The sequence below is a fragment of the Streptomyces sp. NPDC091416 genome (assembly GCF_044756845.1).
Classification (GTDB): Bacteria; Actinomycetota; Actinomycetes; order Streptomycetales; family Streptomycetaceae; genus Streptomyces.
Window position 1 is genome coordinate 123,486 of the sequence record NZ_JBIVTU010000005.1, and the last position, 57,671, is coordinate 181,156.

Genomic DNA, 57,671 nt, shown 5'->3' on the forward strand with positions numbered 1-57,671 from the left:
AAGTGGGTTTACACATTTTGGGGCCGGGCCGCCCCCGCCCCCCCGCCAGCCCCCCGCCCCCCCCCCGCCCCCCCCGCCCCCCCCGGGGGGGGGGCGCCCCGCCCGGGGGGGCGGGCGCCCCGCCCCCGACGGGACCGGACGTACGGACCGTCAGGTCAGGAGATCAGCTCGACCTCCGCGAGCGTCGACTCACCGCCGAGCACCAGCCGGTAGTGCGCGTACGAACCGTGCGCGGTCACCGTGAAGGCCCTCGTCTGCTTGTCCCAGGCGAACGACTGGCCGGACTTCTTGTCGAGGTCCTTCCACGTCGTGCCGTCCGAGGAGCCCTGCAGCACCCAGCCGCTCGGCGCCTTGGCGGCCTCGCCCGACGTCAGCGTGTACTGGACCGCGTCCGTCGCCGACGGGACCGGCAGCTCCACCGTGGAGACGGCGGCCGTCGTGGCCGAGGTGTTGTCGAACAGCGCGCCCTCGCCCTTCAGGACGTCCTTCCTCGGCGTCGGCACCTTGTCGTCCTTGGTGATCGAGACCGGGGCGGCGTCCTTGCCGGTGCCCCAGGCCGACGGCTTCGAGCCCATGTCGAACTCCAGCACGCCGCCCTTGGCCAGCAGGTCGTGCGGCAGCGAGGTGGAGGTCCACTTCTTGCCGTTGACCTTCAGGCCCTGCACGTAGATGTTCTTCGCGCTGTTCTTCGGCGCCTTGACGACCAGGTCGTGGCCGTTCTCCAGGTGCACGGTGGTCTTGGTGAAGAGCGGCGAGCCGATCGCGTACTCGCCGCTGCCCATGACCAGCGGGTAGAAGCCGAGGGAGGAGAAGAGGAACCAGGCCGACTGCTCGCCGTTGTCCTCGTCGCCGTGGTAGCCCTGGCCGATCTCGCTGCCCGTGTACAGGCGGCTCAGGACCTCGCGGACCTTCTCCTGCGTCTTGTACGGCTGCGAGGCCGCGTCGTACATGTACGTGACGTGGTGCGCGACCTGGTTGCTGTGACCGTACTGGCCCATCCGCACGTCACGGGCCTCCGTCATCTCGTGGATGACGCCGCCGTACGAGCCGACGAACTCCGGGCCCGCCGTCTCGGGGGTGGAGAAGTACGTGTCCAGCTTCTTGGCCAGACCGTCCCGGCCGCCGTACAGGTTGGCGAGGCCCTTGCTGTCCTGCGGAGCGGTGAAGGCGTAGCCCCAGCCGTTGGTCTCCGTGTAGTCGTAGCCCCAGACGCGCGGGTCGTACTGGTCGGACGGGAGCCGCCAGTCGCCCTTGGCGTCCTTGCCCTGGAAGAAGCCGGCCTTGCCGTCGAACAGCTCGACGTAGCTGCGGGCCCGGTTCATGAAGTACTCGGACTCGTCCTTGTAGCGCTGCTTGTGCGTCTTCTTGTAGAGCGCCTGGCCCATCTGGGCGATGCCGTAGTCGTTGACGTAGCCCTCCATCGACCAGGACATGCCCTCGTGGGTGGCGGTGTTGGCGTAGCCGACGAACGGGGACGTCTCCATGCCCTTGCGGCCGACGCCCGAGGACGGCGGGACGACCGTGGCGTTCTTCAGCGCGGCGTCGTAAGCCGCCTCCGCGTCGAACTTCACGCCCTTGACGTACGCGTCCGCGAAAGCGACGTCCGAGGAGGTGCCCGTCATCAGGTCCGAGTAGCCCGGCGAGGACCAGCGGGATATCCAGCCGCCGTCCTTGTACTGCTGGACGAAGCCGTCGACCATCTCGCCGGCCTTCTTCGGCGTGAGGAAGGAGTACGCCGGCCACGTCGTCCGGTAGGTGTCCCAGAAGCCGTTGTTGACGTACACCTTGCCGTCGACGATCTTCGCGCCGGTGTGCGTCGGGGTGTCCGAGCCGACCTGCGGGGAGAACGGGGAGGCGTACTGGTCCTTCTTCCCGACCTTCTCGAAGCCCGAGTTCGGGTAGAGGTACAGCCGGTACATGCTGGAGTACAGCGTGGTCAGCTGGTCGGCGGTCGCGCCCTCGACCTCGACCTTGCCCAGCAGGTCGTCCCAGGCGTCCTGCGCCTTGTCCTCGACCCGGTCGAAGGAGCGCGAGGCGGGGATCTCGGCGGCGAGGTTCTGCTTGGCCTGGTCGATGCTGATCAGTGAGGTGGCCAGGCGCAGGTTGACCGTGCGGTCCTTGCCCGCGTCGAAGCGCAGGTAGCCCGTGACATCGTCACCGCCGCCGCCGGAGAGCTTGCCGCTGCCGGTGACGGGGGCGTCGAAGACGCCGTACACGAAGAGCCGGGTGGCTCCGGTCGAGCCGCCGCTCTTCACGTCGGAGAAGCCCGTGAAGGAGCTCGTTCCCGGGTCCAGGGTCAGACCGCCGTCGTTGGAGACGTTGTCGAAGACCATGCTCGCGTCGTCACCGGGGTAGGTGAACCGCATCCGCGCCGCGTGGTCGGTCGGCGTCATCTCGGCCTTGAGACCGTTCTCGAACGTCACCCCGTAGTAGTGGGGCCTCGCCGTCTCGTTCTCGTGCTTGAACGGCAGCGCGCGGGCCGTGCGCGAGGCGTCCGGGGTGCCGGAGGCCGCCGACGGCATCAGCTGGAAGGTCTGCCGGTCGCCCATCCAGGGGCTCGGCTCATGGCTGGCGCTGAAGGCCTGGAGCGTGGGCAGGTTGTCGTCGTTGTTGCCGCGCGCGTAGTCGTACAGCCAGCTGGTCGATCCGGCGTTGGTGACCGGGGTCCAGAAGTTGAAGCCGTTGGGGACCGCGGTGGCGGGGAAGTTGTTGCCGCGCGAGAAGCCGCCGCTGGAGTTGGTGCCGCGGACGGTCGAGGCGTAGTCCGAGAGGTGCGCCTTGCGCTTCTCGGGCGCCTTCGGGGCGATCTTGACGTCGTCGATCCAGCCCTGGAACTTCGCCGGGCCCTTGGGGGAGTCGTAGGCCACCAGGATCCGGTCGACGGTCTTGCCCGCCGCGACGGTGCCGATCCGCGCGTCGACCTTGTTCCACTGGTTGACGTACAGCCGCTTGGCGTCGGCCTGGCCCCCGGGGGTCAGCAGCCCGCCGTTGGTGTCGGTGGCGCGCAGGTCGCTGAGGTAGGTGCCGTCCGTGAACGCGAGGTCCACCGCGACGTGCGTGGCCGGGTAGGACAGGTCCGTCTCGCCCATCTGGGGGTACACCAGGTAGGAAAGTTCGGTGTCCCGGGTGACGGCGGTGTTGACGTCGAAGATCTTGTTGTACGAGTACGCCCGGCCGTCGGCCTTGTGCGTGCCCGCGTACCGCAGCGCCTTCTTTCCGGTGAAGCCCGCGCCGGCCTTGGCGGTGGGGGAGCCGGACGGGCCGCGGTCGATCTGGCTGCGCATGTCGTCGGGGGCGGGCGCGGAGGTGTCCCCGTCGGAGAACTGGACGTCGGCGAGCTGGGTCGCGTCCGGGGCGCCGTTGTTCTTCGTGATGTCCAGGCGGAAGTGCTGGTAGGCCTTGTCCGCCGTGAAGTCGTACGACTTGGTCTGGAAGCGCTCGCTGAAGGTCTGGCCGGTCCGGGTGTCCAGGTCCGTCCAGGTCTTGCCGTCCTCGGAGCCCTGAAGGGTCCAGTCCTTCGGGTCGCGCTCGTCGTGGTCGTCGGCGGAAGTCAGCGCGTACGTCACGACCTTGACCGGCTCGATGAGGTCGAACTCGGCCCAGGCGGTGGGCTCGAACGACAGCCACTTCGTACCGGATTCGCCGTCGACGAGGTTTTCCTTCACCTCACCGCCGCCGGTGTTCTCGTCACTGGCGCGGACGTCTGTGACCTTGTCGGTCACATTGCCCGGTATTCCGGCGGAGAAGCCGCCATCGATACCTGATGCCCGCTTCTTTCCGTCCGGGCCCTCTTCCACAGTATTGCGCCAGTCCGGCTGCTTTTCGTCTTCCTCGAAAGACGAGCTGAAGGTCCGGTCTCCGGCGGGCTTCTGGTCCTTTGCGCCCGCACCGGCCGAGGTGGCCGCGGCCGCGGTGGGGGCGGTCACGAGCAGGACGAGTGAGGCCGCGATGAGCGCGGCGGTACTGCTTTGTCTCTTGCGAGAACCATGTGGGGGCTGCATGCCGAGCCATTCCTCCCGAGGAAGTGCGCTTGGACAACGTTGTCAGAGGTGAACGCAGGAACCAGTAGGGAGTGAAGTGGCGGTTGGTGTCAAGGGTGTTGGATCAGAGTCGGTGTTCGAATCGACCGGAATGCGGAAATCGTTACATCCGAAGGAGGCCGTGTGGTGCCGAGGTATCCGCGAGGTCTCAACTCGGGAAAGACTGCCGTGCAAACCTGCATTCGATCTTGCTCAGTTGGCGGCAAGTGGACTATACCTGTCGGCGTCTGCACAGCTTCTTTCCAACTGTGCGGTCAGGGAGACACGGGGGCAGGTCAACAGTGCGGCGCGGGTGCGTCCGCTGTTCGGTCTCCCCGTGCCCCCCACTGCAATGGCTAGCCTGAAATCTGCACCACCCAAGCGCAACTGACCGCGGTGGCGGGGCCCTTCGCCTGAGGCGAATATCGACGGGCGACCGGTACACACCGCCTGAGTCCTGGAGAAGGCGAGGACTTGAGCATGGGATCCACCTCCGCCCACAAGAATGAGGGCCTTGGCCGTCGCGATCTGATCAAGCGGTCTGCCGCACTCGGTCTGATCACCGTTCCGACGATGAGCTTCCTGTCGGCCTGCGCGAGCAGCGACGGCGGCAGCGACGACCAGGTCGAGAAGGGCAAGACCAGCGCGAAGAACCCGCTGGGCGTCAACGAGACGGCCGCGCTCGACGTGGTCATCTTCGACGGCGGCTTCGGTCAGCAGTACGCGATCGACGCCGAGAAGAAGTACACGACGGCCTTCCCGAAGGCCAAGGTCAAGCACTCCGCGACCCAGAAGATCCAGTCGCAGCTCCAGCCGCGCTTCAACGGCGGCACCCCGCCGGACCTGATCGACAACTCGGGCGCCGAGCAGATGGACATGGGTGTCCTCGTCGGCAAGAAGCAGCTGATGGACCTGACGGCGCTGATGGACGCCCCGTCCTTCGACGACCCGAACAAGAAGGTCCGCGACACGCTGCGCCCGGGTGTCCTGGAGATGGGTCAGTTCGACGGTGACCCGGTCTGGATCATGTACTACGCGTACACCGTCTACGGTGTCTGGTACTCGCAGACCAACCTGGAGAAGCTCGACGCCGAGTATCCCGAGGACTGGGATGCCATGCTCGCCCTGTGCGCGAAGGCGAAGAAGCAGGGCGTCGCCGGCTGGACGTACCCGGGCAAGTACCCGTACTACCTGCCGTTCTCGCTCTACCCGTTCATCGCCAAGATCGGCGGCCGGGAGGTTCTCGACAAGATCGACAACCTGGAGCCGAACGCCTGGAAGGACCCCGCGGTCAAGGCGGCGTTCGAGGCGTACTACGAGCTGCAGCAGAAGGGCTACATCCTCAAGGGCACCCCGGGCCTGACCCACATCCAGTCGCAGACCGAGTGGACCAAGGGCAAGGCGCTCTTCATCCCGAACGGTTCGTGGGTGGAGAACGAGGCGGCCCCGACCACGCCCAAGGACTTCAAGATGATGGTCGCGGCCCCCTCCGGCCTCGACTCGTCGGACAAGCTGCCTTTCGGCACCATCTGGGCGTCCGGCGGCGAGCCCTTCATCGTCCCGGCCAAGGCGAAGAACCCGCAGGGCGGCATGGAGCAGCTGCGCATCATGCTCTCCGAGGAGTCCTCGAAGAACTTCACCAAGCAGGTCAAGTCGCTGAGCGCCTTCAACGGCGGCACCGACGGCCTCACCCTCTCCACGGCCATGCAGGCCGGCGTCGACGCGCTGAAGAAGGCCGGCGACAACGTGGTGAACCCGCGTATGCAGGACTGGTACGTGAAGCTCCAGAAGGAGCAGATCGGCACCGCCGGCATCGGCGAGATGATGGCCGGGCGCCTGACGCCCGCCGAGGCCATCAAGAAGATCCAGGGCTACGCGGACGCCGCGGCCAAGGACCAGTCCATCAAGCACTACAAGCACCAGTGAGCAACCGTCACCAGCGGCGGCACCCGCGGAAAGATCGGGGTCGGTAAACGATGCAGCACGGCAAGTACCGGTTCATTGTGGGGTTCCTGGTAGCCCCACTGGCGTTGTACGCGGTCTTCGTCATCTGGCCGTTCATCCAGTCCATCTACTACTCGTTCACGGACTGGACAGGCCTGAGCCCGGACTTCAAGATGGTCGGCCTCGACAACTACACGAGGATGTTCAAGGACGACATTTTCTGGAAGTCGCTGCAGCACAGCGTGCTGCTCGTGCTGCTGCTGCCGTTGGTGACGCTGGGCCTCGCGCTCTTCTTCGCCTTCATGCTCAATGTCGGAGGCCGCCGGCGCAAGAACGCCGCGGTCTCCGGCGTGCGGGGCTCGGGGTTCTACAAGATCGCCTATTTCTTCCCGCAGGTGCTCTCGATCGTCATCGTCGCCCTGCTGTTCCAGTTCGCGTACAACCCGCGCAGCGGAATGCTGAATTCGGCGCTCAAGGGGATCGGACTCGACTCCGTCCAGCCGGACTGGCTGGGTGACCCGAATCTGGCGCTCATCTGCGTCATGGTGGTTCTGGTCTGGTCGACGGTCGGATTCTTCGTCGTCCTCTTCTCCGCCGGCATGGCCTCCATCCCGAAGGACTTCTACGAGGCGGCGCTCCTGGACGGCGCCAGCCGCGTCACGACGTTCTTCAAGATCACCGTGCCGCTGCTCTGGGACACCATCCAGTCGGGCTGGGTCTACATGGGCATCCTCGCCCTCGGCGTCGAGGCGTTCACGGCCGTCCAGGTCATGACCGTGGGCCCCGGCGGCCCCGACTACTCGACCTCGGTGCTGCCGCTGTACGTGTACCAGACGGCCTTCCGCGACGGTCAGGCCGGATACGCGACCACGATCGGTGTGGGTCTGCTCATCGTCACCATGGTGTTCGCCGCCATCGTGATGCGTCTGGGCCGGCGCGAGCGGCTGGAGTTCTGATGCTGTGCTTCCCGGGACGCGCTGCCCGGACTTTCAGCAGGCAAGACAGCCCGGTCCCGGCGGCCGGCTCGACAGTACGAGGTGAGCACACGTGAAGGCCACTGAAACCCCTCCCGTGGTCACGGTGACGGAACCGGCCCCCGTGTCCAAGGCGCCCGCACGGGACGAGAAGAAGAAGAGCGGCGAGGGCAAGGTCCTCAACGTCTTCTCGCACGGTGTGCTGATCATCTGGGCGATCCTGGTGGTCATGCCGCTGCTCTGGGCGGTCATGACCTCCTTCAAGACCGACGACTCGATCCTGTCGACGCCGTGGGCGCTGCCGGACAAGCTTCACTTCGAGAACTGGTCACGCGCCTGGGGTCAGGCGCACATGAGCGAATACTTCTTGAACACCATCGTGGTGGTCGGGGGTTCACTCATCGGCACGCTGCTGCTCGGTTCGATGGCCGCCTACGTGCTGGCCCGGTTCGACTTCCCGGGCAACCGCTTCGTGTACTACCTGTTCATCGGCGGGATGAGTTTCCCGATCATCCTGGCGCTGGTCCCGCTGTTCTTCGTGATGAACAACATGGGGCTGCTGAACACGACACACGGACTGATCCTGGTCTACATCGCCTACTCGCTGCCCTTCACCGTCTTCTTCCTCACCGCCTTCTTCCGGACGCTTCCGGGCTCCGTTGCGGAGGCGGCGATGATCGACGGGGCCTCGCACACCCGGACGTTCTTCCAGGTGATGCTGCCGATGGCGAAGCCGGGCCTGATCAGTGTCGGCATCTTCAACTTCCTGGGTCAGTGGAACCAGTACATGCTGCCGACGGTGCTCAACAGCGATCCCGACCACCGGGTGCTCTCCCAGGGCCTGGTCGAACTGGCCAACAGCCAGGGCTACAAGGGCGACTGGTCGGGACTCTTCGCCGGTCTGGTGATGGCGATGCTCCCGGTCCTCGCGGCCTACATCGTCTTCCAGCGCCAGGTCGTGGCCGGTCTGACCGCGGGAGCGGTGAAGTAGTAGACGCGCGCCTTCCCCGCCGAACCACCGAACCGCCCACCGGAATTCATGCCGGCGGGCGGTTCGTCTGTGTAAAGGGGATTTCGCGCAGCGTGGTTCCGTGCTCATCCGAGGCTTCGACTGCTCAAGGTCTTGACGGGGCGCACCCCAAAACTGTCAGCTTAGGGTTCACATGTTGGAGAATATGGCAGGAGTGAGTGAGTCGATGGAGACTCCGGGGTCGCAGACATCTCTGCATCGCGCCAACCTTGAGCGGGTCGTGCGCGCCGTACGTATGGCGGGCTCGCTCACCCAGGCGGAGATCGCCAGGAGTACGGGCCTCTCCGCGGCCACCGTCTCCAATATCGTTCGTGAACTGAAGGAGGGCGGCACCGTCGAGGTGACGCCCACCTCGGCCGGCGGCCGCCGGGCCCGCAGCGTCTCGCTCAGCGGGGACGCGGGCATCGTCATCGGCGTCGACTTCGGACACACCCACCTGCGGGTGGCGGTCGGCAACCTGGCCCACCAGGTGCTCGCCGAGGAGTCCGAGCCGCTGGACGTGGACGCCTCGTCGGCCGAGGGCTTCGGACGGGCGGAACAGCTGGTCAACCGGCTGATCGAGACCACCGGGATCAGCCCCGGCAAGGTCATCGGGGTGGGACTCGGTGTTCCCGGCCCGATCGACGTCGAGTCCGGCACGCTGGGCTCCACGTCGATCCTGCCGGGCTGGACGGGCATCAACCCCAGCGAGGAGCTCGCCGGCCGCCTGGGCGTGCCGGTGTACGTCGACAACGACGCCAACCTCGGGGCGCTGGGCGAGCTGGTGTGGGGGAGCGGCCGGGGGGTCCGGGACCTCGCGTACATCAAGGTCGCGAGCGGTGTCGGCGCCGGCCTGGTGATCGACGGGCACATCTACCGGGGACCCGGCGGCACGGCCGGCGAGATCGGCCACATCACCCTCGACGAATCGGGCCCCGTCTGCCGCTGCGGCAACCGCGGGTGCCTGGAGACCTTCGCGGCCGCGCGGTACGTCCTGCCCCTGCTCCAGCCCAGCCACGGGGCCGATCTCACCATGGAGCGGGTGGTCCAGCTGGCCCGCGAGGGCGATCCGGGCTGCCGCCGGGTGATCGGCGACGTGGGACGGCACATCGGCAGCGGGGTGGCCAACCTCTGCAATCTGCTCAACCCGAGCCGGGTCGTACTCGGCGGCTCGCTCGCGGAGGCGGGTGAACTGGTCCTCGGGCCCATCCGCGACTCCGTGTCGCGCTACGCCATCCCCAGCGCCGCGCGACAGCTCTCCGTGCTCCCCGGCGCCCTCGGCGGCCGGGCGGAGGTGCTGGGTGCGCTGGCCCTCGTCCTGAACGAGATGGGGGATTCAACCCTTTTGGAGAGCACCCTCCCCGCAGCGACGCCTGCCTTCACTTAGATAACGAATGGCACCGTTGTCATCTCGTTAAGAATTTACTCCTTGACGCCAAGCCTGCGGCCGAGTTGACTCCAATCCACCTCGGCCGCAACGTTGCGGCCTCGTCAGGGAGGCACACCCGCAATGAACGCAATGACGCGACGCATCGTCATAGGCACGGCCGCCGTTTCGATGGCCGTCTCCCTCGCCGCCTGTGGCAAGGCCGGCGACGACAAGAAGGACTCGGCGGACTCGGGCAGCAAGACCAAGATCGGTCTGCTGCTCCCGGAGAACAAGACCGCTCGCTACGAGACGCTGGACAAGCCGCTGTTCATCGAAGCGGTCAAGAAGGACTGCGCGGACTGCGAGGTCGTCTACAACAACGCGGCCGGTGACGTCGGCCAGCAGAAGCAGCAGTTCGAGCAGCAGATCGCCGACGGCATCAAGGTCATCGCGATCTCCTCGGTCGACGCCGAGAAGTCCGCCGCGTGGGTCGCCGACGCACACAAGAAGGGCGTCAAGGTCGTCGCGTACGACCGCGCCATCGCCGGTGCCGACGCCTACGTCAGCCACGACAACGAGAAGATCGGCAGGCTCCAGGGCCAGGCCGTCCTCGACGCCCTCGGTTCCAAGGCGGCCGACGCCAACCTCGTCATGATCAACGGTGACGAGAAGGACCCGAACGCCGGCCTGTTCAAGAAGGGCGCCCACGCGTCCCTCGACGGCAAGATCAAGATCGCCTACGAGGCGTCCGGCGAGTGGGACCCGAAGATCGCCGGCGAGAAGATGACCGCCGCGATCTCCTCGGTCGGCAAGGGCAAGATCAACGCCGTCTACTCCGCCAACGACGGCATGGCGGGCGGCATCATCACGTCGCTGGACAACGCCGGCATCAAGGACATCCCGGTGGGTGGCCAGGACGCCGAGCTCCCGGGCATCCAGCGGATCATCGCCGGTACGCAGACCTTCACGATCTACAAGTCGCCGAAGCAGCTCGCCCCGGCAGCCGCCCAGTTCGCCGTCAACCTGCTCCAGGGCAAGGACATCGGCGCCCAGGGCGAGACGGACGGCGTTCCCTCCACGCTGCTCGAGCCGACCGTGGTGAACAAGGACAACATCGAGTCCACCGTGATCAAGGACGGCATCTACAAGGCCGCCGATGTCTGCGTCAAGGACATCGCCGCCAAGTGCACCGAGCTGGGCATCAAGTAGTCCCTCCTCGCGCCAGGGCCAACGGGCCCTGGCGCGTGCGGGCTTGATCCGCGCCGTACGGCGGAATCCGCCCGCCCCATGACTGTCCGGCCCCGGCCGGCCCACACCCCGCTGCCGGCCGGGTGCCGGACATTCTTCCCCAGTACTTCCAGTACGCAGACGCCGCCGCTCGTGGCGCGGCGTCTCCGCCGGTCAGGCGGTACATCCCCGCCGGTCAGGCGGCGAAGGAGATGGTTCACGTGTCACAGACGCCCGTGCTGGCGTTGCGTGGGGTCTTCAAGCGATTCGGAGCGGTCCAGGTCCTCTCCGGTGTCGATCTCGAAGTCCACGCCGGAGAAGTGGTCGCCCTCGTCGGCGACAACGGTGCAGGAAAGTCCACGCTGGTCAAGACGATCGCCGGTGTGCACCCCATCGATGAGGGCGTCATCGAGTGGGAGGGCGAGAAGGTGGACATCAACCGTCCGCACGACGCACAGAACCTCGGCGTCGCCACCGTCTACCAGGACCTCGCGCTCTGCGACAACCTGGATGTCGTCGCCAACCTCTTCCTCGGCCGCGAGATCAAGAAGGGCGGCGTCCTCGACGAGGTCGCCATGGAGAAGCGGGCCCAGGACCTCCTGTCCACGCTCTCCATCCGTATCCCCAGCGTCCGTATCCCGGTTGCCGCGCTCTCCGGCGGTCAGCGCCAGGTCGTGGCCATCGCCCGTGCCCTGGTCGGCAACCCCAAGATCGTGATCCTGGACGAGCCCACCGCAGCCCTGGGCGTCGAGCAGACCGCGCAGGTCCTCGACCTGGTGGAGCGGCTGCGCGAGCAGAACCTCGGCGTCATCCTCATCAGCCACAACATGGCCGATGTGAAGGCTGTCGCCGACAAGGTCGCCGTGCTGCGACTCGGCCACAACAACGGCATCTTCCCGGTGGCGACGACCAGCCACGAGGAAATCATCGCCGCGATCACGGGCGCCACGGACAACGCCGTGACCCGCCGCAAGTCCCGCAGCGCGGAGGCATCCAAGTGAGCAACATCAACGAGACTCCGGCCAAGGTCCCGGCCCAGGCCGAGGCCACCGAGGCCCCCGCGGCGGCGGCCGGCGCGGTCAAGGTCGTCGACCCCCGCCTGCTCGTGCGCGAGCAGGGCTTCAAGGGCTACTGGACCGAGTTCAAGCGCAAGGTCCGCTCGGGCGAGATCGGTTCGCTGCCCGTCGTGGTGGGCCTGATCATCATCGGGATCGTCTTCCAGGCCGAGACCGGCAACTTCCTCACCTCGTACAACCTCGACCAGATCACGCTGTACGCGGCGGGCCCCGGCATCATGGCCGTCGGCATCGTCTTCGTGCTGCTGCTCGGCGAGATCGACCTCGCGGTCGGTTCCGTCGCGGGTCTCGCGGGCGCGGTGTGGGCCGTGCTCGGCACGGACATGCCGGACTCCCTCGCCATCGTGCTCGGCATCCTGTCCGGCACGGTCATCGGCGCCTTCCACGGCATCGTCTTCGCCAAGATCGGCGTGCCCGCGTTCGTCGTGACCCTGGCGGGCTTCCTGGGCTGGGCCGGCATGCAGACGTGGGTGATGGGCGAGAAGTCCACCATCACCACCCCGCTCGGCAGCTTCGTCCGCGACCTGACCAGCTACTACTTCGCCGACGTCGCCGCCGCCTACGGTCTCGCCGTCTTCGTGATCGTCGCCTTCTACCTCGCGCAGCTGCGCGACGCGCGCCGCCGCAAGGCCGCCGAGCTGCCGCACCGCCCGCAGAGCGAGATCATCCTGCGCACCGCGCTGCTCGCCGTCCTGTGCCTCCTCGCCGCGTACGCGTTCAACCAGGAGCAGGGCCTCCCGCTCTCCCTGGTGATCTTCCTCGCGATCCTGGTCATCACCGACTTCGTGCTGCGCCGTACCACCTACGGCCGTCAGGTCTTCGCGGTCGGCGGTGGCATCGAGGCGGCGCGTCGTGCCGGTATCAACGTGTCCTGGATCCGCATCTCGGTGTTCATGATCTCCGGCACGCTCGGTGCGGTCGGCGGTCTCTTCCTGGCCTCCGCGACCGGCGGCGCCGACCGTTCGCTCGGTGGCGGCAACCAGCTCATGATGTGCATCGCCGCAGCCGTCATCGGCGGTACGTCCCTGTTCGGCGGACGCGGCAAGGTCTGGTCCGCGCTGCTGGGCATCCTGGTCATCCAGTCGATCGTCCAGGGCCTCAACCAGATGAACCTGTCGTCGAACGCGATCCAGTACATGATCACCGGTGGAGTACTCCTCATCGCCGTGATCATCGACTCGGTCTCGCGCAAGACCCAGAAGACCGCAGGCCGCGCATAGGGTCTGTCGCTTGGATCAGGCCCGCGAGCCCGGCATGATCCAAACGGGAGGCCCTCACCCCGCCGGGCCCGGCGGGGCCGGGTGACACGCAACGCCGGACCGTGCCCGGCGCCCCTCCCCGGGGCGCCGGGCACGGTCGCGTACCGGCACAAGGTGGGGCAGCACACTCCCGCCCGATGTCCGTGGCGGCGGACGGAAGATTAGACTCACCGGATCGGCATGCTCGACCAGCACAATCGCAAGGAGGCACGGTGACACAGCCGCGCGAAGCGCGTCAGGCGGTGACGGGCGAGGGATGGGATCTGCTGGCCCGCATCGGCGGACCGCGTGACCTGGACCGTCTCACCCCCGAGCAGCTGGAGCAGCTCGCCGAAGAGATCCGGACCTTCCTCGTCGACGCAGTCTCCAAGACCGGCGGGCACCTCGGACCCAACCTGGGCGTGGTCGAGCTGACCATCGCCCTGCACCGGGTCTTCGACTCCCCGAAGGACAAGGTCCTCTTCGACACCGGCCACCAGAGCTATGTGCACAAGCTCCTCACCGGCCGCCAGGACTTCTCGAAGCTCAAGGGCAAGGGCGGCCTCTCCGGCTACCCCTCGCGCGCCGAGTCCGAGCATGACGTCATCGAGAACTCGCACGCCTCCACCGTGCTCGGCTGGGCCGACGGCCTCGCCAAGGCCAACGAGGTGCGGGGCAAGGACGACCACGTCGTCGCGGTCATCGGCGACGGCGCCCTCACCGGCGGCATGGCCTGGGAGGCGCTGAACAACATCGCCGCCGCCAAGGACCGACCCCTCGTCATCGTCGTCAACGACAACGAGCGCTCCTACGCCCCGACGATCGGCGGCCTCGCCAACCACCTGGCGACCCTGCGCACCACGGACGGCTACGAGCGCTTCCTGGCCCGCGGCAAGGACCTCCTGGAGCGCACCCCCGTCGTCGGCAGGCCGCTGTACGAGACGCTGCACGGCGCCAAGAAGGGCCTGAAGGACTTCATCGCCCCGCAGGGCATGTTCGAGGACCTCGGCCTCAAGTACGTCGGCCCGATCGACGGCCACGACCTGGAGGCCCTGGAGTCCGCCCTCCAGCGCGCCAAGCGCTTCGGCGGCCCCGTCATCGTGCACTGCCTCACGGAGAAGGGCCGCGGCTACACCCCGGCCCTGCTCGACGAGGCCGACCGCTTCCACGCCGTCGGCAAGATCCACCCCGACACCGGCCTGCCCGTCGCCACCTCCGGCCTCGACTGGACCTCCGTGTTCGGCGAGGAGATGGTCAAGCTCGGCAAGGAGCGCGAGGACATCGTCGCGATCACGGCGGCCATGCTCCAGCCCGTCGGCCTGACCAAGTTCGAGAAGGCCTTCCCGGACCGGATCTACGACGTCGGCATCGCCGAGCAGCACGCCGCGGTCTCCGCGGCGGGCCTCGCCACCGGCGGTCTGCACCCCGTCTTCGCGGTGTACGCCACCTTCCTCAACCGCGCCTTCGACCAGGTCCTGATGGACGTCGCCCTGCACAAGTGCGGTGTGACGTTCGTCCTCGACCGGGCCGGGGTCACCGGGACGGACGGCGCCTCGCACAACGGCATGTGGGACATGTCGATCCTCCAGTGCGTGCCGACGCTCCGGATCGCCGCCCCGCGCGACGCCGACCAGGTCCGCGCCCAGCTGCGCGAGGCCGTCGAGGTCGACGACGCCCCGACGGTCGTCCGGTTCTCGAAGGGTGCGGTCGGCCCGTCGGTCAAGGCCGTCTCCACGGTCGGCGGCATGGACGTGCTCCGTGAGCCGGCCGCCGCCCGGCCGGACGTCCTGCTCGTCTCCATCGGGGCGCTCGCGCCGATGTGCCTGGAGATCGCGGACCTGCTCGACGCCCAGGGCATCTCGACCACCGTCGTCGACCCGCGCTGGGTCAAGCCCGTGGACGAGGCCATGGCCCCGCTCGCGGCGAAGCACCGGGTCGTCGTCACCGTCGAGGACAACAGCAGGGCCGGCGGCGTCGGCTCCGCGATCGCCCAGGCGCTGCGCGACGCCGACGTCGACGTACCGCTGCGCGACTTCGGTATCCCGCCGGTCTTCCTCGACCACGCCTCCCGCAAGGAGGTCCTGGCCGAGATCGGGCTGACCGCGCCGGACATCGCCCGCCAGGTCACCGGTCTGGTCGCCAGGCTCGACGGCCGCTACGGGACGGACACGCAGAGCCGCCCCGTGGTGGAGCCCGTCCGGGACTGACCCGGCTGCCGCCGCACTCCGATTGGGCCGGTCGCCCACCCCGTACGGGTGGTCCGACCGGCCCATTCGCGTGACATACGGCCGTGCGCGGCGTGCTGAGGGCCTCCGGGGGACCAGCGGGTCCGAATCATGGCGTACACGACGAGTGCGTGGAGGTACGCCGGTGAGCACCCAGCAGGACCTGCCCCCCAGCGGAGACGGACTGTTCAGGACCAAGACGGTCGAACAGTCGATCCGCGACACCGAGGAGCCGGAGCACGCGCTCAAGAAGTCGCTCTCGGCCGTGGACCTCACGGTGTTCGGCGTGGGCGTCGTCATCGGAACCGGAATCTTCGTCCTCACCGGAAAGGTGGCCAAGGAGACCGCGGGACCGGCGACCGCCCTCGCCTTCGTGGTCGCCGGGGTCGTCTGCGCCCTGGCCGCGCTCTGCTATGCGGAATTCGCCTCCACGGTCCCGGTGGCCGGCTCCGCCTACACCTTCTCCTACGCCTCGCTCGGCGAACTCGTCGCCTGGATCATCGGCTGGGACCTGGTCCTGGAGTTCGCGCTGGGCACGGCGGTGGTGGCGGTCGGCTGGTCCGGCTACGTCCGCTCGTTGATGGACAACGCCGGCTGGCACCTGCCCGACGTCCTCTCCGGCCCGGATGTGTCGGACGGCTTCGGCTTCGACGTCCTCGCCTTCGGGCTGGTGCTGGTGCTGACCGTGATCCTGGTGCTGGGCATGAAGCTCTCGGCCCGGGTCACCACGGTCGTCGTCGCCGTCAAGGTGGCCGTGGTCCTGATCGTGATCATCGCGGGCCTGTTCTTCATCGACACCGCGAACTACTCGCCCTTCATCCCGGACGCGCAGCCCCAGCCCTCCGGATCGGGCCTGGACGCCCCGCTGGTCCAGCTGATCTTCGGCTACGAGCCCACGAACTTCGGCGTCATGGGGATCTTCACCGCCGCGTCCGTGGTCTTCTTCGCCTTCATCGGCTTCGACGTCGTGGCCACGGCCGCCGAGGAGACCAGGGTTCCGCAGCGGGACATGCCGCGCGGGATCCTGGCCTCGCTCCTGATCTGTACGGTGCTCTACGTCGCCGTGTCGATCGTCGTCACCGGAATGCAGCACTACACCGAACTTTCCGTGAGCGCCCCGCTGGCCGACGCCTTCAAGGCCGTCGGGCACCCCTTCTACGCCGGTGTCATCAGTTTCGGCGCGGCCGTCGGCCTCACCACGGTCTGCATGATCCTGCTGCTCGGCCAGACCCGGGTGTTCTTCGCGATGAGCCGTGACGGCCTGCTCCCGAGGTTCTTCTCCAAGACGCACCCGCGCTTCCGGACCCCGTACCGCCCGACCATCCTGCTCGGCGTGCTCATCGCGGTCATCGCGGGCTTCACCAGCATCAACGAGCTCGCGACGCTGGTGAACATCGGCACGCTCTTCGCCTTCGTGGTCGTCGCCCTGGGCGTCATCGTCCTGCGCCGAACCCGCCCCGACCTCCACCGCGCCTTCCGCACGCCGTGGGTGCCGCTCATCCCGATCCTGTCGGTCGCGGCGTCGGTCTGGCTGATGCTGAACCTGCCGGCGGAGACATGGCTGCGGTTCGGCATCTGGATGGTCCTCGGCGTGATCATCTACTTCGCGTACGGACGCGGGCACAGCCGGATCAACCGCACCCGGGTGTGAGACGCCGAAGGCCCCGCCGGCCCGTGCGGGCCGGCGGGGCCTTCGGTCTGTCGTCGTGTCAGCCGCCGGTGGCGGGAGACTTCTTGGCGGACTCCGGTATGGCGGAGTCCGTACGGACCGCCTTCCAGAGGGTGTCGGCCTGCGGCTGCGCGGCCACCACCCGGTTCGGGTCGATCTTGTCGTAGGCGACGGGGAGCATGATGGTCTCCATCGAGGCCGGGTCGACGCCGTTCATCGAACGGGCGAAGCTGGTCAGCGACGTCAGCGAGGCAAGGCCCTCGTCCGTCGTCAGCGACTTGGTCGCGGAGTTGGCGATCTTGTAGGCGCTGGTCGGACTGCCCAGCAGGTCCTGCTTCTTGACCTCGCTGAGGAGCGCGAACAGGAACTGCTGCTGGAGCCCGATGCGGCCGAGGTCGCTGCCGTCGCCGATGCCGTGCCGGGTGCGTACGTAGGCGAGCGACTGGGTGCCGTCGAGCTTCTGGGGCCCGGCGGTCAGGTCGAGGCCGGAGGACGAGTCGTGGATGTCCTGGGGGACGTCGACGGTGACGCCGCCGATGGCGTCCACGAGCCCCTTGAACCCGGCGAAGTTGATCTCCAGGTAGTGGTCGATGCGGACGCCGGACATCTTCTCGACGGTCTTGACGACGCAGGCGGGACCGACCTGGGAGTAGACGGAGTTGAACATCTTGCGCTCCGCGGAAGGCACCTCGGTCCCGTCGGCCTTGGTGCACTCGGGCCGGGTCACCAGGGTGTCGCGGGGGATCGAGATGGCGACGGCCTTGCTGCGGCCCTCGGGGATGTGCACGACCATCGCGGTGTCGGACCGGGCCCCGCTGACGCTGCCCCCGCCGCCCAGCTCCTTGTTCTCGGCCCCGGCCCGCGAGTCCGAGCCGAGGACCAGGAGGTTCTGACCGCTGGTCGGAAGCTTCTCGGGGCGGTCCTCGCCCAGCGCCTTGTTGATGTCGACGCCCTTGATGTTGCCGTCGAGCCGGCTGTACAGCCAGTAGGCCGTTCCGCCGGCCGCGATGGCGAGCACCAGCACGGACAGCAGGACGGCCCGGCGTATGCGCTGGCCCCGTGTCCGCACCCGCTTGCGCGCGCGGCGGGGATTCTCCGGGGAGCTCCGGTGGCCGGGCGTGATGGCGTCTTGGCTCATCCTGAGTGAGTCCTCACAACTTATGGCCTGGTCAGGGCGCAGGTGATGGGGTGGGACTCGGGTGGGGGGTCATGCCGGTCCGCGTTTTCCTGGTGAGTGAGCACTATAGACAGTCGCTCTGGTGTACGTACGGAGCCTGTGGCGTGACTGTGACAGAACGGGCAGGCGGCGGAGCCGGTGCGGGGCGGCGATCGCTGCGCGGATGAGGCCCGGAGAACGCCTCCGTACCGGGGCTTAGGATGTGACAGCTTCGAAACGCTGCGCGCGTTGCTCGAACGTCGGTTCTCGAAAGGTGATCGCAGACCATGCTCGGACAGGATGCCCGTGCGACCTCGAAGGTCGTGTCCGAAAACAAGGCGCTCCGAGGCATCTGGCTCACCCGAGCAAAGGACGGCAGGCTCACCGTGTACGTCCCCGGGGACGGCGGTCTCCGCCGCTGGACGGAGAGCCGTCCGGGAGGACCGGGCTGGGACGCTCCGGACGTCATGCCGGCCCCGGGTCTGACGCACCTGTCCGTCACGCAGAACGCCCACGCCTATGTGCACTTCGCCGGCCGTCGTGAACGGCGTGCGTCCGACGGCGAGGTCGCCGTCGACATCGTGCACGCGATCCAGTACCAGACCGGCCGGCCGGCCTCGGAGTGGCACTCGCTGGGTACCCCGCACAAGGAAGCCGACGTGGGGCGCAGGCTGGGCGCCCCTGTCGCCGTCGTCAGTCAGTCCGGCGAGGTGCACATCGCCGTCCGCAACGGGCGCGGCGGCATGATGATGCGCCGCGAGCGGCCCGACGGCAAATGGCGTGGCTGGGAGGACCTGCGCGGGAAGCACATCAAGGCCGAGCCCGCAGTGGTCGCGCTGAGCTCCGGACCCGTCGCCGTCTTCGCGGCCACGGGCGAGGGCTCGCTGCACTGGCAGCAGCAGGAGCCGGGCGGCGGCTGGGGTGATTTCCAGGCCTCGCGTCTGGCCGTGGTCCCCGGATCGCTCACCGGGCTGGAGACGGCCCAGGGCCGTGCCACGTACTACTGGACCGACCCTGCGGGCGGTGTGGTGGCCTACCGCACCGACGGCTGGCCGATGGCCCTCGGTGGCGCTCCGGGTGAAGGGGCGCACGCGGCGATCCGTACGATGCTGGACGGGTTCGACTGCACGGTGCTGGCCCATCGCGGGCAGGACGGCACGGTGGCCGTCGGCGTGGGAGTGACCGAGAACGAGGCCAACGGCGTGTGGTGGTCGGACACCGGTGTGCCCTGCCAGGGCACACCGGCTCTTGCCCACGACGCCCAGGGCCGACTGGTGATGGCCGTGGTCGACACCGACGGGGCTCCGCGGGTGGCACGCCAGACGGACGGGCCCGGGCTGAGCTTCGACCTCTGGCGCGCGCTCTGACCCGTCGGGTGCGTCGTGAAGAGATTGTGTGTAGATCGCTGAGGCCGCGCGATGGTTGTGCTGTGCACCCAGTGACCTGAATCACCCAGGTGGAGGCGGTGCTTCCGTCCAGGCATGGGCAAATATTGTCGCGTTGACAAACTTTAATCTTCATTTAAGATTCACATCTGGCGCAAAAGTTCCAGAGTCGAGCTGCCCGAATCCGCGAGGCGTCTGCCTGTCTGTCCGGTGCTCGACGATGACGGTGCGCAGGGGATGGCGGCTTGAGCAATGACGCGCAAGCGCTCATTGCTGCCTTGGAGTGGAGTGTGAAGCATGGCCGGTGGGCCGCGCCTGAGTGTGATCGTCCCGTTTCAGGATGTTGAGACGTATCTCACGGAGTGCCTGGAGTCCATCGCGCGGCAGACCTTCAGCGACTTCGAGGTGATCATGGTCGACGACGGGTCGACCGACGGATCCACCGCGCTGGCGCAGGAGTTCTGCGACAACGACTCACGCTTCAAGCTGATCCGCCAGGACTCCCAGGGGCCGGGGCACGCCCGGAACACCGGACTCCGCGCCATGCATCCCGAGGGTGAGTTCCTGGTCTTCGCGGACGGCGACGACGTCATACCCGAGTACGCCTACGAGCTGCTCATCCGCACGCTCTCGGAGTCCGGTTCGGACTTCGTCTCCGGGAACGTCCAGATGATGAACTCCACGAAGAAGTGGCAGTCCCCGCTGCACAAGGGCCCCATGCAGCGGGACCGCAAGGGGACGCACATCACGCGCTTCGAGGCGCTGATCTACGACCGCACCGTGTGGAACAAGGTATTCCGGCGAACTTTCTGGGACTACCACTTCATACAGTTCCCGGAAGGCGTTCTCTACGAGGACTCCTGGGTCAACATGTTTGCCCACTTCCGGGCCAAGAAGGTCGATGTCATCACCGATATCGTCTATTTCTGGCGTCGGCGTGACGGCGCTGCCGCCCCCTCCATCACGCAGCGGCACACCGAACTGAGCAACCTCCGCGACCGCGTGGCGGCCGTGCAGTCCGTGAGCCGCTTCCTTGCCCAGCACCGTTCGCGGACGTTCGTCGAGCACAAGCGCAAGTACGACCTCGCGTGCCTCAAGTCCGACCTGATGCTGCATCTGAAGGTTCTCCCCGACGCGGACGACGAGTACCGCGACGCGTTCATGTTCTGGGCGAGGGAGTTCCTGGAGGAGGCGGACGAGGGCATCATCGACGAACTTCCCGCCGACGCGCGGGTCAAGTGGCTCCTCGTCCAGGAGGGCAGGCTCGACGAACTCCTCGACGTCATCGAGTTCGAGCGCAAGGGCGGTCCGCTGCCGGTACGCCGACGGCTGCGCCGCTACCTGAACTACCCCCACCTGGGCAACCGGAAGACGGGCCTGGACAAGAGCGACTACCGCCTCGACAAGGAACTGTCGCCTTTCAGCTCGCTCACCGGTGCGCACTGGAACTCGGAGTGGCTGACGCTGACGGGCTCCGCCTACGTGCGCTTCATCAACGTGCACAAGCGCCACATGTCGACCAAGGCGCTGGCGCTGCGCAACAAGAAGTCCGGCAGCAAGATCATCAACATGGCCCGGACGACGTACTACCCGCAGGCGACCGAGCACTCCAACCAGAACCGCTACTGCTACGACTGGGCAGGCTTCGAGAGCCGGTTCGACACCACCCGGCTCAAGAAGAAGGGCGAGTGGGTCGAAGGCACGTGGGACGTCGCCGCCGGCGTGTTCAGCCGTGGACTCTTCCGGTACAAGAGCATCGGGCGAGGTGGCGCCGGTACGGCCGCCAATCCGCCGTACCGCTATGTCGACAAGAACACGCGCATCCTGCCTCTCTTCGTACAGGGCGGCCTGAAACTGCGCGTGGAGGTCGTCAGGTGCCGCATCACCCGGCACCGCATCGTCGGCGAGCACCTGGAAATCGGCGGTGTGTACCTCGGACCCAAGGTCCCCGAATGGGGAAAGTTCCGGGTGACCAGCATGAACGGTGCGGGTCGCCACGACGCCTGGATGAACTTCAAGCCCGGCGGCGAGGGCTGGTGCACCTTCGTCACACGCATTCCCCTGCGCAACGTCGTACCCGGATCCCGCAGTTCCGGTGACAACGCGGTGCCCCAGGCGTGGACGATGGGCAGCAACGGCTGGAAGACGACCGCCCATGTCGAGGGACGGAAGGCGCCGCTGTACCCGGTCATGGCCGAGGAGGCCGAGGACGGCCACTACCGGATGCCGGACAAGCTCCAGACGGCGGACGGCGACCGCGAGATCGTGGTGCACCGCAACGGTTCCGGATACGTGGTGCTCTTCGAGCGCGCCGCCCTGCCGATGCTTGTCGACGGCTGCTGGCGCGACGGCGGCTCGCTGGAACTGATCGGTGAGTACTCCTGTGCCGATCTGCTCACCCCCGCCGAACGCATCTCGGCCCACATGGTGGTCAGATCCCGCGCCCACGGCGAGGAGCGCGCAGTGCCGATCACGTGGAACGGCGGCCAGTTCCGAACGGTGGTCACTCCTGCTGCGATGAAGTCCCTGGCCGGCGCCATCCCGCTCGCCGCCGGGCGCTGGGACTTCTTCCTGCGCCGCCAGGACCCGTCCGCCGTCGCCCCGGACGAACGCTCGCCCGACCTCATGATCAAGATCGTGCAGGGTCTGATAGCCACCATGCCCCAGGAAGTGGAGGAGGGCGGCCGCGGATACGCCCTTCAGGCGGAGGCGTACGACAGGCTCTCGATGCTCGTCCAGTCCGCAATGCCGGAGAACGCCCGGGGCCCGTACCGGCAGAAGCTCCTGCGCACCAAGGCGTACCCGCAGGCGAGGAAGGAGAGGATCCGCCCGGCGGTGCTCTTCGACGCCTTCAAGGGAACCCAGTACTCGGACAGTCCCCGGGCCGTCCATGAGGAGATGGTCCGGCGCCGGGTTGACCTGGAACAGCTCTGGGTGGTGCGCGACGACCAGGTCGAGGTACCTCCCACGGCTCGCGCCATCCGCATGTGGTCGCCCGAGTGGTACGAGGCCCTGGCCACGTCGCGGTACGTCGTGGCCAACAACCACCTTCCCGACTGGTTCGAGAAGCGCGCCGACCAAGTAGTCGTGCAGACCTGGCACGGGACCCCGCTGAAGCGCATCGGCCACGACATCGAGTCGGTGCACTTTGCGGACAAGCGCTACCTGGAACGAGTGGAGAAGGAGGTGCAGAACTGGGACATGCTCGTCTCTCCGAACAGTTTCTCCACTCCGATCCTCCAGCGCGCCTTCCAGTTCCCGGGAGAGATGGTCGAGTGCGGCTACCCCCGCAACGACATCCTCCGGCGCCCGGGCATGGAACACCGCGCCGACGAGATCCGCAGGCGCATCGGACTTCCGGCGGGCAAGCGCGTCATCATGTACGCACCGACCTGGCGGGACGACCAGTACTACGCCCCGGGCAAGTACAAATTCGACTTCCGGATCGATCTGGAGGACGCCCGTGCCCGCCTCGGTGACGACCACGTGCTGATGGTGCGCCGCCATCCGAACGTGGTGGACCCGGTGCCGGGCGCCGGCGACGGATTCGTCTTCGACGTCTCCGACTACCCGGACATGGCCGACCTGTCGCTGATCACCGATGTGATGATCACGGACTACTCGTCGCTGATGTTCGACTACGTCAACACCGGCCGTCCGATCCTGTTCTTCACCTACGACCTGGACCACTATCGCGACACGCTGCGTGGGTTCTACTTCGATTTCGCCGGCAGCGCGCCGGGTCCGCTGCTGTACGAGTCGGCCGAGCTGATCTCGGCGATCCGCGACATCGACCGCATCCAGGCCGTCTACGCCGAACGCTACCGCTGGTTCCAGGGTGAGTTCTGCGATCTCGACGACGGTTACGCCGCGGCGCGTCTGGCGGACCGCATCCTTGTCGCCGGCGGGGACCTGGCACCGGACCGGGCCGATGCCCCTGCCGTCGGCACGGTGCCCGTCCACCACGGCGCGACGACCAGGGCCATGCTCCCGCAGGGGCCGGCCGCCCCCCGGCGCGAGGAGTCCCCGTACTCCGCGCAGGGCCGGGGCAGGGCGCTGCAAGGGATGCAGCAGGGCATGGGGCACTCCGGCGGCGACCGCGTCTACGAGGGCGTGATCGTGTGAGGCCACGGCCGCCGGCCGCGGCACACCGACGCCGTATCGAGCCCGCCTCGCACGCGACACCCGCCGCCTGACCATGGAGACCGAACGACTGTGAAGATCGCCTTCCTGCTGCACGACGCCTATGGGATCGGAGGCACCGTCAGCGCCACCCTGAACCTCGCGGGTGCCCTGGCCAAGCGTCATGAGGTCGAGATCGTGTCGGTCTTCCGCACCCGTGACACTCCGCAGGGCAACCTGGAATCCGGCGTCCGGCTGACTCCGCTCCTCGACATCCGGGCGAACAGCGCGGACAAGGACCACCAGCTGTCGCGCCAGCCGTCCGTCGTGAGCCCCCGCAGCCCGTCGTTCTCACCTCTGTACAACGCGCTCACGGACCAGCGGATCGGTCAGTACCTGGACCAGACGCTGGCGGACGTCGTCATCGCCACGCGGCCGGTGCTGCTGATGTACCTGGCGCACTTCGGCGAGCGCGCGTATCTCAGGATCGGCCAGGAACACCTCACGCACGACTCGCAGATTCCCGAGCAGCGCGAGCGACAGAACCAGATCATTCCGGACATGGACGCGTTCGTGACGGTGTCCCACGCGGATGCCGAGATCTATCAGCGGGTCCTGCCGCACGCGGCCTCCCGCATCCTGTCCATCCCCAACCCGGTGACCCCGCCCAGCTCCATGCCGGCCCAGAGCGGTCAGCGGATCGTGGTGGCGGCGGGGCGGCTGGTGAAGGTGAAGCGGTACGACGTACTGGTGCGCGCCTTCGAACAGGTCGTCCGCGTCCGACCCGACTGGTGTCTGCGCATCTACGGCTCGGGCAAGGAGGAGCAGGCGCTGCGCGAGCTCGTGATGGAGCGTGGACTGTACAACCACGTACGCCTGATGGGAGCCCACGCGCCCATGGAGACCGAGTGGGCCAAGGGCGACATCGCGGCCGTCACCTCGGACAACGAGTCCTTCGGTATGACCATCGTCGAGGCGATGCAGGCCGGCCTTCCGGTGGTCAGCACGGACTGCCCCCTGGGCCCACGAGAGATCATCCAGCACGGGGTCGACGGCTTTCTCGCGCTGCCCGGAGACCCCGACTCCGTGGCCCAGGCCCTGCTCGCGGTCATGAACGACGACCAACTGCGTCACCGGATGAGCGAGGCAGCCCGGCAGAATTCGTACCGTTTCGCGCCCGAGGTCATCGCCCAGCGCTACGAGGAGCTCTTCGCACGGCTGGGGAACGGCCGGGTGCACCGCGAAGTGGTTCCGGCGTCCCGGATCCTGGCGCAGGGACGTCTCATGGCCGAACCCGGCGGGATGTTCAGGCTTCGGCTGAAGGTCATCGGCGAGGCAGCCGCGGGCTACGAGGTGGCGGTCAAACTCCGCGACAGTCCGGAGGTCCGCACGGTTCCGGTGATCCCCGGCGGGCTCATCAAGGATGCCCGCGGCCAGCTGTGGACGGACGTCGTCATCGATCCGCGCCTGCTGCGTCCGCACGAGGGCACCTGGGACTTCCGGCTCCGCACCCCGGAGGGACTGGACGAGCGCGTCGTGGCCGAGGGCGTGGAGACGCAGCACCTCAGCGGCCAGTCCCCCTGGCTGGACGGAGAGGGGGTCTCCTCCGCGATTCCGTACCGGACCATGGACGACTTCATCGCCATCCGTACGTGGTTCAGGGCGGCCCACGCGGAGATAGGCCAGGTCGTCGTCGACCAGGGCGGTACCGGCTTCCACGTCGGTCTGCTGCTGCCGCAGCCCGTTCCGGCGGGGACAGCTCTCCAGGCCGTACTGCGGCACCGGAGCGACAGGTCCGTCGAGTTCGCTGTTCCGGTCCAGCCGACCGGCGGGGCCGGAGTCGCGTTCACCGTTCCGCACCGTGAGTTCCTGCTGCGCCGCATCGCCGCGACCGACATCTGGGACCTGTGGCTCAGGGTCGGTGCCGGAGGCCCCGAGGCGAGGGCCGGGCGCATCGGCGGCGACATCATCCGCCGCAAGCACACCGACCGGTTCCCCTCGTCGCTCGACCAGTCGGACCAGGGCGTCGCGCACCGGACCGTCGCCTATGTCACCGACGACAACGACCTGTCCTTCTCGGTGAAGCATGCGTGAGCGCAGGCCCGCACGACGGGCGGACGGGTCCCGTACCAGATTGGAACCGACGAGTGGCGACTAAACCGGCCCCGGGCCGCACCCTTCACACGGGAATCGACACGACCGGGACGTTCCCCGTCGAGTACCGGTTCGCACACGCACGAAACGGCAATCAGCACCTGGTGGTCGTGTTCGCCAACTTCTCGGTGCCCAACGACTACGGATGGTCGAACGGCGTCTTCGACACCCTCCGGTCCAACGTCCTGTGGATCCGCGACCGGTTCCACGGCAAGAACAGCTACTACCTGTGCAAGGACATGGACTTCGGCCTGGAGAGGTCGGTCGCCACCCTCATCTCCAACGTGCTGAACTCACTGGGGCTGACCCCCGACCAGTGCACCATGTGGGGTGGTTCCAAAGGCGGCAGCGCTGCCCTCTACTTCGGTCTGAAGTACGGCTTCCGGAATATCGTGTCGATGGTTCCCCAGTTCCGGATCGGGACCTACGTCTCGCAGTACCCCTCCATAGCCCAGCACATGATGGGTGAGGCCACCGAGCAGAACATCCGGATCATCGACGACGCGATTCCCTCGCTGGTCCGGGCCGGCGCGAACCGCACGGCCAACATCTACTTGCTCTCGTCGCCGCAGGACGAGCAGTTCGAGACACAGGTTGAACCGTTCCTGCCGCTGTTCGTCGGCTACGAGAACCTCAACTTCATCTTCAGCGACTCCCCCCACATCGTGAACCACGCCCATGTCACCGGCAGGAACCTTCCGATGCTGATGGGGCTCGTCAACTTCCTCATCGACGGGATGGCGCCGAGAATCGGGTTCGTGCGCAGCGGCGGTGAACTGCCCGACGCCGACCGTTCCGCCATCGACGCCTACCTCAAGGCCACGTCCGAGGTACAGGAGGACTTCGCCGCACCGGTGATCCACGCGCCCGCGGCCGGGGAGACGGTCTCCGGGCAGACCGTGCGGTTCGCCGGCTCCGCACCGGGCGCGGCACGTCTGAGCATCTGGGAGCACGGCAAGTTCCTCGGGGCGCCGGAAGTCGCCGCCGACGGCTCGTGGACCTGGGAACTCGGGCGGTCCTGGAGCGTGGGCAAGCACGCGGTCCGCGTGCTCGGCGTCGACGCGGCCGGCTTCCAGTCCCAACGGTCCGAAGCCGTCTTCACCGTTGCCGCGGCGGCCGAAACCGCGGCGGACCAGCCTGCGGCGCCGGTGCCCTCATGGGCGGCACAGCCCGCACCGGAGGCACAAACAGCGCCGCCGTCACAGCCCGCGACCCCCACCGCGCCGTACCCGCCGGTGGTCTCCGCGCCCGCGCAGGGCCAGCAGATTCAGGGCCCGTCGGTCGGGATCACGGGCTATGCGCAGGGCGCGGCACGCGTGGAGTTCGTGGAGGACGGCATGCGGCTCGGCGTGGCCCAGGTGACACCCGACAGCAGTTGGTCGTGGGAGTCCGGCTGGTCGTGGACCGAGGGACCGCACACGGTCGAATGCCATGCCGTGGACATGAACGGGCAGGGCTCACCGCGGACGACCGTCACCTTTCACGTGACGTACGCCCATGCGTCGCCCGCAACCGAGCAGCACTCCGCGGCCCCTCGCTACTGAGGACACGCGCCGCCGGCAGCCGCACGGTCAACCGGTCTTCGTCCGCAGGACCAGCGCATAGTGGTCCGACGCCCCGGTGTCGTGCACGGAACAGCCCGCGCGTGGCAGGGCCGTGAACAGGTAGTCGACCTTGTGACCGGAGACCAGCGTGGCCCTGCCGCCGCGCGAGGACGACGACGCCTGGTCGCACTCCCGGAAGCGGCGGAAGAAGCCGCGCGGCCAGATCCAGCCGGTCCCGTTGCGGGCCGAAGGCGGCGCGCTGTTCAGATCACCGCCGAACACCGTCCGCCCGTCCGCCGCACCCATGAGTGATGCCAACTGGTCGTCGCGGAACTCCCAGCCGGGGTGGGCGGGGTCGCTGCCGGGCAGGCTCAGATGCGCGTTGCACACCCGCAGGCGGTGAACCGCGACCGTGGCACAGACGATGCCCCGCCGCAGTCCGGCCGAAGGCTGCTGGGCGGGCACCGCCGTGACCCGTGACAGGGGCGACGAGGCGAGGATCGCGATGCCCGCCGTGCCCTGGCCGTGCGCCGCGCAGCGGACCGCGACGTCCCGGTTGTGCGCGTCCCGGTGGACGTACGCCGTGAACGTGCTGTGCCAGTTGCCGCCGAGCCGCGAACGGGCCGCGGCGAGATCCCCCGCACAGACCTCCTGGAGCAGGAACACCCGTACTCCGTCGACGCCGGCCAGCCGCTCCAGCGCCCGCACCTTCCGTGCACCGTCCCCGGTGTCCTGGCAGTTCCACTGCCGCACGCCGCACATGTTCCACGTTGCGACTCCCACCTCTCCCGGTGCGAAGGCGGCGGCGTCCTCCCGGGTGGTGGGCCACGAGACGGACGCGGCGACGAGCACGGCCAGGATCCCGGCAGGCAGGAGCTGCCGCGCCCGGCGGCGCCCGGGGGAGCGGGGTCCTGGAAGCGGCCTCGTACGACGCAGCATGAACCGGGTTTCTCCTTCTCGGAACGCGACGGGGGCCGTACGGGACATGATCCCGTACGGCCCCCGTCGCACCGCGGCCGGCCGCCTGCGAGCTGCGGCGGCCCGGCCGCGGCCCGTTCAGCGGCAGGCTACGCCGGAACGCTCGCCACGCCCTGCGCCAGGAACTTCTTCCCGTTGACCCGCTCGGACACGCCCTCGCGGTCCAGGTACGGCGTGATGCCGCCCAGGTGGAAGGGCCAGCCCGCGCCGGTGATCAGGCAGAGGTCGATGTCCTGGGCCTCGGCGACGACGCCCTCGTCCAGCATCAGGCCGATCTCCTGCGCCACCGCGTCCAGGACGCGGTCACGGGCCTGCTCCTCGGACAGGACGGTGTCGCCCTGCTTCAGGAGTGCGGCGACCTCCGGGTCCAGCTCCGGCTTGCCGGAGTCGTAGACGTAGAAGCCGCGCTTGCCGGCCTTCACGACCGCGGCCAGGTTCTCGGAGACGGTGAAGCGCTCCGGGAAGGCGCGGTTCAGGGTCTCGGAGACGTGCAGGCCGATGGCCGGGCCGACCAGTTCCAGAAGGACCAGCGGCGACATCGGCAGGCCGAGGGGCTCGACGGCCTTCTCGGCGACGGCGACCGGAGTGCCCTCGTCGATGATGTTCTGGATCTCGCCCATGAAGCGGGTCAGGATGCGGTTGACGACGAACGCAGGGGCGTCCTTCACCAGCACCGCGGTCTTCTTCAGCTTCCGCGCGACACCGAAGGCCGTGGCCAGCGAGGCGTCGTCCGTCTGCTCGCCGCGGACGATCTCCAGGAGCGGAAGGATCGCGACCGGGTTGAAGAAGTGGAAGCCGACGACCCGCTCGGGGTTCTTCAGCTTCGAGGCCATCTCGGTCACCGAGAGGGACGAGGTGTTGGTGGCGAGGATCGCGTGCGCCGGGGCGACCGCCTCGACCTCCGCGAACACCTGCTGCTTGACGCCGATCTCCTCGAAGACGGCCTCGATGATGAAGTCGGCGTCGGAGAAACCCTCCGCCTTGTCCAGCACACCGGAGACCAGGGCCTTGAGGCGGTTGGCCTTGTCCTGGTTGATGCGGCCCTTGCCGAGCAGCTTCTCGATCTCGGCGTGGACGTAGCCCACACCCTTGTCGACGCGTGCCTGGTCGATGTCCGTGAGGACGACCGGCACCTCCAGGCGGCGCAGGAACAGCAGGGCGAGCTGCGAGGCCATCAGGCCCGCGCCCACCACGCCGACCTTGGTGACCGGACGGGCCAGGGCCTTGTCCGGAGCACCGGCCGGGCGCTTGGCACGCTTCTGGACCAGGTTGAAGGAGTAGATCCCGGAGCGCAGCTCGCCGCCCATGATCAGGTCCGCCAGGGCCTGGTCCTCGCGGTCGAAGCCGGCGCCCAGGTCGCCGTCCTTGGCCGCGGCGATGATGTCCAGCGCGCGGTACGCGGCCGGGGCGGCGCCGTGCACCTTGGAGTCGGCGATGGCCTTGCCGCGGGCGACGGCCTGGTCCCAGGCGTCACCGCGGTCGATCTCGGCGCGCTCGACCGTGACCGTGCCGTTCAGCACGTCGGCGGTCCAGATCAGCGACTGCTCCAGGAAGTCTGCGCCCTCGAAGAGCGCGTCGGCGATCCCGAGCTCGAAGACCTGCTTGCCCTTGAGCTGACGGTTCTGGTTCAGCGAGTTCTCGATGATCACCGAGACCGCGCGGTCGGCGCCGATCAGGTTCGGGAGCAGCGCGCAGCCGCCCCAGCCGGGGACCAGACCGAGGAAGACCTCGGGCAGGGAGAACGCGGGCAGCGCCTTGGAGACGGTGCGGTACGAGCAGTGCAGACCGACCTCGACTCCGCCGCCCATCGCCGCGCCGTTGTAGTACGCGAACGTCGGGACCGCGAGGCCGGACAGCCGCCGGAAGACGTCGTGGCCGCCCTTGCCGATGGCGAGCGCGTCCTTGTGCTCCTTCAGCAGCTCGACGCCCTTGAGGTCGGCGCCGACCGCGAAGATGAACGGCTTGCCCGTGATCCCGATACCGGTGACGGTGCCTTCGGCCGCCTCCTTCTCGACCTGGTCGATCGCGGCGTTCAGGTTCGCCAGCGACTGCGGTCCGAAGGTGGTCGGCTTGGTGTGGTCCAGGCCGTTGTCCAGCGTGATGAGGGCGAAGCGCCCCGCACCGGCCGGAAGGTCCAGGTGGCGTACGTGCGCCTGGGTGACGACCTCGCCGGGGAACAGCTCGGCCGCACCCTTCAGAAGCTCAGTGGTGGTCGTGCTCACTTGCTGCCTCCGTCGAAGTGCGGGTTCTCCCAGACGACCGTCGCGCCCATGCCGAAGCCGACGCACATGGTCGTCAGGCCGTAGCGGACCTCCGGCTGCTCCTCGAACTGGCGGGCCAGCTGAGTCATCAGCCGGACACCGGAGGAGGCCAGCGGGTGGCCGTACGCGATCGCGCCGCCGTACTGGTTGACGCGGGCGTCGTCGTCGGCGATGCCGTAGTGCTCCAGGAACGCGAGCACCTGCACGGCGAACGCCTCGTTGATCTCGAAGAGACCGATGTCCGAGATGGACAGGCCCGCCTTCGCCAGGGCCTTCTCCGTGGCCGGGATCGGGCCGTAGCCCATGACCTCCGGCTCGACGCCCGCGAAGGCGTAGGAGACGAGGCGCATCCTGACCGGGAGGCCCAGCTCGCGGGCGACGTCCTCGGCGGCGAGGAGCGAGGCGGTGGCGCCGTCGTTGAGTCCTGCGGCGTTACCGGCGGTCACGCGGCCGTGGGCGCGGAACGGGGTCTTCAGACCGGCCAGGGACTCCATCGTGGTGCCCGGACGCATCGGCTCGTCGGCGGTGACCAGGCCCCAGCCCGTCTCGCCGGCCTCCGGGTTGGTGCGGCGCACGGAGACCGGGACCAGGTCCTGCTGGATCTTGCCGTTGGCGTACGCCTTGGCGGCCTTCTCCTGCGAACGCACCGCGTACTCGTCGGCGCGCTGCTTGGTGATCGTGGGGTACCGGTCGTGCAGGTTCTCCGCGGTCATGCCCATGAACAGGGCGGACTCGTCGACCAGCTTCTCCGAGACGAAGCGCGGGTTCGGGTCCACGCCCTCGCCCATGGGGTGGCGGCCCATGTGCTCGACGCCGCCGGCTACCACGACGTCGTACGCGCCGAAGGCGATGGAGCCGGCCGTCGAGGTGACGGCGGTCAGCGCGCCCGCACACATGCGGTCGATGGAGTATCCGGGGACGGACTGCGGCAGCCCGGCCAGGATGCCGGCGGTGCGGCCGAGCGTGAGGCCCTGGTCACCGATCTGCGTGGTCGCGGCGATGGCGACCTCGTCGATCTTCGCGGGGTCCAGGTCCGGGTTGCGGCGCAGCAGCTCCCGGATGGCCTTCACGACGAGATCGTCGGCGCGGGTCTCGTGGTAGATGCCCTTCGGGCCCGCTTTGCCGAACGGGGTGCGGACGCCGTCGACGAAGACGACGTCCCGGATGGTACGAGGCACGATGGCTCTCCTCCAGGGTGCGGGATGGCACTGCTGCGGGGCGCGCCCGTGAGCGCGCCGCCACCCTCATGCTACTTGCGGGTAACCAGACTGCCCAGTCCTTGCGGCGGGAGCGGCGAAGGTCACATACGCGAAATGGCCCGGACGCCCCGAAAGGGGGGCTGTCCGGGCCATCCGGAGAACGATGCGAGTGGCCGCGGGCCGCGCCAACCTGGCGTGAATACGACCCTGTCACATGCCGTCTCAGGCCTCCGAAGCGAGCGCGCGCAGCAGGATGGGGGCCACCTGTTCGATCTGCCAGCGCCGCGCCCCGTATCCGGCGAGCGCGTTCTCCACCGTGTCGGGCGTGAGCTTCTTCGGCGGCTCCCAGCACACCCGGCGCACGGTGTCGGGGGTGATCAGGTTCTCCTGCGGCATGTGCAGCCGCTCCGCGAGCTCGGACACGGCCGCGCGGGCGGCCGACAGCCGGGCCGCGGCGGCCGGGTCCTTGTCCGCCCAGGCGCGGGGCGGCGGCGGTCCGGCCAGTGGCTGGCCGGGCTGCGGCAGCTCCGTCTCGGGCATCTCCTTCACCCGGTCCACGGCGGCCTGCCACTGCTCCAGCTGGCGCCGGCCCATGCGGTGGCCGAAGCCGGGCAGCGCGGTCAGCGCGTGGGAGTTGGGCGGAAGCGCGAGGGCGGCCTCCACGATCGCGGCGTCGCCGAGCACCTTGCCGGGGGAGATGTCGCGGCGCTGGGCGATCTGGTCGCGCATGGTCCACAGCTCGCGGACCACCGCCATCTGCCGGCGCCGGCGGACCTTGTGCATGCCCGACGTGCGGCGCCACGGATCCTGGCGCGGAGGGGCGGGTGGCGCCGTGGCGATGGCGGTGAACTCCTCCTGTGCCCATTCCAGCTTGCCCTGCCGGTCGAGCTCCTCCTCCAGGGAGTTGCGGAGGTCGATCAGCAGCTCGACGTCGAGTGCCGCGTAGCGCAGCCAGGGCTCGGGCAGCGGACGGGTCGACCAGTCGACGGCCGAGTGGCCCTTCTCCAGCGAGTAGCCGAGGACGCTCTCGACCATCGCGCCGAGGCCGACGCGCGGGAACCCGGCCAGCCGCCCGGCCAGCTCCGTGTCGAAGAGTCCCGTCGGCGTCATCCCTATTTCGCGCAGGCAGGGCAGGTCCTGGGTCGCCGCGTGCAGGATCCACTCGGTGCCGCGCAGCGCCTCGCCCAGCCCGGACAGGTCGGGGCAGCCGACCGGGTCGACGAGCGCGCTGCCCGCGCCGTCACGGCGCAGCTGTACGAGGTAGGCGCGCTGCCCGTAGCGGTAACCGGAGGCGCGCTCGGCGTCCACGGCCACCGGGCCGGAGCCCGCGGCGAAGGCGGCGATCACCCCGGCCAGGGCATCGTCGGAGGCCACCACCGGTGGAATGCCCTCGCGAGGTTCGAGCAAGGGGATCGGCGCCGGGGCGACGTCGTCCGGGGGGGCGCCCCCGGTGGTTCGCAGTGAAGTGTCTGCTGCGGTCTCTTGGGCGTCGGTCACGTGTCAAGGGTATCTGTGTATGCGCGGCGCCCGTCGACGGAATGATCCGTCGGCGGGCGCCGATGCATGTATTCCAGCCGGTTCCGCATTTCTGCACACCGGCGGGGGTGTCGGTCCGATGGGGTTCAGTGGATGATGCCCGTCCGCAGGGCGACGGCGACCATGCCTGCGCGGTCTCCGGTGCCGAGCTTGCGGGCGATTCGGGCGAGGTGGCTCTTGACGGTGAGGGCGGACAGCCCCATGGAGACGCCGATGGCCTTGTTGGACTGTCCTTCGGCGACGAGCCGCAGTACCTCCACCTCGCGGCCGGACAGTTCGCGGTAGCCGCCCGGGTGGCTCGGGGTGCCGGGGGGCCGGCGGTGCATACGGGCGGCGGTGGCGCCGATGGGTGCGACGCCGGGACGGGTGGGGTGGCCGATGTTGGTACGGGTGCCGGTGACGACGTAGCCCTTGACGCCGCCCGCGAGGGCGTTGCGCACCGCGCCGATGTCATCGGCGGCGGAGAGGGCGAGGCCGTTCGGCCAGCCGGCGGCTCGGGTTTCGGACAGCAGGGTCAGCCCGGAACCGTCGGGCAGATGGACGTCGGCTACGCAGATGTCGCGCGGGTTGCCGACGCGGGGGCGGGCCTCCGCGATGGACGACGCCTCGATGACGTCACGTACTCCGAGTGCCCACAGATGGCGGGTGACGGTGGAACGGACGCGCGGGTCGGCCACGACGACCATGGCCGTCGGCTTGTTCGGGCGGTAGGCGACCAGGCTTGCGGGCTGCTCGAGGAGAACGGACACCAGGCCTCCTGGGGAGTGGCGGGACGGGCCGGCTCGGGGATGAAGCCGGGGCGAACCGTGCTTGAAGGGTCATTGACTCCTTCGGCAGCAGACCCCTGCTCCTTTAGAGGAAGATCACGATTTGGTGAGTAACAATTCGGGCAAATAGGACGCGCGATCGATTGTACGAAAAGAGAGCCGGTGGCTGTGCGAGGTTTCGTGACAGAGCGTCACGAAATCTGGGGGAGGTGGGCACACGAATCAGGCCCCGCAGAAGCGGGGCGGCGTCCTGCGGAGCGGAGCGGATACGGGCAGGGTCCTGCGAGCGCGGGCAGCGCCCCGCGAGAGCGGGACGGCGGCCTGCGGAAGCGAGCGGAGTCCTACGAGACCTGTGGCCCGCGCCTCTGCGGCAGCGTCACCACTGCCGCGTCCACCGGCTCCGACGGCGGCAGGCCCGCGATCTGGCACAGCAGGTCGCCCCACGCCATCAGATGCGCCGCCGTGTCCGGTACCCCGCCACGGCCCTCGCGCGGGGTCCACGACGCCCGGATCTCGATCTGCGTCGCCGGTCGCCGGACCGCCAGCTCGCCGAAGTAGTGCGAACTCGCCCGGGTGACCGTGCCGCCCGCCTCCCCGTACGACAGACCGCGCGCCTCCAGCGCACCGGTCAGCCACGACCAGCACACCTCCGGCAGCAGCGGGTCGGAGGCCATCTCCGGCTCCAGCTCGGCGCGCACCAGCGTCACCAGCCGGAAACTGCCCTGCCAGGCCTCGTGACCGGCCGGGTCGTGGAGCAGGACGAGCCGCCCGTCGGCAAGATCGTCCTCGCCGTCGACGACCGCAGCCTCCAGCGCGTACGCGTAAGGGGCCAGGCGCTTCGGTGGCCGCGTCGGCTCCACCTCCAGCTCGGTCCGCAGACGCGCCGAGCGCAGCGCGTCCACCGCCGAACGGAACGCGGGCGGGACGGAACCACCCTCCGCACTGTCCGTGCCGTCAGCACCATCGGATTGATCGGAGAAGTGTCCCTGCGCCGGAGCCATGCGGGGAAGCGTAGGCGGAACCGGAGCCTCGCGCGCGAAAGGACACCCGCGCGAGGCAGGGCTCCTTCCCCGTGCGTGCGAAGATTCTGTGTGTGAGCGCCATTGACCGCCCTTCGGGCCACCAGACCAAGACCTCCGCCACCCACGAGTCGGCGTTCCTGAAGGCGTGCCGCCGCGAGCCCGTGCCGCACACGCCGGTCTGGTTCATGCGCCAGGCGGGGCGCTCGCTGCCCGAGTACCTGAAGGTGCGCGAGGGCATCCCGATGCTCGACTCCTGCATGATGCCGGAGCTCGTCGCCGAGATCACGATGCAGCCCGTGCGCCGCCACAAGGTCGACGCCGCCGTCTACTTCAGCGACATCGTCGTCCCGCTCAAGGCCATCGGCATCGACCTCGACATCAAGCCCGGCGTCGGACCCGTGATCGCCGAGCCGATCCGCACCCGCGCCGACCTGGCCCGGCTGCGCGACCTCACCCCCGAAGACGTCTGGTACGTCACCGAGGCCATCGGCCTGCTCACCGCCGAGCTGGGGGCCACCCCGCTGATCGGCTTCGCGGGCGCGCCGTTCACCCTCGCGAGCTACCTCGTGGAGGGCGGCCCGTCCCGCAACCACGAGCACACCAAGGCCCTGATGTACGGCGACCCGGAGCTCTGGGCCGACCTGCTCGACCGCCTCGCCGAGATCACCGGCGCCTTCCTCAAGGTCCAGATCGAGGCCGGCGCCTCCGCCGTGCAGCTCTTCGACTCCTGGGTCGGCGCCCTGGCCCCCGCCGACTACCGCAACTCGGTGCTGCCCGCCTCGGCGAAGGTGTTCGACGCCGTCGCGTCGTACGGCGTCCCGCGCATCCACTTCGGCGTCGGCACCGGTGAGCTGCTCGGCCTGATGGGCGAGGCCGGCGCGGACGTCGTCGGCGTGGACTGGCGGGTCCCGATGGACGAGGCCGCGCGCCGCGTCGGCCCCGGCAAGGCGCTCCAGGGCAACCTGGACCCCGCCGTGCTGTTCGCCCCGACCTCCGCGGTGGAGACGAAGACCCAGGAGGTGCTGGACGCCGCCGCGGGCCTGGAGGGCCACATCTTCAACCTGGGCCACGGCGTGATGCCGAACATGGCCCCGGACGCGCTGACCCGCCTCGTCGAGTACGTGCACACCAGCACCGCCCGCTGAACCACGGGCAGGCGGGCGCCGCTCAGGCGGTGCCCGCCTGCCGCAGTACCGTCACCGTCTTGCGGGCCGCCACCAGGACCGGGTCCCAGACCGGGGAGAACGGCGGCGCGTAGCCCAGGTCGAGCGCTGTCATCTGCTCGACCGTCATCCCGGCGGTGAGCGCCACCGCCGCCACGTCGACCCGCTTCGCCGCCCCCTCCCGGCCCACGATCTGCACGCCCAGCAGCCGCCCCGTGCGGTACTCCGCGAGCATCTTCACCGTCATCGGCCGCGCCCCCGGGTAGTAGCCCGCCCGGCCCGTCGACTCGATCGTCGCCGTGACGAAGCGCAGGCCCACCGCGCGGGCGTCCTTCTCGCGCAGACCCGTGCGGGCGATCTCCAGATCGCAGACCTTGCTCACCGCCGTACCGACCACGCCCGGGAACGTCCCGTAGCCGCCGCCGACGTTGGACCCGATGATCTGGCCGTGCTTGTTGGCGTGGGTGCCCAGCGCGATGTGGCGGGTGCGGCCCGCCACCAGGTCCAGGACCTCGACGCAGTCGCCGCCCGCCCAGATGTTGTCGTGGCCCACGACCCGCATCGACAGGTCGGTGAGCAGGCCGCCGTGCGGGCCGAGCGGGAGCCCGACGGCGCGGGCCAGCGTCGTCTCCGGTTCGACGCCGATGCCGAGCACCACCACGTCCGCCGGGTAGGACGCGCCGTCCGTCTCGACGGCGGCGGCCCGGCCGTCCGCCCCGGTACGGATCGCGGTGACCGCGGCCCCGTTCACCGTCGTGATCCCGAGCCCGTCCATCGCGTCGTGGACGAGACGCCCCATGTCGGGGTCGAGCGTCGCCATCGGCTGTTCGCCGCGGTTGAGCACGGTCACCTCGAAGCCGCGCTTCAGCATCGCCTCGGCCATCTCGACACCGATGTAACCGGCGCCGACGACGACCGCGCGCCGGCCCTTCGCCCGGTCCAGGGTGTCCAGCAGGGCCTGCCCGTCGTCCAGGGTCTGCACACCGTGCACCCCGGCCGCGTCCATCCCGGGCAGCGCGGGCCGTACCGGACGGGCTCCCGTCGCGATCACCAGCTTGTCGAAGCCGGTCCAGGAGGTCTCGCCCGACTCCCGGTCGAGCGAACGCACCCGCTGCCCCGCGACATCGATCTCCGTCACCTCGGTGCGCATCCGCAGATCGATGGCGCGGGCCCGGTGCTCCTCGGGGGTGCGGGCGATCAGGTCGTCCCGCTGTCCGACGTCGCCGCCGACCCAGTACGGGATGCCGCAGGCGGAGTACGAGGTGAAGTGGCCCCGCTCGAAGGCGGTGATGCCCAGCTCGTCCGGCCCCTTGAGCCGGCGCGCCTGGGACGCGGCGGACATGCCCGCCGCGTCACCGCCGATGACCACCAGTCGTTCCGCCGCCATGCCAGGTCCCTTCGACGTCCCCGCGAAAGGCCCACGCTACGGCGCCGTGGTCCCCGGGGGCGCGGCGGCGCCCCCGGGGAATGCTCACGCGCCCGCCGGAGGCTGCTGCCCCGTCTTCCCGCTCCTGCGGCGTGCCAGCAGCCGCCACAGGACCAGCAGGACGGCCGCGGCGGCCAGGAACGGAGCAGCGGCGCCCGCCGCCACGCCGAGCCACCGCAGCGTCGTCAGGAAGGCGTGCCAGCCGCCGCTCAGCGCGTCCAGGAACCCCGGATCCTCATCGGCCTCCGGCGCGCTCTCCGGCTCCGTCAGATCGAGCGTGATCGTCGCCAGGGTCGTACGGTCCTTGAGCGAGGCCTGCTGGGCGAGCAGGGACTCCAGCGACGCCTGACGGCTGCTCAGTTCGCCCTCCAGCGTGACGACATCGACGAGCTTGTCGGCCTGCTCCATCAGCTTGCGCACCCGCGTCACGCTGGCGCGCTGGGTGGCGATCCTGCTCTCGACGTCGACGACCTGGTCGGTGACGTCCTTCGCGGTCGACGAGCGGGAGAGCAGCTTCCCCGCACCCGAGAGCTCCCGCAGCACGCTGTCGTACTCCTCCTGCGGCACCCGCAGCACGAGATGCGAGGAGTCGTGCGTGTCGTCCACCTGCTCGGTCGACTCGTCGGCGACCAGACCGCCGGCGTTCTGCACGACCGTGCGGGCGGCCGCCGCCGCCCTGGACGCGCTCTTCACCTCCACCATCAGCGCGGCGGTGCGGATCACGTGCGTGGCGGTCACCGGATTCGGCTTCTTCGGCGTGCCCGCCTTCGCCGCACCCTCCTTGGTGTCCGCCGCCGCTTCGCCGGCGCCCGGATCCGCCTTCTTCTGCCCGTCGGCGGTCAGGGCCCGCTGGTCGGAGGAGGAACCGCCGCTGTCGTCGGCCGCGCCGCAGCCGCTCAGCGCGAGGACTGCGGTGAGCAGCCCGGCGGCGAGCGCGGTGCGGGTGCGGCGGGCTGTGCGTCTGTCGGTACGGGCGATGGGCGCTGTCTGCATAACTGTCCCCCCAGGACGGGTGATTGATGGCTCCGGTTCGACGTGGGAGGTGGTGGACCGGGTTTCGGGAACCCGGTTTCGAAGCGGTCACGTTCAGGACTCGGAAGAGGTTTGAGAGAGTGGGGGCATGCAGCGTTCAACACACCGCGCGGACAGGGCCCCGGGCCACGTCGTCGTCATCGGCGGCGGCATCGCCGGACTCGCGGCCGCCCACCGGCTCCTCGGCTCCGGTCTGAGGGTCACCCTCCTGGAGGCGACCGAGCGGCTCGGCGGCAAGCTCATGACCGGTGAGATCGCGGGCGTGCAGGTCGACCTCGGGGCCGAGTCGATGCTCGCCCGGCGCCCCGAGGCGGTCGCCCTGGCGCGGGCCGCCGGCCTCGGCGACCGGCTCCAGCCGCCCGCCACCGCCAGCGCCTCGCTGTGGACCCGTGACGCGCTGCGCCCCATGCCCAAGGGCCACGTGATGGGCGTACCGGGCGACCCGTCCGTCCTGGGCGACGTGCTCTCGCCCGAGGGCCTCGTCCGCATCGCCCAGGAACGCGATCTGACCCCGACCGCCGTCGGTGACGACGTGGCCGTCGGCGCGTACGTCGCGGACCGGCTGGGCCGCGAGGTCGTGGACCGGCTCGTCGAGCCCCTGCTGGGCGGGGTGTACGCGGGCGACGCCTACCGGATCTCGATGCGCGCCGCCGTACCGCAGCTCTTCGAGATCGCCCGGCAGGCGGGCTCCCTGCTCGACGGGGTCACCCGGATCCAGGAGCAGGCCGCCGCCCGGCAGCAGACCGGACCGGTCTTCCAGGGCATCGCCGGAGGCCTCGGCACCCTGCCCGGCGCGGTGGCCGACGCCGTACGCGCCGGGGGCGGGGAGATCCTCACCGGGACACCGGTGCTGGGCCTGACCCGTAGCGCCGAAGGCTGGGACGTACGCACCGACGCGCGGGTCATCGCCGCCGACGGCATCGTCCTCGCCACCCCCGCCTGGTCCGCCTCCACCCTGCTCGCCGCCGAGTCCCCGGCCGCCTCCGCGGAGCTGGCCGGCGTCGAGTACGCGTCGATGGCGCTGGTCACCATGGCCTTCCGGCGCTCCGACGTGGCCGGCTCCCCGGCCTTCGAGGGCCGGTCCGGCTTTCTGGTGCCCCCGGTCGACGGCCGCACCATCAAGGCCGCCACGTACTCCTCCCACAAGTGGCAGTGGGTCGCCGACGAGGCACCGGACCTGTTCGTCCTGCGGACCTCGGTGGGCCGCTACGGCGAGGAGGACCATCTGCACCGCGAGGACGGCGAGCTCGTCGACGTGTCGCTGAGCGACCTCGCCGCGGCGACCGGACTGGCCGCGAAGCCCGTCGCCACCGAGGTCACCCGCTGGATCGGCGGACTGCCCCAGTACCCCGTGGGCCACCTCGGCCGCGTGGCCCGGATCCGCGAGGAGGTCGCGAAGATGCCCGCGCTGCGGGTCTGCGGCGCGGTCTACGACGGGGTCGGCATCCCGGCCTGCATCGCGAGCGCGCACCGGGCCGCGGACGAGATCGTCCGGGATGTCGCGGGACCGGGCGGCGGGGAGAGGGACGGAGAGATCATCGCCACTCCGACCCTGGTTCAGGGCACACGGAGCGAGGCGGGACAATAGCCGTATGAGTGCTCCTGAGACTGTGACATCAAGCAAGGCCCCCAACGCCGGCAAGAAGGCGAAGGACCTCAACGACGTCGTGCGCTACACCCTGTGGTCCGTCTTCAAGCTGCGCGACGTGCTGCCCGCGGACACGGACCGTACGGCGTACTCCGATGAGGTCCAGGAGCTGTTCGACCAGCTCGCGGCCAAGGACATCACCGTACGCGGCACCTATGACGTCTCCGGCCTGCGTGCCGACGCCGACGTCATGATCTGGTGGCACGCGGAGACGTCGGACGCGCTGCAGGAGGCGTACAACCTCTTCCGCCGCACCCGCCTCGGCAAGAGCCTCGACCCGGTCTGGTCGAACATGGCGCTGCACCGTCCCGCCGAGTTCAACAAGTCGCACGTCCCGGCGTTCCTCGCCGACGAGACGCCGCGCGACTACATCAGCGTGTACCCCTTCGTGCGTTCCTACGACTGGTACCTGCTGCCGGACGAGGACCGCCGCCGCATGCTCGCCGACCACGGAAAGATGGCCCGCGGCTTCCCCGACGTGCGCGCCAACACCGTGGCCTCCTTCTCCCTCGGCGACTACGAGTGGGTGCTGGCCTTCGAGGCCGACGAGCTGCACCGCATCGTCGACCTCATGCGCCACCTGCGGGCCTCGGAGGCGCGGATGCACGTCCGCGAGGAGGTCCCCTTCTACACCGGCCGGCGCAAGTCGGTCGCAGACCTGGTGGCCGGGCTCGCGTAGCGAGCGGGTTCCGACCACCCCAACCCGGAAGATCAGACGGCGGAACCCCCGGCACCCTGTGCCGGCCGCCGTTCCAGCGACACCGGGTTCGGCTTACGGTGCGGCGCGCTTCCAGCGCGCCGCACCGGCGTCATTCACGGCACGTTCCGCGCGCCCCGGCCGCCGAGCGCGGCCCGCAGCGCCGGGTCGGCCACCGCGCGCACGCCCCGCACGGCGACCGCCTCCAGCACATCGCCCTCCCGGCCGTCCGCGGCGGCCGTGCGCACGTCCAGCAGCCGCTGTCCGGCGGGGGAGGCCCAGGAGCTGTACGGATGCACCTCCATCCGGGCGATGGCCAGAACGCCCAGGGTCAGCACGAGCGGCAGTCCGAACCAGACGAGCACCGGTACGCCCGAGCCGTCCGGCCCCTGCTCCCGGCCGGGGGTGAGCAGCGCCGCGGTGCCCATCACGGCCACCAGCAACGCGGCCCCGCGCACCGCCCGCACGGCCGACGCGAGGTCCGTCCCCGCCCCGCCCGGCAGCGCCAGGCCCGCGGCGACCAGCCGGTCCGCGAGGGCGCGTACGGCGTCGGCGGCCGCCGCTGCGGCGCGGACCGGCGGTATGGGGGACTGGCCGTGCGGGCCGATGGCCCGGATCACCGTGCGCTCCATCTCGTCGCGGCCGTCCGGGTCGACCACCGTCGCCCAGCCGGTGTGCGCGAGCAGGAGCCGGCGGCGCAGATGCATGGTGACGAGCGCGAGATCGGCGACCCGGTGCGGGCCGCCGGCCAGGAACGCGGTCTCGTACAGCGTGAGTTCGGGACCGTCCGCGGTGCGCCGGGCCGCCCGGGACAGCCCGCTCCGCGCTGGGGCCAGACGGGCGGCGGCGAGGCAGAGCCGTATACAGGAGATGGCCGCCGCACCCCATGCGACCAGCAGGAACAGAACCCAGAGCATGCCGGATTTCTATGCGAGACCGGCCCCGGGCGCCAGAGGATTTCAGGATGCGGACGGCGACCGCTCAGGAACTGCTGCCGCAGCTGGAGCCCGAACTGCTGCCGCAGCTCGATCCGGAGCCGCAACTGGATGCCGATCCGCAACCCGACCCGGACCCGCAGCCGGACCCGGAACCGCAGCTGGATCCCGACCCGCACCCGCCCCCGCCGCTGCTCCCGGCGGAGCCGCCGCAGCCGCCGTCGCCGGGGCTCGACCCCGCGCACCACACCGTCGGCACGAGCAGCAGCCCCGAGGCGTCGGACGAGTGGTGCGAGGGCGTGGGCGGCCCCGCCGGCCGCATCCGGGCCGCCGTGACGAGGTGCGTCCGCAGCGCCGGGTCGCCGAGCGCCCGCGATCCCGCCACCGCCACCAGATGGGCCGCGCCCGTCCCGTGCCCGTGGGCGATCCGGAACGCCGCCGCGGCTCTGCGGCCCGCCTTGGTGATCCGGGCGCGGGCGGCGCTCGCGACGACCAGCCCGACGACGGCCCCGCCGAGCAGCGCCGGGAGCACCCCGGCGACGAACGGCACCGGTGTCTCCTGGAGGCTGCCGCCCGCGGTGAACTCGACGATGGTCAGCATGACGGAGAGCGCCAGACCGAGCACGCAGGCCCCTGCCTGCGTCATGGCCCAGCGATGCCGCGTCCGGTTCGCCCCGGGCACGTTCAGCAGTCCGCGCGCCGCCAGACCGTCCCCGACCTCCTGCACGGCGGGGTGGCGCATCACCGCGTTCCGCAGCGTGTGCAGAGCGCCGCTCGGGGCGGCGGCCTGCTCCTGGAGCACGGCCCGCTCCACCGGGTCGTGGGCGACCGGCCGCTGGACCGCGACGATCCCGGGCCCGCCGACGAGCAGCCGGCCGTCCTCCAGCATCGCGGCGAGCGCGGTGTCCACGACCCGGCCGGGCCCGCCGTTCAGGAACGCCACCTCGGACAGGTCGTGGACGACGCCGTCCGGACGGGGTCGGGCGCGGCCCGCCTCCGCGATCAGCAGCGTCGAGGAGACCACCACGGCGAGCGTCAGGACCAGGGCGAAGATGCTCATGCCCCGTCACCTCCCTGCGAGTACGGAACGGGCCGCCCGGACCAGCCGGGTGGTGCGGCGGGGCGGCCGGGGAGCCGCCCGGTCCTGCCACCAGCGGGTCAGGCGCCGGCGGGCCGCCTCGTCCGAGGGCCGGCCGGCGATGAGCAGCTGCTCGGCGAAGTCCAGGGCGTCACGCCGGTATCCGGCGGACATCGGGCGGCTCCTGGCGTACGCGAGGAACGCGTCCCGGTAGCCCCGGCCCAGGATCCGCGGGAGTTCCGGGGCCACCTTGGCGACGACGTCGGCGCGCTTGGCGGCCAGGGCCCGGCTCTGGACCCCGAGCCGGCGGTGGTCGAAGCCCTCGGGGGCGGGGGTGCCCGCGACGAGGGCGGAGAGCAGCGAGGTCTGCGCGACCGCGACGCGGTCGCGCAGCGCCTCCGGGGCCGCGTCGTCCCGGTGCGCCGGGGGCGCGGTCCTCGTCGTGCGGCGGACGGACTTGCGCACGCCGTCCCGGTGCGCGGCCGTGCCCGTGTCCGCCTCCGTGTCCGCGTCGAGCGTGGCGCGGATCGTGTCCAGTTCGGCCGCCAGTCCGGCGGCCGGCGGGAAGTTGTCGTCGCGCTCCAGCAGGACGCCGGGCGGTGCGATACGGGCGCGGAGCTCGGCGAGCACGCCGAGCACCGGAGCGGTGACCGGGTGGGCGTGGGTGTCGTGCCAGACGCCGTCCTTCTCCACGCCGCCCGCCACGTGGACGTACGCGATGGCCTCCACGGGCAGCTCGTCGAGAGCGGTGGCCGGGTCCTCGCCCCGGTTCACGTGGTTCGTGTGCAGATTGGCCACGTCGATGAGCAGCCGCACCCCGGTGCGCTCGACCAGCTCCGCCAGGAACTGCCCCTCGGTCAGCTCCTCGTCGGGCCAGGAGATCAGCGCGGCGATGTTCTCCAGCGCCAGGGGCACCGGCAGCGAGTCCTGTGCCACGCGCACGTTCTCGCACAGCACGTCCAGCGCCGCCCACGTACGCGGGACGGGCAGCAGGTGCCCCGCCTCCAGCACCGGTGACCCCGTGCGCGCTCCGCCCGCCCTGACGAACGCGATGTGCTCGGTCACCAGGGGCGTACCCAGCAGGGTGGCCCGCGCCGCGAGGCCGGCGAGACGGCCGGGGTCGGGGCGGTCGGCCCCGCCCAGGCCCAGCGAGACGCCGTGCGGCACCACGGTGACACCGCGCTCCCTCAGCCGTACCAGGGAGGCGGGCAGATGATCGGCGCAGAGGTTCTCCGCGACCGCCTCCACCCAGTCGATCCCCGGCAGCGCCTCCACCGTGTCGGCGATCTCCGGCCGCCAGCCGACCCCGATTCCCAGCTCCATGGTGTCCCCCTCCGCCGCTCTGTGCACAGGTCATGGCCCCGCGGCACGGCGCCGAACCCGAAGAGGGGGACGTTCAGAGCTCGATTTGAGGTTCCCGCAGCTCCGCCGGGCGGGTGCCGTCTCTCAGGGCAGCGGTGCCGTGGAGGGCCGCGAGGTGAACGACTGGTCCCCGGTCGGTGCCACCGGAACCGGCTGCGGCAGGACCGAGCCGCCGGGCGCCACCGGAGGACCGGTCGGGCCGGCCGTCGCCCCGCCCGCGGCCTCGCGGGCCATGGCGTCGAAGTCGACGAAGCCGGTGCCCTCCAGCATGGTGATGTGGTCGAGCACGGTCACGTTGGCGTCGCTCGCCAGCTGCCGGATCAGCGAGTTGCGGGTGGTGTGCCGGACCTGGGCGATCAGCGCGAAGACCTTGCCGTGCGCGTTCCGCAGCAGATTGGCGAACTTCCGCTCGTACTCCTGGCCGCTCGCCGCCGTCATCTCCCGCAGCCAGCCCTGCTGCTGCTCGGTCGGCTGGTTCGGCAGCTCCACGCCCAGTCTGGCGGCCACCTCACGCGACCTGCGGTCCAGATCCGTGTGCCCGACGACCAGGTGGTCCCCGGCCGCCTTGATCGCCTCGGTCGGCGCCCGCTCGATCGCCTGCTGCCCGGCGGGCAGCTCCCAGAGCCCGGCCAGGCGGACCTTCACCAGGAAGTCCCGGTCGGTCGCGGAGAGCGGACCCCACTGGGTCGCGGTGGACGACGCTTCGAGGTTGTCCTCCCCGGTCCCGGACCGGTCGGCGTACGACCAGACCGGGTAGGCGAGGGCGCCGAGCGTGGCGACGAGCGCCGCGATGATGAGGGCCGTTCCGTTGATGCGTCGCACAGAGGGTTCTCCCGGGCCGAGGCGTGACGGCGTCCAATCGACCGCCGGTGGCAACGGCCGGGCACTGAACGGCCGTTCACCCTGCTGGGCAGTATCACCGGCCCGGCGGCGTCAGGAGGTACGTACCGGCGGACCCGGTTGTTCAACGGCCCGGGAGGAATCCGCGAACGGGGCGCGTGCGTCGCGGCAACGGTCTGTTTCCGCGGAGGTAGCGCGTACCCGGCCGCCCGTCCTCAGCCGCGCAGCGCCGGATGGTCGGCGACCACCGTGCACGAGCCCGGGGCGATCTCGGTGAACCCGGCGTCCCGCACCACCGGCAGCCCGCTCACCGTGAGTTCCTGCCAGCGGCCCGCGTCGGGGACGGCGACCGAGAGCGGGAAGCCCGCCTCCCGCCACGCCTTGCGCTCCGTCTCCGACAGCTCCCACCAGGCGAGTTGCGCCCCGTGCCCGACCTGCGCCATCTCCTTGCCCGCCGACATGCCGAGCTCCGGGTTCAGCCAGAGGACCGGGCCCGTGAGGTCGGGGGCGGCCGGGGGTTCGGAGTCCTCCAGATCCGTCCCCGAGACCTGGAGCTTGGCGAGCTCCTTCGGCCAGCCGTCGAGCGGCACCGGCGGGTAGACCCGCACCTCGGCCGCCTCGCCCGTGACCGTGATCCCCGGCAGCGCACAGGCCTTGCGCCACTCCGCGCCGCGCGCCCGGCGCACCACTTTCCGGATCCGGGCGTCCTGCCAGTCGCGCATCACCTGTGCCCACTCGCCCTCGCCCGTCGACCGCTCGTCGGAGAGCATCACCAGGACCGCCCGGGCGGCCGTGCGCAGGGCGTCGGTACGGGCCGGGGGCGCCGCCTTCTCGATGTGCACCACCAACGGGAGTACGTACTGGGGCGCTTCGTCCCGGTTCGTCCGCTCTGTATGGAAAGGGCTGTCCGCCGGCGCTCCGGCGGGAACGGACGGCGACTCGGCGGGGACGGACGGGGACGCGGGGATGTCGTTGCTGCTCACCCGTCCAGTCTGCCAGCCGCCCCGCGACGTGTTCTTGGCGGAATGAAACGCTCCGGGTGAGGATGCACCGCATGAAGAGCGATCTCTTTTCCCACGAGCACATGGCGCAGCAGGCCACCACCCCCGGAATGACCCTGCAGAACGCCAAATCGATCAAGTACGCGGTCAACGGCGAGATGCACGCACGCCAGGGATCGATGATCGCCTTCCGCGGTGACCTCCAGTTCGAGCGCAAGGGCCAGGGCCTCGGCGGCATGCTCAAGCGCGCCGTCACGGGCGAGGGCCTGCCGCTGATGGCGGTGCGCGGCCAGGGCGAGGCGTGGTTCGCGCACGAGGCGGCCAACTGCTTCATCGTGGAGATGGAGCAGGGCGACGTCCTCACCGTGAACGGCCGCAACGTCCTGTGCTTCGACTCCACGCTCGCGTACGAGATCAAGACCGTGAAGGGCGCCGGGATGACCGGCGGCGGACTCTTCAACAGCGTCTTCACCGGCTACGGGAAGCTCGGCCTGATGTGCGAGGGGCATCCCATCGTGATCCCCGTCACGCCCCAGCAGCCGGTGTGCGTCGACACGGACGCCGTCGTCGGCTGGAGCGCCCACCTGAACACCTCGCTGCACCGCTCGCAGAGCGTCGGCTCCATGCTGCGCGGCGGCTCGGGGGAGGCGGTCCAGCTGCGGCTGGACGGAGAAGGGTTCGTGATCGTGCGGCCCAGCGAGCTCAAGACCGAGAAGGCGTCGTCCAACTGAGTACGGACGTCCTGAGACTGAGCGGGGTGGGCCGCCGGTACGGTCTCGCCGGACCGTGGGTGCTGCGCGGCGTCGACCTCGGGCTGCGCCCGCGCTCGCTCGTCCGCGTCGAGGGTGCCAACGGCACGGGCAAGTCCACCCTGTTGCGGCTCCTCGCCGGGATCGACGCCCCCACCGAGGGCCGGATCACGCGCGGCCGACCGCGCACGGCGTACGTCCCCGAGCGGTTCCCGGCGGCGCTGCCCTTCACCGCCGCCGGTTATCTCGTCCACCTCGGCCGGATCCACGGACTGCGCAGGGCCGAGGCGGCCGGGCGTGCGCAGGAGTGGCTGACCCGCTTCGGGGCGGCGGAACACGCCCGCACGCCGCTCGCGGAGCTGTCCAAGGGCACCAGCCAGAAGGTCGCCGTCGCCCAGGCGCTCCTCGCCGAACCGGAGCTGCTGGTCCTGGACGAGGCATGGACGGGCCTCGACGCCGCGGCCCGCGGCGAACTGGACCGGGCCGTGGCCGAGTGCGTCGCCGCGGGCTCCACAGCGGTCTTCGTCGACCACGACCCGCGACGCCTGGCGGGCGCGGTCGACACGGCGCTGCGCGTCCAGGGAACCGGGATCGTCGTGGCATCTCCCGCTCCCGCCGGGGCGTCGGGCGGCCCCCGGGTACGGATCGAGGCCGTGGGCCCGCCCGGCACGCCACTTCCCGCCGGCCTGCCCGGCGCCCCCGTCCGGACCTGTGCGAGGGACGGATCCGTGACGCTCACCGTCGCGTCCGCGCACTCGGACGCCCTGCTGGGCGCGCTGCTCACGTCCCGCCCGCCCTGGCACATCACGCAGCTCTCGACCGCACCCGGCAACCCCGACGGGGCGGCATGACCGCACTCGTCCGCTACCGGACCGCCCTCCTGCTGCGCTCCCAGCGCTGGCTCGCACCCGTGCTCCTGTACATGGCCTTCCTCGGGGTCGGCGTCCGCGCGGGGCAGCCCGTGCTGGACTCGCTCGGCTACGCCGCGGCGGGGCTGCTCCCCGTCACCGCCTGGCTCGTCCAGGTCTGCGTCACCCAGGAACCGCCCGCCGCCCGGGCGGTGGTGGCCGCGGCCGTGGGAGGGCAGCCGCGGGCCCATCTGGCGGCCCTGCTCGCCGCGTCGGGGTGCGCCGGGCTCCTGGGCGCGGCCGCCACCGCGGTGGTGCTGCTCATCAGTGAGCCGACGAGTACGGACCGCAGGGCCGAGGTCGCGCTGCCGTCCGCCGGGCTCGCCGGACTGCTCGCCGCCGCCTGCTGTGTCCTGCTGGGGGCTGCCGTCGGGGCGCTGTGCACCCGGCCTCTGCTGCACCGGCGCGGCTGGTCCGTCGCGGCGACCGTGCTCGCGGTGCTGCCGGCCCTGGTGGCGCACGGGTCACCCGCGAAGTACGCGGTGACGGGGCTGGTCACCGGCTCGCACACCGGCACCGTCCACGTACCGGTCCTTCCGCTCCTCGCCGCGGTGGCCGTGGCCGCCGCGGCGGCCACGCTCGCCTGCCGGCTCACGTCGGTGCGCGGCTGAGTAGGCTCGTCCGTATGAGCCAACCCGTGAACGAGTCGTCCTGCGCGGCACCGGCCGTTGCGACGCCCGGCACCGCCGAAGGCCCCCCGTACGCCGCGTGCGTGCTGTGCCGGAAGCCGACCGAGTACGCCGAGTCCGTCAAGGGCATCACGCTCTGCCCGGTCTGCGAGTGGCAGGAGGCCCAGCGCACGGCCTGCTCCGGCTGACGTCGATCGGGGTCAGCCGGCCATCAGCTCCGACACCTTGACGAAGCGGTAACCGCGCTTCCGCAGCTCCGGAACCACCTGGCCCACCGCCTCGTCGGTGACCGGAGCCGCGCTGCGGGTGCAGTGCATGACGACCAGCGATCCGGGCTTCACCCCGTCCAGAACCTGCTGCGCCACCGCGTCCGCGTCCGTCGCGAAGGCGTCACCGCTGACGACGTCCCACTGCACCGCGGTCACCTTCTCCGGCGCGAGCGCGCGCAGCGTCGCGTCGTCGTAGCAGCCGCCGGGGAACCGGAAGTACGGCACGACATTGCGGGCTCCGGTCTTCCGGATCGCCGCGAAGGCCCGCTCCACCTCGTCGTGGACCGCCTCCTTCTCCACGACCGGCAGGCCGTAGCAGGGCGAGGTGAAGGCGTAGTGGCTGTACGAGTGGTTGCCGATCTCGAAGAGCGGGTCCGTGCCGATGGAGCGGGCCTGGGAGGGGTATTCCTCGGCCCATCGGCCGGTCATGAAGACGGTCGCGGGCACCTTCAGGCGGCGCAGCAGCGCGATCAGCTTCGGATGGTCGAAGCGTTCCCCGGCGGCGGCGCGCGGCCCCTCGTCGGCGGTCATGTCGGCGTCGAAGGTGAGCGCCACGACCTTGTCCGCGTGCTGCGGCCCTCGTTCGAGGACGGGCGTGAGACCGGCGGGGCCGGGCGCCATGGTGGGCGGCTTCTTCACGGGCCGGGGCGTCGCCGAGGGCGCGTGGGCCGAGGCGCGTGCGGCGGCGGTCGTACGGTCCGCGTCCGTGTGCCGGTCGCCGGGGGCGTCGCCCGAGGCCGCGCAGGCGACGAGCCCGCCGCCGAGTACCGCTCCCAGGACGGCCATAACCGTCATTTTCCGTACATTATTGGTCACTCACGGAAAATAACCGATCAACCGACCGGGACCGGCCCCCGCCGTGAAGCGTTCGGCCGGGCGGGTGGCGGCGCGCGGATGCCGCATCGGCCGTGAGATCCGGATGCCCCGCCGCCCGCCGCCCGCCGCCCGCCGCCTACCGCCCGCCGCCTCTGCGCTCAGCCTCTGCGCTCTGCCGGCCGGTGCCGCGGTGTCAGCGCGTCAGCGCCATGGGCCCGTCACCGCGAACGTCGTCCCCGGCGTGTAGCAGTTGACGAACATCGTCTCCTGGTCCGGTGCGAACGTGACCCCGGCGAACTCGCCCCACTCCGGCTCCTCGGCCGTGCCGATGTTCTGCCGGCCGCGCGCCATCGCGTACACCTCGCCGCCCCGCGTCAGGCCGAACACGTGCTGTGCCCCGCCGCCGTCCTCGCACACCATCAGCCCGCCGTCGGGGGCGAGGCAGATGTTGTCCGGGGACTCGCCCGGCAGCTGGATGTCGGTGTCCGGGCCGAAGGCGATGACCAGCGTCAGCCGGCGCCGCCTCGGCTCGTACCGCCAGACCTGTCCGTAGTGGTCGGCGGCCGAGCCCTCCGCGCTGTGCGCGAAGCTGGAGACGAAGTAGACCGAGGATCCGCCCCAGTAGCAGCCCTCCAGCTTCTGGCCGTGGGTGATGCCCTTCGGACCGAAGTCCTGGAACCGGATGGCCGTTTCGGCAGCCAGCGGATCCGGTACGGGAACCCACTCGATGCCCTCGAAGCTCGTCCCGGTCTCCTGGACCGCGGAGAGGTCGGGCACCCCCGGCACCCGCATGGCCTCCAGCCGGCCGCCGGCCCGCAGTGAGCCCGTGCCGCCGAGCGGCTTCTCCGGGAGGAAGCGGTAGAACAGCCCGAACGGCTTGTCGAACGCGTCCTCGGTCTCGTACACGACGCCGTTGCGCGGATCGATGGCGATCGCCTCGTGCTGGAAGCGGCCCATCGCCGTCAGCGGAACGGCGCCGGTACGGTGCGGATTCGCGCCGTCCACCTCGAAGATGAAGCCGTGGTCCTTGGTGTAGCCGTTGGTGCCGGCCTTGTCCTCGGTCTCCTCGCAGGTGAGCCAGGTGTCCCAAGGGGTGCGGCCGCCCGCGCAGTTGACCGCGGTGCCGGCGATGGCGACGCGTTCGCCGAGGACGTTGTTCCGGCCGTCGAGTTCCAGGGCGGTACAGCCGCCCTTGCCCATCGGGTCGTACGTGAGCCCTTCGACGGTCGGCACGGCGATGTCCGCGGTGACCCGGTTCTCGTGGTTGCGTACGAGCGTCACGTGTCCGCGCCGGCCCGCGAAGGCCGCCATGCCGTCGCAGTGGCTGGGCACCGGGCCCTCGCCGGACCGGAGCGGGTCGCCCTCCCGGGAGAGCACCCGGTGGCGGAAACCCTTCGGGAGGTCGAGGAGCCCGTCCGGGTCGGGCACCAGTGGGCCGTAACCCGCGTGGCCACGGGCGGCGGACGTTCCCGCGAAGAGTTCCGTGAAGGCCCCCGTGAAGGCGATCGCGGCGGCTGCGCCGCCGGTGGCCAGGACCTGACGGCGTGTCGCGAGAGGACGAGGTGCGGTTGACATGGGCAACTCCCTGTTGGCGGACAGGTGACATGGCATTGTCAAAAGCAGGCCTGCCCGTTCGAGACCCTCGGTGAACGTTGACACGGCCGAGTGGCCGGTCCTGCCCCGACGCTCCGGGGCAGAAGCAGACGGAAGGTCGATCCCGTGCCCGTCCGGCTGTCGAGTTCGAGCCGGCCCCGGTGCGCCTCGGCGATGGTGGAGGCGATGGACAGGCCGAGACCCGAACCGGGCTCGGGGCCGCCCGCGCCCGTCGCCGGACCGCGATAGAAACGCTCGAACACCTGCCGGGCGATGTCGGCCGGCAGCCCCGGACCGTCGTCCGCGACCTCCACCACGCAGGCCCGGACGCCTGGGGGCAGCGCTGCCGTGGCGCTGCTGCGGCCCGCCCGGTCGGTCCCCCCGGTCTCCGGACCGGTCCGTACGGTGCCGACCCGCACCTCGACCCGTGCCCCGGGCGGTGTGTGGACGCACGCGTTGGCCAGCAGGTTGGCGATCACCTGCGCGAGCTGATGGGGGTCACCCAGCGTCTCGACCACATCGAGCGCGTCCCCGGAACCGTCCGGGCCCCTGCCCGCCAGCGGAGCCAGCCGCACGTCCCGCCCCGGGTGCGCGACGACGGCCGCGCCGACGCCGTCGGCGGCCAGGGAGAGCAGATCCACGCTCTCCCGGTGCGTCACCGGTGCGTCACCCAGCCTGGCCAGCAGGGAGAGATCGTCGACGAGGCGGCTCATCCGCTCCGCGTTCCGCGCGATGAGCTCATGGGCCTCGCGCCGGCGCGCCGCCGGGAGGCGGGGATGCTCGACGAGCAGTTCGGCGAACCCCTGGATGGAGGTGAGCGGGGTACGCAGTTCATGGCCCGCGTCCGCCATGAACCGGCGCAGCCGCTGCTCCGACACGTCCTTGCGGTGCAGCGCCGCCCGCACCTGGCCGAGCATCGTGTTGAACGCGATCCCGAGCCTTCCGGTCTCCGTACGCGGATCCGTGTCCGTGACGGTCAGGTCCGGCTCGCCACCGGTGATGCGCCGCGCCGTGCGTTCCATCCGGTCCAGGGGGTGCAGCCCCAGACGTACGGCCGCGCTCCCCAGCAGCCCGACGCCGGCGGCGGCCACGACACCGATGGCGATGCTGAACCACAGCAGTTTGGACGTGGCACCCTCGACCGTGTCCAACGGCAGCGCGACGACGAACCGCAGGCCGTCGGGGCCCGTTCGGGCGATCACCCGCCAGTCCGACGTGCCCCGGCCGGCGGGAACGGTGGTGGGCCGCCCGTCCGTGAGCGTGAGGGAGGACGCGGCCGCGGGGAGCAGGGGACGACCGTCCCCGCTGCCCAGCGAATCCCGCCGGAGCCGTCCGTCGGCCCCGTAGAAGTAGACCCGGTAGTCGGAGGGCAGCGCGTCCTCGCGGGGGAACGGCCGGGGCGCGCCGGACCCCTTGTCCCGGGCCGGCGCGGCGAGGAACGGGGGAGGCGGGCCGAAACGGGTGAGGCGGTGGTCGGTCTGGCCGGTGAGCCAGGAGCGCATGACCGCCAGCCCGGCCGCCTGGGACGCCAGCACGGCGGCCGTGGCCAGCACGGTGGAGATCAGTACCAGACGGGTGCGCATCGAGCGGGGACGCAGCCGGAGCCTCACGGCGCGTCCGCCCGGGGCAGCCGGAGACAGTAGCCCACACCGCGCACGGTGTGGATCAGTGGCGGCCCGGTGTGATCGGTCTTGCGGCGCAGGTTCTTGATGTACGTGTCGACGATGCGGGTGTCCCCGGCGAAGCCGTACTGCCAGACCTCCTGAAGGATCTCCTGCTTCTCCAGCACCGTCTCCGGGCGGGACACCAGGCACACCAGGAGACGGAACTCGGTGGGGGACAACCGCACGGGCTGCCCGGCACGGTGGACGGTGTGCCGTTCGCGGTCGACCCGCAGGTCCGCGTAGCGCAGCGGCGGGGCCGCGGTCGGCGGCCGGGAGGATCCGCCGGTGCGGCGCAGGATGGCGCGGATGCGCAGCACGATCTCCTGGATGTGGAAGGGCTTGGTGACGTAGTCGTCGCCACCGGAACTCAGCCCGATGATGCGGTCCTCGATGTCGGTGCGGGCGGTGAGGAACAGCACCGGCGTGTAATCGCCCCGGGAACGGAGTTCACGCGTCACGGCGAATCCGTCGGTGTCCGGGAGCGTCACGTCCAGCACGATCAGGTCCGGCCGGCAGCGGCCCGTCTCGCCGACGGCCTCCCGCCCGTCCGCCGCGGAGGCGACGCTGTACCCGGCCGCGTTCAGGGCCGAGGCGAGCAGGGTGCGGATGCTCGGGTCGTCCTCGACGACCAGGACGGTGTGCCGGGCTGACTGCGCGCCCATGGGCCGGATCACCTCGCGCGGTACGGACGGAACGCACGCCGGGCGGGGCGGCGCTGTGCGGTCTGCGCGAGGGTAGTCGGCGAACATGTGCGGGTTCACAGGAACGGAAGCCGCCGGTACGGCTGCGGCGCGCCCGGGCGCGGAAGGGGGCTTCCGCCGGGGCGCGCCGTCGGTCAGCCGGTGACCTCCTTGTTCTTCGCCAGGGCCGTGGTCCGCGAGGTGACGGTGGTGCGCAGCGCGCCCACCGCGGTCTCGACGTCCTCGGCGGGGACGCCGGCCCGCTCGGCCTGCGCCGCGAGGTCCTCCAGCGCCTTCGTGGCCTTGCCGGACGCGTAGAACTTCTCGTACAGGTCCTGGTACGCCTTCTTGTACACGGCGTCGAAGGCATCCAGTCCGAGGAAGCGTTCCTTGAGCGCGTGCCCGGACATCCCGCCGCCGCGCCCCGCGCCCTGGGCTCCGTCGCCGCCCGCCCCGTCAGGCATGTCAGGCAGGTTCGTCAGGTCGGGCATGCCCTGCGGGGCTTCCCCGGTCTGTCCGCCGTCCTGGCCGGGCCGGCCGCCGGGGCGGCCTCCGCCGCCTCCGCCCATTCTCATCGCGTCGTCGGGCCCGGCGGTCGCGTCCCCGCTGAACGTGAGGTTGTAGTCCCAGCCGAGCACCGAGAACTTCTTGGTGTTCAGGTCGTACCCGAGGAGGTAGTTCTTCCCCGGGCCCGCCATGTCGTCGAAGTTCATCAGCAGGTTCTGCGCCGCGACGTAGTGGGCGAAGGAGTCGACGTCGACGTACGTGCCGAGGTTCGCTGAGAACTCCTCGTCCGAGGAGTTCTCCACCCACTTGGTCAGCTTCATCACGGGTTCGAGGTCCTGGCTGCCGACCTTGTTCAGCTGCCGGAAGGACGTCTCGTACTTCGAGGGGTCGTCCCCCTGGTAGGCGAAGGTGCCACCCGCCCTGGCCTTGTAGACCACCGACTCACCCTCGACGGCCTCGGCGTACTCCGTGTCGGGGTTCTCGACCATCAGGCGCACGGCGGCCGGCCGGTTGTTGACCTTCAGGGTCGAGAAGCCGTACCGCTCGGCCGGCTCCCCGGTCCCGTCGATCAGCGAGAGCGCCAGCGCCTCGTTGACGGGCACCTGGGCGCCCGCGCCCGGACGGAGCGAGATCTCGCGCTCGCCCTGGTAGGCGCGGCCCTCGATGTACTCGTCGATCTTGATGAGCCAGGGAAGTTCCTCCGGCTTGTCCGCGGAGAGGTTGTACTGCGTCATCCCCCCACCACCGGCCCGCCCGCCGCCGGCTGCGGGAGCACCCCCGGCGGCCTGACCGCCCCCGGGCGTGGGGGCGCCACCGGCTGTCTGACCGCCGCCGGCCGCTTGACCGCCGCCGGGCGCCTGACCGCCGCCGGGCGCCTGACCGCCCCCGGGCGGCTGCGCGCCCCCGCTCGCTTCCCCTGCGCCGGGGAAGCCGTTCTGTCCGCCGCCCCCGCCGGGCATCCCTCCGCCGTTGCCGCCCTGGAGGGACCTCAGGGTGGAGTTGCCCTTGAGCCGGATGCCGACGTCCCTGAGGTAGACCCCGTCGATCGTGAGGTCCGCCGGGATCGAGTCCTTGGTCCCGTCCTTCTTGAACGCCTTCATCATCTTGTCGAAGTCGGTCTGGTTGTACTCCAGTTGGATGGAGTGCCGCACCGCGGTGTCGTACAGCCCGACCGTTCCCCCGACGTTCTCGGTGATCGTGTCCGCCTCTACCCGCGAGGCGGAGGTCACGTACGGGGAGACGCGTGCGTCGCCGAACGCGTACAGCATCACCGCGAGTCCCGCGCACAGTGCCCCGGCAGGCTTCCAGTGGTGCCGCAGCCGTACGGGCACCCGGTCGCGCAGCCGTCGCCTTCGGGGCGTGCCGTCGACGGGGCTCACAGGTCGGTCGTGTCGTAACCGGTCAGCACCGTCACCCGCTGGCCGGACGTGCGCTCCTGCAGCGCGGTGACCAGGTCACCGGGCTCGGTGCCCTTCTTCATCCGGACCGTGTAGAACACCTCGTTCAGCGCCCCGCCCCGGATCGTCTCGGTGCTCACCAGTTCGAACTCGGTGGTGTACTTGATCAGGACGTCGCGTATGCCCGGGGTGTAGTCCTCGCCCGCCGGGACCTGGACCTTGACGACCTGGCGCTGGACGTCCAGCGCGAACCAGTCGAACTTGTGCATGATGACGACCACGACGCAGATGACGACGGCGCCGACGGCGGCCAGCGTGTAGAAGCGCGCACCGCAGGCCATGCCGATCGCCATGGCCAGGAAGATGAAGCCGACGTCCCGGGTCTCCTTGACCGCGTTACGGAAGCGGACCACGGACAACGCGCCGACCAGCGAGAACGCCCGCGCGAGGTTGGACCCGACGACGAGCATGATCAGGGCGACGATCATGCCGACGATGATGAGGGTCTGCACGTAGGACTGGCTGTACGACACGTTCCGGTGGGTGTACCGGTAGACGTACCCGATCACCGTGCTCAGGACGAAGGACAGCACCATCGCCGCGACGACGTCGGTGACGCTGAACGTCCCGCTGAGTTCCTGCAGTTCGAAGTTCACTGTGCTCCTGCTTTCACCGGCGGCTCGTGCGCCGGCAGCTGCGTGTCGAGGGGGGCGGCGGGCGGCGGACAGCACGCCTCGTCGAGATGGAATACGGAACGGGGTGCCAGGCCGAACGCCTCGATCGACTGGACGTACTTGGAGACCCGCACCAGGCTGAGATTGCGGCGGGCGGCCAGGTCGGTGATCCAGTGCGGGGTGCGCTCGTTGACCTTGATCTCCATGACCGACATGTGCGGCGGAATGGTGAAGCGGTTCTCCGGACGGGGCTGGCCCAGGTGGAAGTCCCGGTCACGGCCCCGGACGCGCCGGTCGAAGGTCACCCGCAATCCGGTGTCGGAGCCGCGCCCGACCAGCGCCTCGCGCTGGTAGCCGGTGATCGCGGTCGGCCGCAGGTTGAGCCGTACCACCAGGTCGAGCACCTCGTGGATGAAGGCGCGTTCCTTCGGCGCGTGCTCCACCAGCTCCCGGCCGTCGCAGAGCTGACGGGCCGTGCCGTACGGGAGGGTGATGCGGCGCTTCTGGGTGACCCGGTTGACGCGCTGCTTGATCTCGACGCACACCGGCGACGCGTCCGTGACACCGTCCGGGTCGCCGTAGTGCCGGATGCGCAGCTTGCGGCGGAACTTCAGGCCCTCGATCTTCTCCCAGTAGAACCGGAGCTCCGGAGAGTCGTAGTAGAGGCTCCACACGCCGTAGCCGCCGACCGGACTGTTCAGGTCACGGTCCATCCGCTCCGCGAGTTCGTCGCGGAGCTCTGCGGCGAGGTCCACGGGGACCAGGTACTTGAGCTCGTATCGGTTGAACGCGTGCAGCCTGCTGGCGACATGCAGCGGTGGGGGATCCTCGTCGTCCTCGGGGCGCCCCTGGGCGGGCTCCCGGAACGGAGCCGTGTCGGGTTGCGACACCGTGCGCCTCCTTCGTCGTCCGTGCCGGACGGGCCGGCGCGGATCACGCAACCAACGACGGATGAGGAGGCGATGAGAAAACCGGGTGTATTGCAGGAGGATTCAAGGTGGCCGGAAGGTGAACGCGACTGTGTGTGCGCCGGGGCGGACTGCGCTGTTCCCGGGCGGGGCCGTGTTGTGCCGGGGCGGACAGCACTGCCCCCGGGCGGCAGGTGCCGGCCCGGGGGCAGTGGGGAGCGGGAACGATCAGGCGAGCGAGGCGCTCAGCGTGATCGTCGTGCCCGTCAGCGCCTGGCTGACCGGGCAGTTCGCCTTCGCGTCCTCGGCCGCCTTGACGAAGCCCGCCTCGTCGAGACCGGGCACCTCGCCCTGGACGGTGAGGTGGATGCCCGTGATGCCGGTGCCGGGCTGGAAGGTGACCTCGGCCTGGGTGTTCAGCCGGGTCGGCGGGGTGCCGGCCGTGGCGAGACCGTTGGAGAGCGCCATCGAGAAGCAGCTGGAGTGTGCCGCGGCGATCAGCTCCTCCGGGCTGGTCTTGCCGTTCGCCTTCTCCGCGCGGGACGGCCAGGAGACCGGGTACTCCCCGATCCCGGAGGAGTCGAGGGTGACGACACCCTTGCCCTCGATCAGGTTGCCTTCCCAGACCGTGTGCGCCTGACGCGTGGTAGCCATGCTGGTTCCCTTCAAACGGAATGCGCGGTTGTACGGGGGTGGTGAGGCACTCCGTCGTGCCTCCCCGGTGTTACGCCCCCGAACCTACTGCGCCACCAGCCCCTTTGCGTCACGCGCCAGCGCCGTCAGCCGGGAGATTGCCCGGAAGTACTTCTTCCGGTACCCGC

The 57,671-nt window shown here is 70.2% G+C and carries 44 protein-coding genes (1 of these 44 only partly in view); 20 read left to right on the forward strand and 24 right to left on the reverse strand.

The window, feature by feature from the left end:
- Nucleotides 1-155: 155 nt before the first annotated feature.
- Nucleotides 156-4,001, reverse strand: a complete 3,846-nt coding sequence (locus ACIQMX_RS16835) for a GH92 family glycosyl hydrolase (protein WP_402478682.1) — start codon at nt 3,999-4,001, stop codon at nt 156-158.
- A 498-nt stretch (nt 4,002-4,499) separates the two neighbouring features.
- Here ACIQMX_RS16835 and ngcE point away from each other — a divergent pair, with 498 nt between their 5' ends.
- From ngcE to ACIQMX_RS16880, 9 genes are all read left to right on the forward strand, one after another.
- A complete protein-coding gene (gene ngcE, locus ACIQMX_RS16840) occupies nt 4,500-5,945 on the forward strand; it encodes an N-acetylglucosamine/diacetylchitobiose ABC transporter substrate-binding protein (protein ID WP_402478684.1) in 1,446 nt (481 codons plus the stop codon).
- A 50-nt stretch (nt 5,946-5,995) separates the two neighbouring features.
- Complete coding sequence (locus tag ACIQMX_RS16845; protein ID WP_363073495.1) at nt 5,996-6,919, forward strand: sugar ABC transporter permease; 924 nt, start codon at nt 5,996-5,998, stop codon at nt 6,917-6,919.
- Nucleotides 6,920-7,010: 91 nt separating this feature from the next.
- The gene (locus tag ACIQMX_RS16850) at nt 7,011-7,928 is read left to right on the forward strand and encodes a carbohydrate ABC transporter permease (RefSeq protein ID WP_402478687.1); all 918 of its coding nucleotides are present in this window, start codon (nt 7,011-7,013) and stop codon (nt 7,926-7,928) included.
- Between the two features lie 205 nt (nt 7,929-8,133).
- Nucleotides 8,134-9,333, forward strand: coding sequence for an ROK family transcriptional regulator (locus ACIQMX_RS16855; RefSeq protein ID WP_363073516.1), 1,200 nt, complete (start codon nt 8,134-8,136; stop codon nt 9,331-9,333).
- Between the two features lie 123 nt (nt 9,334-9,456).
- Nucleotides 9,457-10,524 (forward strand): sugar ABC transporter substrate-binding protein, encoded by a 1,068-nt coding sequence (locus tag ACIQMX_RS16860; protein WP_402478691.1) that lies wholly within the window; start codon nt 9,457-9,459, stop codon nt 10,522-10,524.
- Between the two features lie 230 nt (nt 10,525-10,754).
- Nucleotides 10,755-11,543 carry an ATP-binding cassette domain-containing protein gene (locus ACIQMX_RS16865; RefSeq protein WP_250967024.1) on the forward strand — a complete coding sequence of 263 codons (789 nt, stop codon included), beginning with the start codon at nt 10,755-10,757 and terminating at the stop codon, nt 11,541-11,543.
- A complete protein-coding gene (locus ACIQMX_RS16870; protein WP_402478695.1) occupies nt 11,540-12,838 on the forward strand; it encodes a sugar ABC transporter permease in 1,299 nt (432 codons plus the stop codon). The genes ACIQMX_RS16865 and ACIQMX_RS16870 overlap by 4 nt, the downstream gene beginning before the upstream one ends.
- A gap of 251 nt (nt 12,839-13,089) precedes the next feature.
- Nucleotides 13,090-15,063: a 1-deoxy-D-xylulose-5-phosphate synthase gene (gene dxs, locus ACIQMX_RS16875; RefSeq protein ID WP_402478697.1), complete on the forward strand. Its 1,974-nt coding sequence runs from the start codon at nt 13,090-13,092 to the stop codon at nt 15,061-15,063.
- Nucleotides 15,064-15,226: 163 nt separating this feature from the next.
- Nucleotides 15,227-16,732 (forward strand): amino acid permease, encoded by a 1,506-nt coding sequence (locus ACIQMX_RS16880; protein ID WP_402478700.1) that lies wholly within the window; start codon nt 15,227-15,229, stop codon nt 16,730-16,732.
- Nucleotides 16,733-16,790: 58 nt separating this feature from the next.
- On the opposite strand, the gene ACIQMX_RS16885 is transcribed toward ACIQMX_RS16880, so the two are convergent.
- Complete coding sequence (locus ACIQMX_RS16885; protein ID WP_402478702.1) at nt 16,791-17,888, reverse strand: LCP family protein; 1,098 nt, start codon at nt 17,886-17,888, stop codon at nt 16,791-16,793.
- A 305-nt stretch (nt 17,889-18,193) separates the two neighbouring features.
- Between ACIQMX_RS16885 and ACIQMX_RS16890 the strand changes: the two genes are divergently transcribed.
- From ACIQMX_RS16890 to ACIQMX_RS16905, 4 genes are all read left to right on the forward strand, one after another.
- A complete protein-coding gene (locus ACIQMX_RS16890; RefSeq protein ID WP_363073484.1) occupies nt 18,194-19,273 on the forward strand; it encodes a hypothetical protein in 1,080 nt (359 codons plus the stop codon).
- A gap of 315 nt (nt 19,274-19,588) precedes the next feature.
- A complete protein-coding gene (locus tag ACIQMX_RS16895; RefSeq protein ID WP_363073482.1) occupies nt 19,589-23,416 on the forward strand; it encodes a bifunctional glycosyltransferase family 2 protein/CDP-glycerol:glycerophosphate glycerophosphotransferase in 3,828 nt (1,275 codons plus the stop codon).
- A 90-nt stretch (nt 23,417-23,506) separates the two neighbouring features.
- On the forward strand, nt 23,507-25,507 hold the full coding sequence (locus ACIQMX_RS16900) for a glycosyltransferase family 4 protein (RefSeq protein WP_402478706.1): 2,001 nt from the start codon (nt 23,507-23,509) through the stop codon (nt 25,505-25,507).
- Between the two features lie 53 nt (nt 25,508-25,560).
- Nucleotides 25,561-27,111, forward strand: a complete 1,551-nt coding sequence (locus ACIQMX_RS16905) for a hypothetical protein (protein ID WP_363073478.1) — start codon at nt 25,561-25,563, stop codon at nt 27,109-27,111.
- Between the two features lie 27 nt (nt 27,112-27,138).
- On the opposite strand, the gene ACIQMX_RS16910 is transcribed toward ACIQMX_RS16905, so the two are convergent.
- From ACIQMX_RS16910 to ACIQMX_RS16935, 6 genes are all read right to left on the reverse strand, one after another.
- Nucleotides 27,139-28,050, reverse strand: coding sequence for an endonuclease/exonuclease/phosphatase family protein (locus tag ACIQMX_RS16910; protein ID WP_363073476.1), 912 nt, complete (start codon nt 28,048-28,050; stop codon nt 27,139-27,141).
- Nucleotides 28,051-28,178: 128 nt separating this feature from the next.
- Nucleotides 28,179-30,311 (reverse strand): 3-hydroxyacyl-CoA dehydrogenase NAD-binding domain-containing protein, encoded by a 2,133-nt coding sequence (locus tag ACIQMX_RS16915; RefSeq protein WP_363073474.1) that lies wholly within the window; start codon nt 30,309-30,311, stop codon nt 28,179-28,181.
- On the reverse strand, nt 30,308-31,528 hold the full coding sequence (locus ACIQMX_RS16920) for an acetyl-CoA C-acyltransferase (RefSeq protein WP_363073472.1): 1,221 nt from the start codon (nt 31,526-31,528) through the stop codon (nt 30,308-30,310). Before ACIQMX_RS16920 ends, ACIQMX_RS16915 begins: the two co-directional genes overlap by 4 nt.
- A gap of 243 nt (nt 31,529-31,771) precedes the next feature.
- Nucleotides 31,772-33,046, reverse strand: coding sequence for a ribonuclease D (locus ACIQMX_RS16925; RefSeq protein ID WP_363073470.1), 1,275 nt, complete (start codon nt 33,044-33,046; stop codon nt 31,772-31,774).
- A gap of 125 nt (nt 33,047-33,171) precedes the next feature.
- A complete protein-coding gene (locus ACIQMX_RS16930) occupies nt 33,172-33,834 on the reverse strand; it encodes a response regulator transcription factor (RefSeq protein WP_093899280.1) in 663 nt (220 codons plus the stop codon).
- A 359-nt stretch (nt 33,835-34,193) separates the two neighbouring features.
- Entirely contained in the window at nt 34,194-34,853 is a 660-nt protein-coding gene (locus tag ACIQMX_RS16935) for a DUF3000 domain-containing protein (RefSeq protein ID WP_363073468.1), read from the reverse strand.
- 92 nt (nt 34,854-34,945) lie between these two features.
- Here ACIQMX_RS16935 and hemE point away from each other — a divergent pair, with 92 nt between their 5' ends.
- On the forward strand, nt 34,946-36,019 hold the full coding sequence (gene hemE / locus ACIQMX_RS16940; RefSeq protein ID WP_363073466.1) for a uroporphyrinogen decarboxylase: 1,074 nt from the start codon (nt 34,946-34,948) through the stop codon (nt 36,017-36,019).
- Nucleotides 36,020-36,041: 22 nt separating this feature from the next.
- Here the strand turns inward: hemE and ACIQMX_RS16945 are convergent, their stop codons facing one another.
- Together ACIQMX_RS16945 and ACIQMX_RS16950 are read right to left on the reverse strand one after the other, a co-directional pair.
- A complete protein-coding gene (locus ACIQMX_RS16945; protein ID WP_363073464.1) occupies nt 36,042-37,424 on the reverse strand; it encodes an FAD-dependent oxidoreductase in 1,383 nt (460 codons plus the stop codon).
- Nucleotides 37,425-37,508: 84 nt separating this feature from the next.
- Nucleotides 37,509-38,456 (reverse strand): DUF4349 domain-containing protein, encoded by a 948-nt coding sequence (locus tag ACIQMX_RS16950; protein WP_402478710.1) that lies wholly within the window; start codon nt 38,454-38,456, stop codon nt 37,509-37,511.
- A gap of 127 nt (nt 38,457-38,583) precedes the next feature.
- Between ACIQMX_RS16950 and hemG the strand changes: the two genes are divergently transcribed.
- Both hemG and hemQ read left to right on the forward strand, forming a co-directional pair.
- Complete coding sequence (hemG, locus tag ACIQMX_RS16955; RefSeq protein ID WP_402478712.1) at nt 38,584-40,083, forward strand: protoporphyrinogen oxidase; 1,500 nt, start codon at nt 38,584-38,586, stop codon at nt 40,081-40,083.
- Between the two features lie 4 nt (nt 40,084-40,087).
- Nucleotides 40,088-40,822, forward strand: a complete 735-nt coding sequence (gene hemQ, locus ACIQMX_RS16960) for a hydrogen peroxide-dependent heme synthase (RefSeq protein WP_402478715.1) — start codon at nt 40,088-40,090, stop codon at nt 40,820-40,822.
- A gap of 134 nt (nt 40,823-40,956) precedes the next feature.
- Here the strand turns inward: hemQ and ACIQMX_RS16965 are convergent, their stop codons facing one another.
- The 5 genes from ACIQMX_RS16965 to ACIQMX_RS16985 form a co-directional block, all read right to left on the reverse strand.
- Nucleotides 40,957-41,757 (reverse strand): TIGR04222 domain-containing membrane protein, encoded by an 801-nt coding sequence (locus tag ACIQMX_RS16965; protein ID WP_402478716.1) that lies wholly within the window; start codon nt 41,755-41,757, stop codon nt 40,957-40,959.
- A 64-nt stretch (nt 41,758-41,821) separates the two neighbouring features.
- Nucleotides 41,822-42,835, reverse strand: coding sequence for a TIGR04222 domain-containing membrane protein (locus tag ACIQMX_RS16970; protein ID WP_402478719.1), 1,014 nt, complete (start codon nt 42,833-42,835; stop codon nt 41,822-41,824).
- Nucleotides 42,836-42,841: 6 nt separating this feature from the next.
- The gene (locus ACIQMX_RS16975) at nt 42,842-44,176 is read right to left on the reverse strand and encodes a DUF692 domain-containing protein (protein WP_402478722.1); all 1,335 of its coding nucleotides are present in this window, start codon (nt 44,174-44,176) and stop codon (nt 42,842-42,844) included.
- Nucleotides 44,177-44,299: 123 nt separating this feature from the next.
- Nucleotides 44,300-45,037: a DUF4142 domain-containing protein gene (locus ACIQMX_RS16980; RefSeq protein WP_402478725.1), complete on the reverse strand. Its 738-nt coding sequence runs from the start codon at nt 45,035-45,037 to the stop codon at nt 44,300-44,302.
- 233 nt (nt 45,038-45,270) lie between these two features.
- Nucleotides 45,271-46,038: a peptidyl-tRNA hydrolase gene (locus ACIQMX_RS16985; protein WP_402478728.1), complete on the reverse strand. Its 768-nt coding sequence runs from the start codon at nt 46,036-46,038 to the stop codon at nt 45,271-45,273.
- Nucleotides 46,039-46,109: 71 nt separating this feature from the next.
- Between ACIQMX_RS16985 and ACIQMX_RS16990 the strand changes: the two genes are divergently transcribed.
- Genes ACIQMX_RS16990 through ACIQMX_RS17005 form a run of 4 tightly spaced genes read left to right on the forward strand, consistent with a single transcriptional unit; the run spans nt 46,110 to nt 48,530 of the window.
- The gene (locus tag ACIQMX_RS16990; RefSeq protein ID WP_363073446.1) at nt 46,110-46,787 is read left to right on the forward strand and encodes an AIM24 family protein; all 678 of its coding nucleotides are present in this window, start codon (nt 46,110-46,112) and stop codon (nt 46,785-46,787) included.
- A gap of 11 nt (nt 46,788-46,798) precedes the next feature.
- The gene (locus ACIQMX_RS16995; RefSeq protein WP_402479403.1) at nt 46,799-47,656 is read left to right on the forward strand and encodes an ATP-binding cassette domain-containing protein; all 858 of its coding nucleotides are present in this window, start codon (nt 46,799-46,801) and stop codon (nt 47,654-47,656) included.
- A complete protein-coding gene (locus ACIQMX_RS17000; RefSeq protein WP_402478730.1) occupies nt 47,653-48,324 on the forward strand; it encodes an ABC transporter in 672 nt (223 codons plus the stop codon). The genes ACIQMX_RS16995 and ACIQMX_RS17000 overlap by 4 nt, the downstream gene beginning before the upstream one ends.
- 14 nt (nt 48,325-48,338) lie before the next feature.
- Complete coding sequence (locus ACIQMX_RS17005) at nt 48,339-48,530, forward strand: hypothetical protein (RefSeq protein WP_402478733.1); 192 nt, start codon at nt 48,339-48,341, stop codon at nt 48,528-48,530.
- Between the two features lie 12 nt (nt 48,531-48,542).
- Here ACIQMX_RS17005 and ACIQMX_RS17010 read toward each other — a convergent pair whose 3' ends face one another.
- From ACIQMX_RS17010 to zapE, 9 genes are all read right to left on the reverse strand, one after another.
- Complete coding sequence (locus ACIQMX_RS17010; RefSeq protein WP_402478736.1) at nt 48,543-49,406, reverse strand: polysaccharide deacetylase family protein; 864 nt, start codon at nt 49,404-49,406, stop codon at nt 48,543-48,545.
- A gap of 222 nt (nt 49,407-49,628) precedes the next feature.
- The gene (locus ACIQMX_RS17015) at nt 49,629-51,002 is read right to left on the reverse strand and encodes an alkaline phosphatase PhoX (protein ID WP_402478738.1); all 1,374 of its coding nucleotides are present in this window, start codon (nt 51,000-51,002) and stop codon (nt 49,629-49,631) included.
- Nucleotides 51,003-51,040: 38 nt separating this feature from the next.
- Nucleotides 51,041-52,603 (reverse strand): sensor histidine kinase, encoded by a 1,563-nt coding sequence (locus ACIQMX_RS17020; RefSeq protein ID WP_402479406.1) that lies wholly within the window; start codon nt 52,601-52,603, stop codon nt 51,041-51,043.
- A 23-nt stretch (nt 52,604-52,626) separates the two neighbouring features.
- Complete coding sequence (locus tag ACIQMX_RS17025) at nt 52,627-53,346, reverse strand: response regulator transcription factor (protein ID WP_402478741.1); 720 nt, start codon at nt 53,344-53,346, stop codon at nt 52,627-52,629.
- Nucleotides 53,347-53,519: 173 nt separating this feature from the next.
- The gene (locus ACIQMX_RS17030; protein WP_402478744.1) at nt 53,520-55,250 is read right to left on the reverse strand and encodes a CotH kinase family protein; all 1,731 of its coding nucleotides are present in this window, start codon (nt 55,248-55,250) and stop codon (nt 53,520-53,522) included.
- Complete coding sequence (locus ACIQMX_RS17035) at nt 55,247-55,924, reverse strand: DUF4956 domain-containing protein (protein ID WP_402478747.1); 678 nt, start codon at nt 55,922-55,924, stop codon at nt 55,247-55,249. The genes ACIQMX_RS17030 and ACIQMX_RS17035 overlap by 4 nt, the downstream gene beginning before the upstream one ends.
- Nucleotides 55,921-56,832 carry a polyphosphate polymerase domain-containing protein gene (locus tag ACIQMX_RS17040; RefSeq protein WP_402478748.1) on the reverse strand — a complete coding sequence of 304 codons (912 nt, stop codon included), beginning with the start codon at nt 56,830-56,832 and terminating at the stop codon, nt 55,921-55,923. The genes ACIQMX_RS17035 and ACIQMX_RS17040 overlap by 4 nt, the downstream gene beginning before the upstream one ends.
- A gap of 246 nt (nt 56,833-57,078) precedes the next feature.
- A complete protein-coding gene (locus ACIQMX_RS17045) occupies nt 57,079-57,504 on the reverse strand; it encodes an OsmC family protein (RefSeq protein WP_148021515.1) in 426 nt (141 codons plus the stop codon).
- Between the two features lie 84 nt (nt 57,505-57,588).
- A protein-coding gene (gene zapE, locus ACIQMX_RS17050; RefSeq protein ID WP_363073504.1) for a cell division protein ZapE crosses the window boundary here: on the reverse strand, nt 57,589-57,671 show its 3' end. It continues 1,012 nt past the right edge of the window; the window shows 83 of its 1,095 coding nt (coding positions 1,013-1,095); the start codon falls outside the window, past its right edge — the gene reads right to left on this strand; its stop codon occupies nt 57,589-57,591.

Coding starts and splice junctions, on each gene's coding strand:
- ACIQMX_RS16835 (WP_402478682.1), bottom strand. CDS start 4,001: ATGCAGCCCCCACATGGTTCTCGCAAGAGACAAAGCAGTACCGCCGCG.
- ngcE (WP_402478684.1), top strand. CDS start 4,500: ATGGGATCCACCTCCGCCCACAAGAATGAGGGCCTTGGCCGTCGCGAT.
- ACIQMX_RS16845 (WP_363073495.1), top strand. CDS start 5,996: ATGCAGCACGGCAAGTACCGGTTCATTGTGGGGTTCCTGGTAGCCCCA.
- ACIQMX_RS16855 (WP_363073516.1), top strand. CDS start 8,134: ATGGAGACTCCGGGGTCGCAGACATCTCTGCATCGCGCCAACCTTGAG.
- ACIQMX_RS16860 (WP_402478691.1), top strand. CDS start 9,457: ATGAACGCAATGACGCGACGCATCGTCATAGGCACGGCCGCCGTTTCG.
- ACIQMX_RS16865 (WP_250967024.1), top strand. CDS start 10,755: ATGGTTCACGTGTCACAGACGCCCGTGCTGGCGTTGCGTGGGGTCTTC.
- ACIQMX_RS16885 (WP_402478702.1), bottom strand. CDS start 17,888: ATGAGCCAAGACGCCATCACGCCCGGCCACCGGAGCTCCCCGGAGAAT.
- ACIQMX_RS16890 (WP_363073484.1), top strand. CDS start 18,194: ATGCTCGGACAGGATGCCCGTGCGACCTCGAAGGTCGTGTCCGAAAAC.
- ACIQMX_RS16895 (WP_363073482.1), top strand. CDS start 19,589: ATGGCCGGTGGGCCGCGCCTGAGTGTGATCGTCCCGTTTCAGGATGTT.
- ACIQMX_RS16910 (WP_363073476.1), bottom strand. CDS start 28,050: ATGCTGCGTCGTACGAGGCCGCTTCCAGGACCCCGCTCCCCCGGGCGC.
- ACIQMX_RS16935 (WP_363073468.1), bottom strand. CDS start 34,853: ATGGCTCCGGCGCAGGGACACTTCTCCGATCAATCCGATGGTGCTGAC.
- ACIQMX_RS16945 (WP_363073464.1), bottom strand. CDS start 37,424: ATGGCGGCGGAACGACTGGTGGTCATCGGCGGTGACGCGGCGGGCATG.
- ACIQMX_RS16950 (WP_402478710.1), bottom strand. CDS start 38,456: ATGCAGACAGCGCCCATCGCCCGTACCGACAGACGCACAGCCCGCCGC.
- hemG (WP_402478712.1), top strand. CDS start 38,584: ATGCAGCGTTCAACACACCGCGCGGACAGGGCCCCGGGCCACGTCGTC.
- hemQ (WP_402478715.1), top strand. CDS start 40,088: ATGAGTGCTCCTGAGACTGTGACATCAAGCAAGGCCCCCAACGCCGGC.
- ACIQMX_RS16965 (WP_402478716.1), bottom strand. CDS start 41,757: ATGCTCTGGGTTCTGTTCCTGCTGGTCGCATGGGGTGCGGCGGCCATC.
- ACIQMX_RS16970 (WP_402478719.1), bottom strand. CDS start 42,835: ATGAGCATCTTCGCCCTGGTCCTGACGCTCGCCGTGGTGGTCTCCTCG.
- ACIQMX_RS16975 (WP_402478722.1), bottom strand. CDS start 44,176: ATGGAGCTGGGAATCGGGGTCGGCTGGCGGCCGGAGATCGCCGACACG.
- ACIQMX_RS16990 (WP_363073446.1), top strand. CDS start 46,110: ATGAAGAGCGATCTCTTTTCCCACGAGCACATGGCGCAGCAGGCCACC.
- ACIQMX_RS17000 (WP_402478730.1), top strand. CDS start 47,653: ATGACCGCACTCGTCCGCTACCGGACCGCCCTCCTGCTGCGCTCCCAG.
- ACIQMX_RS17005 (WP_402478733.1), top strand. CDS start 48,339: ATGAGCCAACCCGTGAACGAGTCGTCCTGCGCGGCACCGGCCGTTGCG.
- ACIQMX_RS17010 (WP_402478736.1), bottom strand. CDS start 49,406: ATGACGGTTATGGCCGTCCTGGGAGCGGTACTCGGCGGCGGGCTCGTC.
- ACIQMX_RS17015 (WP_402478738.1), bottom strand. CDS start 51,002: ATGTCAACCGCACCTCGTCCTCTCGCGACACGCCGTCAGGTCCTGGCC.
- ACIQMX_RS17020 (WP_402479406.1), bottom strand. CDS start 52,603: ATGCGCACCCGTCTGGTACTGATCTCCACCGTGCTGGCCACGGCCGCC.
- ACIQMX_RS17025 (WP_402478741.1), bottom strand. CDS start 53,346: ATGGGCGCGCAGTCAGCCCGGCACACCGTCCTGGTCGTCGAGGACGAC.
- ACIQMX_RS17045 (WP_148021515.1), bottom strand. CDS start 57,504: ATGGCTACCACGCGTCAGGCGCACACGGTCTGGGAAGGCAACCTGATC.